The 57671-nt window shown below is 60.7% G+C and carries 42 protein-coding genes (2 of these 42 running past the window's edge); 25 read left to right on the top strand and 17 right to left on the bottom strand.

The genetic code is table 11. From position 1 onward, the window contains the following. The 7 genes from U9R61_RS12010 to U9R61_RS11980 form a co-directional block, all read right to left on the bottom strand. Positions 1–210: the 5' portion of a diacylglycerol kinase family protein gene (locus U9R61_RS12010; protein WP_322489055.1), read on the bottom strand. It extends 705 nt beyond the left edge of the window; the window shows 210 of its 915 coding nt (coding positions 1–210); its start codon is at positions 208–210; its stop codon lies off the left edge, out of view. Positions 211–405: 195 nt separating this feature from the next. Next, the gene (gene trpB / locus U9R61_RS12005) at positions 406–1596 is read right to left on the bottom strand and encodes a tryptophan synthase subunit beta (protein ID WP_322489054.1); all 1191 of its coding nucleotides are present in this window, start codon (positions 1594–1596) and stop codon (positions 406–408) included. 210 nt (positions 1597–1806) lie between these two features. Next, entirely contained in the window at positions 1807–2157 is a 351-nt protein-coding gene (locus tag U9R61_RS12000; RefSeq protein WP_322489053.1) for a hypothetical protein, read from the bottom strand. Positions 2158–2237: 80 nt separating this feature from the next. Then, positions 2238–3737: a UDP-2,3-diacylglucosamine diphosphatase gene (locus U9R61_RS11995; protein ID WP_322489052.1), complete on the bottom strand. Its 1500-nt coding sequence runs from the start codon at positions 3735–3737 to the stop codon at positions 2238–2240. Positions 3738–3878: 141 nt separating this feature from the next. Next, complete coding sequence (locus tag U9R61_RS11990; protein WP_322489051.1) at positions 3879–4580, bottom strand: phosphoribosylanthranilate isomerase; 702 nt, start codon at positions 4578–4580, stop codon at positions 3879–3881. Beyond that, entirely contained in the window at positions 4573–6420 is a 1848-nt protein-coding gene (locus U9R61_RS11985) for an NYN domain-containing protein (protein ID WP_322489050.1), read from the bottom strand. Before U9R61_RS11985 ends, U9R61_RS11990 begins: the two co-directional genes overlap by 8 nt. A gap of 311 nt (positions 6421–6731) precedes the next feature. Then, complete coding sequence (locus tag U9R61_RS11980) at positions 6732–7709, bottom strand: glycosyltransferase family 2 protein (protein WP_322489049.1); 978 nt, start codon at positions 7707–7709, stop codon at positions 6732–6734. A 417-nt stretch (positions 7710–8126) separates the two neighbouring features. On the opposite strand from U9R61_RS11980, the gene U9R61_RS11975 reads away from it, so the two are divergent. Both U9R61_RS11975 and U9R61_RS11970 read left to right on the top strand, forming a co-directional pair. Then, positions 8127–8915, top strand: coding sequence for an inositol monophosphatase family protein (locus U9R61_RS11975; protein WP_416208848.1), 789 nt, complete (start codon positions 8127–8129; stop codon positions 8913–8915). A gap of 9 nt (positions 8916–8924) precedes the next feature. Continuing rightward, positions 8925–9989, top strand: coding sequence for a radical SAM protein (locus U9R61_RS11970; RefSeq protein WP_322489047.1), 1065 nt, complete (start codon positions 8925–8927; stop codon positions 9987–9989). Here U9R61_RS11970 and rimI read toward each other — a convergent pair. Both rimI and U9R61_RS11960 read right to left on the bottom strand, forming a co-directional pair. Next, a complete protein-coding gene (rimI, locus tag U9R61_RS11965; RefSeq protein ID WP_416208847.1) occupies positions 9944–10585 on the bottom strand; it encodes a ribosomal protein S18-alanine N-acetyltransferase in 642 nt (213 codons plus the stop codon). The two genes, U9R61_RS11970 and rimI, sit on opposite strands and share 46 nt — an antisense overlap. 51 nt (positions 10586–10636) lie before the next feature. Continuing rightward, a complete protein-coding gene (locus tag U9R61_RS11960) occupies positions 10637–11461 on the bottom strand; it encodes a hypothetical protein (protein ID WP_322489045.1) in 825 nt (274 codons plus the stop codon). 273 nt (positions 11462–11734) lie between these two features. Here U9R61_RS11960 and rny point away from each other — a divergent pair, with 273 nt between their 5' ends. From rny to U9R61_RS11915, 9 genes are all read left to right on the top strand, one after another. Further along, positions 11735–13267, top strand: coding sequence for a ribonuclease Y (rny, locus tag U9R61_RS11955; protein WP_322489044.1), 1533 nt, complete (start codon positions 11735–11737; stop codon positions 13265–13267). A gap of 193 nt (positions 13268–13460) precedes the next feature. Next, positions 13461–13793 (top strand): stage V sporulation protein S, encoded by a 333-nt coding sequence (locus tag U9R61_RS11950; RefSeq protein ID WP_066790080.1) that lies wholly within the window; start codon positions 13461–13463, stop codon positions 13791–13793. A gap of 80 nt (positions 13794–13873) precedes the next feature. Further along, positions 13874–15715 (top strand): DUF294 nucleotidyltransferase-like domain-containing protein, encoded by a 1842-nt coding sequence (locus tag U9R61_RS11945; protein WP_322489043.1) that lies wholly within the window; start codon positions 13874–13876, stop codon positions 15713–15715. Between the two features lie 19 nt (positions 15716–15734). Continuing rightward, positions 15735–16436: a 3'-5' exonuclease gene (locus U9R61_RS11940; RefSeq protein ID WP_322489042.1), complete on the top strand. Its 702-nt coding sequence runs from the start codon at positions 15735–15737 to the stop codon at positions 16434–16436. A 214-nt stretch (positions 16437–16650) separates the two neighbouring features. Next, the gene (locus U9R61_RS11935) at positions 16651–17682 is read left to right on the top strand and encodes a LacI family DNA-binding transcriptional regulator (protein WP_322489041.1); all 1032 of its coding nucleotides are present in this window, start codon (positions 16651–16653) and stop codon (positions 17680–17682) included. Positions 17683–17940: 258 nt separating this feature from the next. Continuing rightward, the gene (locus U9R61_RS11930; protein WP_322489040.1) at positions 17941–19260 is read left to right on the top strand and encodes an ABC transporter substrate-binding protein; all 1320 of its coding nucleotides are present in this window, start codon (positions 17941–17943) and stop codon (positions 19258–19260) included. A 236-nt stretch (positions 19261–19496) separates the two neighbouring features. Further along, a complete protein-coding gene (locus U9R61_RS11925) occupies positions 19497–20633 on the top strand; it encodes a sugar ABC transporter permease (RefSeq protein WP_322489039.1) in 1137 nt (378 codons plus the stop codon). Next, positions 20630–21547, top strand: coding sequence for a carbohydrate ABC transporter permease (locus tag U9R61_RS11920; RefSeq protein ID WP_322489038.1), 918 nt, complete (start codon positions 20630–20632; stop codon positions 21545–21547). Before U9R61_RS11925 ends, U9R61_RS11920 begins: the two co-directional genes overlap by 4 nt. Positions 21548–21756: 209 nt before the next feature. Beyond that, positions 21757–23169 (top strand): glycoside hydrolase family 32 protein, encoded by a 1413-nt coding sequence (locus U9R61_RS11915; protein WP_322489037.1) that lies wholly within the window; start codon positions 21757–21759, stop codon positions 23167–23169. A 25-nt stretch (positions 23170–23194) separates the two neighbouring features. Here the strand turns inward: U9R61_RS11915 and U9R61_RS11910 are convergent, their stop codons facing one another. Next, a complete protein-coding gene (locus U9R61_RS11910; protein ID WP_322489036.1) occupies positions 23195–25330 on the bottom strand; it encodes a DUF6345 domain-containing protein in 2136 nt (711 codons plus the stop codon). A gap of 440 nt (positions 25331–25770) precedes the next feature. Here U9R61_RS11910 and acnA point away from each other — a divergent pair, with 440 nt between their 5' ends. Continuing rightward, the gene (gene acnA, locus U9R61_RS11905; protein WP_322489035.1) at positions 25771–28506 is read left to right on the top strand and encodes an aconitate hydratase AcnA; all 2736 of its coding nucleotides are present in this window, start codon (positions 25771–25773) and stop codon (positions 28504–28506) included. A gap of 354 nt (positions 28507–28860) precedes the next feature. On the opposite strand, the gene odhB is transcribed toward acnA, so the two are convergent. From odhB to U9R61_RS11890, 3 genes are all read right to left on the bottom strand, one after another. Next, positions 28861–30186 (bottom strand): 2-oxoglutarate dehydrogenase complex dihydrolipoyllysine-residue succinyltransferase, encoded by a 1326-nt coding sequence (odhB, locus tag U9R61_RS11900; RefSeq protein WP_322489034.1) that lies wholly within the window; start codon positions 30184–30186, stop codon positions 28861–28863. A 221-nt stretch (positions 30187–30407) separates the two neighbouring features. Next, on the bottom strand, positions 30408–33233 hold the full coding sequence (locus U9R61_RS11895) for a 2-oxoglutarate dehydrogenase E1 component (protein ID WP_322489033.1): 2826 nt from the start codon (positions 33231–33233) through the stop codon (positions 30408–30410). A 199-nt stretch (positions 33234–33432) separates the two neighbouring features. After that, a complete protein-coding gene (locus tag U9R61_RS11890) occupies positions 33433–33579 on the bottom strand; it encodes a hypothetical protein (protein WP_322489032.1) in 147 nt (48 codons plus the stop codon). 440 nt (positions 33580–34019) lie between these two features. On the opposite strand from U9R61_RS11890, the gene U9R61_RS11885 reads away from it, so the two are divergent. Next, entirely contained in the window at positions 34020–37625 is a 3606-nt protein-coding gene (locus U9R61_RS11885) for an SCO7613 C-terminal domain-containing membrane protein (protein ID WP_322489031.1), read from the top strand. 115 nt (positions 37626–37740) lie between these two features. Here U9R61_RS11885 and gap read toward each other — a convergent pair whose 3' ends face one another. Further along, entirely contained in the window at positions 37741–38766 is a 1026-nt protein-coding gene (gap, locus tag U9R61_RS11880; protein WP_322489030.1) for a type I glyceraldehyde-3-phosphate dehydrogenase, read from the bottom strand. Between the two features lie 286 nt (positions 38767–39052). Here gap and U9R61_RS11875 point away from each other — a divergent pair, with 286 nt between their 5' ends. Continuing rightward, a complete protein-coding gene (locus U9R61_RS11875; protein WP_322489029.1) occupies positions 39053–39661 on the top strand; it encodes a CvpA family protein in 609 nt (202 codons plus the stop codon). 26 nt (positions 39662–39687) lie between these two features. Here the strand turns inward: U9R61_RS11875 and tgt are convergent, their stop codons facing one another. Beyond that, entirely contained in the window at positions 39688–40899 is a 1212-nt protein-coding gene (gene tgt / locus U9R61_RS11870; protein WP_322489028.1) for a tRNA guanosine(34) transglycosylase Tgt, read from the bottom strand. Positions 40900–41174: 275 nt separating this feature from the next. Here tgt and U9R61_RS11865 point away from each other — a divergent pair, with 275 nt between their 5' ends. The 10 genes from U9R61_RS11865 (at position 41175) to U9R61_RS11820 (ending at position 54641) form a co-directional block, all read left to right on the top strand. Further along, positions 41175–42659 (top strand): FGGY family carbohydrate kinase, encoded by a 1485-nt coding sequence (locus tag U9R61_RS11865; protein ID WP_322489027.1) that lies wholly within the window; start codon positions 41175–41177, stop codon positions 42657–42659. Between the two features lie 187 nt (positions 42660–42846). Beyond that, positions 42847–44916 (top strand): PQQ-binding-like beta-propeller repeat protein, encoded by a 2070-nt coding sequence (locus U9R61_RS11860; protein ID WP_322489026.1) that lies wholly within the window; start codon positions 42847–42849, stop codon positions 44914–44916. Positions 44917–44943: 27 nt separating this feature from the next. Then, positions 44944–45900: a PP2C family serine/threonine-protein phosphatase gene (locus U9R61_RS11855; protein ID WP_322489025.1), complete on the top strand. Its 957-nt coding sequence runs from the start codon at positions 44944–44946 to the stop codon at positions 45898–45900. Then, positions 45897–47153, top strand: coding sequence for a vWA domain-containing protein (locus U9R61_RS11850; protein ID WP_322489024.1), 1257 nt, complete (start codon positions 45897–45899; stop codon positions 47151–47153). The genes U9R61_RS11855 and U9R61_RS11850 overlap by 4 nt, the downstream gene beginning before the upstream one ends. A gap of 17 nt (positions 47154–47170) precedes the next feature. Beyond that, positions 47171–47692: an FHA domain-containing protein gene (locus U9R61_RS11845; protein ID WP_322489023.1), complete on the top strand. Its 522-nt coding sequence runs from the start codon at positions 47171–47173 to the stop codon at positions 47690–47692. Positions 47693–47720: 28 nt separating this feature from the next. Beyond that, on the top strand, positions 47721–47966 hold the full coding sequence (locus U9R61_RS11840) for a hypothetical protein (RefSeq protein WP_322489022.1): 246 nt from the start codon (positions 47721–47723) through the stop codon (positions 47964–47966). Continuing rightward, positions 47963–48913, top strand: a complete 951-nt coding sequence (locus U9R61_RS11835; RefSeq protein ID WP_322489021.1) for a formimidoylglutamase — start codon at positions 47963–47965, stop codon at positions 48911–48913. Before U9R61_RS11840 ends, U9R61_RS11835 begins: the two co-directional genes overlap by 4 nt. A gap of 15 nt (positions 48914–48928) precedes the next feature. Continuing rightward, complete coding sequence (locus U9R61_RS11830; protein WP_322489020.1) at positions 48929–50089, top strand: MFS transporter; 1161 nt, start codon at positions 48929–48931, stop codon at positions 50087–50089. 107 nt (positions 50090–50196) lie between these two features. Further along, positions 50197–53166 carry a hypothetical protein gene (locus U9R61_RS11825; RefSeq protein ID WP_322489019.1) on the top strand — a complete coding sequence of 990 codons (2970 nt, stop codon included), beginning with the start codon at positions 50197–50199 and terminating at the stop codon, positions 53164–53166. A gap of 188 nt (positions 53167–53354) precedes the next feature. Continuing rightward, complete coding sequence (locus tag U9R61_RS11820) at positions 53355–54641, top strand: citrate synthase (protein ID WP_322489018.1); 1287 nt, start codon at positions 53355–53357, stop codon at positions 54639–54641. 141 nt (positions 54642–54782) lie between these two features. On the opposite strand, the gene eno is transcribed toward U9R61_RS11820, so the two are convergent. Next, a complete protein-coding gene (eno, locus tag U9R61_RS11815; RefSeq protein ID WP_322489017.1) occupies positions 54783–56063 on the bottom strand; it encodes a phosphopyruvate hydratase in 1281 nt (426 codons plus the stop codon). A gap of 220 nt (positions 56064–56283) precedes the next feature. Between eno and phoU the strand changes: the two genes are divergently transcribed. Further along, positions 56284–56934 (top strand): phosphate signaling complex protein PhoU, encoded by a 651-nt coding sequence (gene phoU, locus U9R61_RS11810; RefSeq protein WP_322489016.1) that lies wholly within the window; start codon positions 56284–56286, stop codon positions 56932–56934. A 42-nt stretch (positions 56935–56976) separates the two neighbouring features. Here the strand turns inward: phoU and U9R61_RS11805 are convergent, their stop codons facing one another. Continuing rightward, on the bottom strand, positions 56977–57671 hold the 3' portion of the coding sequence (locus U9R61_RS11805; RefSeq protein ID WP_322489015.1) for a potassium/proton antiporter. Its footprint extends 835 nt past the window's final position; only the last 695 of its 1530 coding nucleotides appear in the window; its start codon lies beyond the right edge, outside the window; the stop codon is at positions 56977–56979.

Below are 57671 nucleotides of genomic sequence, written 5' to 3'. Positions count from 1 at the left end.
ATTGATCGTGCCATCGCCACCCACCGCCACTAACCGGCTCACGCCGCGGTTCATCGCCTGTATCGCCAGCTCGGTCGCGCCGCCGCGCGCATGGGTGGTGACAATCTCGTACTCGATGTCGTGCTTGCGCAATTCAGTTTCGATTGCACCCCGCCGCCGGCCCGCCAACCCGCGCCCCGCCGCCGGGTTCAAGATGACTGTCGTTGTCATACGTGTACCCTGTAGAGACGGAGGCTGTCCGTCTCCCGCAGCGGTCGCTAAGAATCTTAAACGCAGAGGCGCGAAGATCGCAAAGGACGCTAAGGGATTTCAAAGGTGGTTTCTTAGTGTCCTTCTGCCCCACCATAAAACCCTCTGCGCCCTTCGCGTTCTTTGCGCCTTTGCGTTAAAACATTCTCTGCGCCGCTAGATTTCCACCCCTAACAGATCAGCGACAGTGAAGATATCTTTGTCTCCCCGTCCCGACAAATTCACCAAAATCGTCTGCTCAGGCCGCATCGCCGGCGCCAGCTTAATCGCCTCGGCCACCGCGTGGGCGCTCTCTAAAGCCGGGATAATCCCCTCTAGCTTGGCCAACAACTGGAACGCGGCCAACGCCTCGTCATCGCTAGCCGCAGTATACGTCGCCCGCCCGCTATCGTGCAGCCATGCATGTTCAGGGCCGATGCTGGCGTAATCCAACCCGGCGCTTACCGAATGGGTCAGCGCAATCTGGCCGGCTTCGTCTTGCAACACATACGAATAAGTGCCCTGCAACACCCCGGGAGTCGCAGCGCGGAAGCGGGCCGCGTGTTCGCCGAGACCCTCGCCTCTGCCGCCGGCCTCGACGCCGCGCAGCGCCACCTCGTGATCGTCAAGGAAGGGGTGAAAGATACCGATCGCGTTCGAGCCGCCGCCGACACACGCCACCACCACATCCGGCAACCGGCCTGTTGTGGCGAGCATCTGCTCGCGCGCTTCCACCCCGATCACCCGCTGAAAGTCGCGCACCATGGTCGGGTAGGGGTGCGGCCCCAACGCCGATCCCAGCAGATAATAGCTGTTGGGGTTCGTCACCCAATCGCGCATCGCCTCATTGATTGCATCTTTCAGCGTGCGCGAACCGCTGGTCACGCCGCGCACCTCGGCCCCCAGCAGCCGCATTCGGAAGACGTTGGGCCGCTGGCGGGCCATGTCATCCACTCCCATATACACCACGCACTCAAGGCCGAGCAGCGCACAGACCGTTGCCGTCGCCACGCCGTGCTGGCCGGCGCCGGTTTCGGCAATCACCCGCCGCTTGCCCATGCGCTTCGCCAATAGCCCCTGCCCTAGCGCATTGTTAATCTTATGCGCGCCGGTGTGGGCCAAATCCTCGCGCTTGAGATAGATCCGCGCCCCGCCGCAGTGGGCCGTCAACCGCGCCGCAAACGTCAACGGCGTCGGCCTGCCGGTATAGGTGCGGTGCAGCGCCGCCAACTCCTCCCAAAACGACGGATCGGCCTTCGCCGCCTCGTAGGCCTCTTCTAGCGCACTGACCGCCGGCATCAGCGTTTCCGGCACATACCGACCGCCATACGGGCCGAATCGCCCCGGTCGCGAAATCACGTCCTGCATAGCTACACTTTCTAGGCGAAGCAAAGGCGCAAAGCGTAGAGACGGACGGCCGTCCGTCTCCCGTAAAGGTCGCAAAGTAATGATAAACGCAAAGAGCGCAAAGGTCACTAAGGGATGTGAAATAGGGGACTACTAGCGGGCTTGGGCATCCAAACCATAACAAACCTTCGCGCCCTTCGCGTCCTCTGCGCCTTTGCCCCCTCTGCGCCTCTACTTCTGGATCAGGCTTTCGTCTTTGTTCTTCTCACCCTCTTCCAGCAGCATGATCGGGATGCCATCCTCAATCGGGTAGCGGTAGCCGTTGCGCCGGTTCACCAGCCACTCTTTGCCGTTCGCATCCACCATTAGCTCAACCGGCCCCTTGTCGCCGGGGTCAGCCAGCATGCTGAGCAGTTCCGGGCTAATGCTCCCCCGCTGCCCGCTATTGCCGGCCGTATTGTTATTCGTTGCCGGAGTCAGGTCAAACACACTGTCCTCCTGATATTGGCGCACAGCCCGGAAGATGGCAATCGCCAACCCGATCACCGCCGCAATCCCCAATACGCGCAACACGTTCTTCATCGCTTCCTCCTCATTTCCATGTGCCCGATCTATCACTGGCAGCTTCGGTTGCCTGCCCTATTTCCCCAGTCCCTACCTCTCTACTTCCCCCATTGTACACGACTTTGCCGTCGTTGCCGCGGCGGTTCCTCGTCGTACCACGGTTGCGGCGGCTGATCAGGCCCATACCACACCAGCAGCCGTCCATGCGGTGCGCCGTCGTTACCGTTGGTGATTTCGAGAAACGGGTAGCGTTGGTGTGGTCGTCGCATCGTCTCCACATCAAACACCACATCAGTCCACGTGCCGACATTGATATAGCAGCGACCATTGCCGAGATCGATCACTCGCGCCACGTGGGTGTGCCCGCACACAAACAGCCGGTCGTCGCGGTAAGCCGGCTGGCGGGTCAGCAGCGCAATGTCGCGCGCAATCTCGTCGTTGAAGGCGGCCACTTCACGGCTCGCTTGCCGGCGCGCTTCATCGCGCACCTGATCAACCATCTCTGGCAGATCGCCCACCGCTTCGGCAGCCGCCCCAAACTGGCGCGCAATCGCCTGATGTCGCGCCACTCGCTGCCGACGCAACGCCGCAATCGGTGGCCACAGCACGATCAACGGCGAGCGTTGCAGCCATTCGTCCGGTTCACTTGACAGATGGTGCGGCGGTGCCCACGCCGTGACTTGCAAAAAGCCGATCACACCGCGGGTGACAAACCGCCGTGCCGCTGGGTCGCGCAGCCGTTGCAAGCTGATTAAGTACCAAAAAAATGCCGATGACGGTTTAATGTTGTCAACCAGCGGCGCAAGCGGGAAGGGGTCTTCTTCGAGTTCGTTGATCACCTCTTTGACCAACTGGGTGCCGCGCACCACCTCAAACGGCTCGCTGATGCTGGCAAAGTTGACGAACCGGTTCCACCGGTCGAATTGGTTGCCATGCACGATATAGACGCCGCCGCCGTGATAGCTGATCCCAAACCGTAGCCGCGGATCATCCGGCGGCAGACCGAGCGTTTCCCGCAAGACCTCCTTGGCCGCCGGGTAGTGCAGTTCAAAGTCGTGGTTTCCGATCAAGACCGTCAGTTGGTTGCCGGGTTGCTGCACAAACTGGCGCAGCGCCTCAATCACGCCGGCATGCGCGGCAATAATCGCTTGCAAGCGTCGGGCAGTGGCCCGTTGCGACCATTCGTCATCGGCCACGTCGGGCAGGCTGATCTGCAAAAACTCAAAGGTGTCGCCAGCGAGGATCAGTTCGGTCGGTTCGCGCGCAACGTAGTGATCGAGAAAGGCGATCAACGCCTCATCATCGCAAAAATCATCGCGCCGGTCGCCGCCGCCTAGATGCAGATCGCTGAGCACGATCCGCCGGCGTTGGGTGTCAATCTCCTCCGGCCCAATCGGCGGTGTAGCGTAAGGGGTGGGCCGGATGCGCACTCGCCGGAAGCGTAGCACGATCCAGCGTAAGGTCAATAGGAGCGTAACCGCGATGGTGAGCCGGATCAGCAACAAGAGCAGCCAGATGGCGATCCGGCGCGCAGCGCTTGCGGCAGCGTCGATCGGACGCACAGGCCGGCGGGTTGGGTTGTCCGGTCGCATCCGCATGCTGCTATCCTCTGCCATCTCCGCACTGCATCATCATTCGGGCTGCTTCAGCCTAGGGGCGCCGATGGCACTGCTGCGCACCACGTCGCGCGCCGCACGTTGCCGCGCCCGCGCCAACCGCTGCCCATTGCAATACCACAATCACTGCCCAAAGCTACTCCCTGCTCCCTGCTCCCTATTCCCCGCTCCCTGCGCTCGCACCGCGCGCACAAATGTCGCCATCAAGCTCGCGTCCTTCTGCCCATCGCGCTCCACGCCGCTGCTGACATCCACCCCCAGCGGATCGACCGCCGCAATCGCTTGCACCACATTGTCCGGCGTCAACCCCCCGGCCAGTAACGTCGGCACGCGCCGGGCCAATTGCGCGGCCCGCTCCCAATCGGCCCGTTGGCCGGTGCCGCCATACGCCCCGGCGACGTGCGCGTCCACCAGTGCTGTCAACGCCGGCAAGCCGAGGCCGGCGACTGGCCCCGCCGCCGCGATCCGCGCCAGCCACGCCGCTTCGTTTGCGTCGCCAGTCATGCGGATGGCCTTCAGCAGCGGCAGCTCTAATGGGTTGGGAAAATCAGCCGGCTCATCACCGCTCAACTGAATCGCTTCCAACCCCGCGGCAAGAGCGATCTGGCCGATCACGTCAGCCGTTTCGTTGACAAACAACCCCACAATCAACGGGCGCGGCGGCGGCAAGGCTCGTACCGCCGCCGCAATCGCCTGTGCTTCCGCCACCGTCACTCGCCGGCGGCTCGGCGCAAACACCAGCCCGATCAGATCGGCGCCGGCAGTGGCGGCTGCCAGCGCCAGATCGATCGTGCGCAGACCACAAATTTTGATCAGCCTACTCACTCGTCTTCAGGGTGTAATAGACGTGGCGATTCCGGGTGGCGCGCTCAAGCATGCCGTGATGAATGGCTTGCTTGAGCATCGTGCGGTTCTCTTCTGTGGTGCGCGGCATGCTATGCTGCTTGCGCGCCGCTTGCAATGCGCTCAACAGTTGCTGGAAGGTGGCCGGCTTGCCCAGCGCCTGCACCGTGTTGCGGAACAGCTCCCACTCTTCGGCGCTGAATTCGAGTGTGAGGTCAACATGACCGGCACTGCCATCAGCAACCGGCTCGGCGGCAACCGGCTCGGTGGCAACCGACTCGGCGGTAACCGGCTCGGCGGCAACCGGCTCGGCAGCAACCGGCTCGGCGGCAACTACTTCCTCAACCGGGGCCACCTCGCTCTCAGCCACAGCTTTGCGTGACCTCCGGCGGCGGCTCCGGCTCGGCTTGGCTGGCGGTTCGCTGCTGGCAGCCGGTTCTGCTAGGGCAACCGGCGCCGGCAGCTCCTCAACTGCTGGCGCCTCAACCGGTGCGAGCAGCTCCTCCAGTGCCGGCAGCGCATCCGGCGCCGGCAGTTCCTCTATTGCCGGCAATTCGGCGAGCGACAGCGCCTCCTCGATGACCGGCAATGGTTCATCAAGTTGCGGCGGACTATACTCCGGCTCGTCTACCGGCTCTTCCTCTTCATCGCCAGCCTCAAGCCCGCTATGTACCGCATCAGCCTCTTCACGGTTGCGATTATTGCGGCGGGATCGGCGGCGACGGCGGCGGCTGCCGGTTGGCGCGGCGGTCGCCGGCGTTTCCGCCACCACGACCTTCACCTCTTCGAGCACGACTGGGCTGATCTCAGCGATCTGCACCCCGCCATTGCTGCCGATCGGCGGATCAAGCACCACCGGCTCTGGCGGCAATTCTTCGTTGAGCATTGGCGCAAACCGCGACAGCTTGAGCGGGTCTTCACCCGGTAAGAAGACCTCGTTCACCGACCCTTTGGTGAAAATCTGCACCTTCCCCCGCTGCTCCGCGTCCATCACCAGATCTTTGAACTTGGTGTAGGGGCGTCCATTCAGATCGCGGTACCGGCTCTCTTTGAAATCGCCTCCCATCAGCTCTTTCATCAGCATCTTGAGCGAGCCGAGGGTGGTGACATAGCCGCGCTTGCGGGCCAGATGGATCGCCTGCACCAGCACCTCATAGATGTCGGGTTCGGCGGGTGGTGCCACCGGCGCTACCGGCGCAGCAGGTGTCACCGGCGCCATTGGTGCTACCGGCACTACCGCTATCTCAGCCGCTTCAATCGCGCGGTTCAATTCGGTGGCCCGGCTGGCAATCGCCGTGGCGGCGGCGCTTGCGTTCGGCTGGCGGCCAATCAACTGCTCGTAGAACACAAACTCGTCGGCGCTTTGGGCAAGATGGGTGCTGGCTGCGCCGCCAATGCCGATAATGTAGGCCTCTTTGCCCTGTTGGCGAATGCTATGCACCAGTGGAATAAAGTCACGGTCGCCGGTAACGAGCACAAACCGCCCGACGTTTGGATGCAGGAAGAGGGTTTTCATCGCGTCGATACACAGATTCATATCGACGCTGTTCTTGATTGCGCGTCCGGTGCGACCGGCATCTTTGTCGTAATAGTACGTTGCTACGTAAATTGGTTCAATGGTGTTGGCGTAGAGCGCGCTGGTAATGCGAGGATACCGGTACCAGTCGGCGTAGGCGCGTGAAATCACGACGCGGCCGAGATCGTTGCAGCGGTCCATGATCGCTTCGAAATTGGGGGTAGCGTTGAGCTTGTCGCGCACGCTCACATAAATGTTCTCGAAGTCGATGAAGACCGCGACATCAGGTCGCTTTTGGTCGTACATCGTTGTCTGATCTGCTCCTGTTGCACGTAGGAGAGGGCGGAGCGCGGAGCATGCATCGACGCCAGCTCACGCAAGACACAAGGTGATAATCCTACCGCACAATTTAGTAGCCAATGCTTGCTTACCCTAAGCAGCATCGGCATACGTTGTGTTGCGGAGATAATCATTGCGAGTTGCGGAGCAATGCGCCGGTATGTTCACGCGAACCAACCTCACAAGGTTTGGCTTGAATCGCGAAAGAAATTCACACTATAGCTTTCGAGAAGGGGCTATCCCGCCAGACAGCGCCTGCTCTTACTGCTACTATAGCATCAGCGCGTCACCTTCGCAACCGGTATTGGTGCGAATCTGCCGATTTCACCCAGAATCAAGCTGTAGGCCAGCATGTGGCTGCGCAGGGTGTCACGGTCATGCTGGCCGCTGAGGTAGCCTAACCATGCTTTGCCCATCAGCCGGATCATGCCTACAGCGACGAGCAGGCGATATGCGCGCTGCATTGCCGGCGATGCGAACTTGGCCATATAACGCGCCCGCGCCCGCCAGAGCGCCACTTGCATCCGCCAGCGGAATTGGCCAGTCGCCGCCCCGCCCACATGGATGACCTGCGCCGCCGGAACCTGCCAGATTGCCCATCCGGCCTGCTTGATCCGCCGGCACCAGTCGATCTCTTCGCAGTACATGAAGTAGCCTTCGTCCATGCCGCCAACCTCAGCGATTGTGGCGCTGCGCACCAGCATGCACGCTCCCAACGGATAATCGATTGGGAAGGGTTCTGTGCCGAGTTCCGCTGGGTAACGCCCGTGCCACCACGAGTCGTACAACCGTCCGGGCAACACTTCGCCCGGCGGGAAGAGATCGAGCGCCGTCGTGATCAGATCGGGGAAGCGAAACGCTGCCCGTTGCAGCGTGCTATCAGGGTTGAGCAAGCGCGGCCCCACTACTCCAACCCGCGGGTGAGCGGTCAAGAACGCAGCCATCGCCTCAATCGTTCCCGGCAACACCTCAGTGTCGGGGTTGAGCGCCAATATCGCCCCGCAGGTGTCTGCCAGCAAGCTGATCCCCTCGTTGCACGCGGCGGCATAACCGGGATTGTCAGGCCGTTCCCGCACCGTTAACGCCGGAAACTCACGCTGCACCAGCACGACGCTCTCATCCCGCGAGCCGTTATCCACCACAACAATCCGCAGCGGCAACGTGCATGCCTGCAACGATGCCAGACAACGCCGCAACAAGGGAGCGGTATTATACGAAACAACGACAACGCCAATCGGCGACAAGGTGTGTTCCATAGCGGGCCGATTGTAGCCGCGTCCCGCCAAATTTGCAAATCGCACCCCGTACTTCTCCCCCAGCGGGGGAGGGGTACGGGGTGGCGGCAACATCCACACAACGCACGAAAACCTCCTAAAAACATCCGATCGTTTGCGTCATTTGGGTGTCTTCGTAGCTATTCCGCGGTGAGTGGCGGCTCCTGCCCTCGCGGGAGATTGCTTTGGGGGCGGAGCCCCCAAAGCAATGACAACCAGCATGGGGCGCTTCTCCCCCAACCCCTCTGCGTCCCCTGCGCCTCTGCGTTTACACCTCTTTGCGTCCTCGGCGTTCTCTGCGCCTTTGCGTTTAAACCTCTTTGCACCCTCGGCGTCTTTGCGTTTTGGTATTACAATGAAGGCGGTGTTCGCTAGCGTACCATTGACAGGTCTATTATGATGCTCGATTTCGCCATCGAACTCGCCTATCGCGCCGGTGCCCTCATCCGCGCCGGGGCTGAACGTGATATCAGCTACGAACCAAAACAACACGCCGATGTCGTTACCGAAGTCGATCGGGCCAGCGAAACCCTTATCGTCGGCGCGATCCGCGCCCGCTACCCCGACCATGCCATCATCGCCGAAGAGGGCAGCGGCGTCAGTATGTCTTCTCCCTACACATGGCTGATCGACCCGCTCGATGGCACCCTCAATTTCTTGCATGGTCTGCCCATCTTCGCCGTCTCGATCGCCCTGCTCGCCTACAACGAACCGCTGCTCGGCGTGGTCTACGACCCGATGCGCAACGAACTCTTCTACGCCGAACGCGGCCACGGCGCGTTTCTCAATGGCCGCCGCTTGCGCGTCTCGCAAACGCCGGCGCTGGCCCGCAGCCTGCTCAGCAGCGGCTTGCCCTACGATCGCTTTGAACAACCCGACAACAATCTGGCCGAAATGACCTATCTGGCGATGCTGGTGCAAGACATTCGCCGGCCCGGTTCAGCGGCGCTCGATCTCTGCGCTGTCGCTGCTGGCCGCACCGATGGCCACTGGGAACTCGGTCTCAAGCCGTGGGATGTCGCCGCCGGCGGTTTGATCGCGCTTGAAGCCGGCGCCACCATCACCGACTGGCAAGGCGGCGTCTGGCGTCCCCTCGCCGGTGACCGGCTTGTCGCGACCAACGGTCTCATTCACGCCGAACTGCTCGCTGCGCTCGCCGCCGCGCGCCGCAATCGCACCAATGGGTAAGTGCTGCCTATGGCATACTATCAACGCGAACTTGCCCCCAACCTGCCGCCGCTCAGCGCGCGCCGCCCGCTCATCAACGAGTATTTTCTCTCAGCCTATACGATGAGCATCTATACCGGCTGCGAGTTGGGCTGCCCCTATTGCGATAGCTGGGTCTATAGCGAACGCCCGCTCAACGAGACGATCGCGATTCCGGTTGATTTGCCCCAGCGCCTCGCTGCGACATTGCCGGCTATTGATCGCGGCGACCTGATCGCGATCAGTGCGCTCAGCGACCCGTATCAGCCTGCCGAGCAGACCTACCGCATCGCCCGGCAGGTGTTGCAGCTCTTTGCCGAGCACAACCAGCCGTGTCTGGTGATGACCAAAAGTCCGCTGATCTTGGAAGATCGTGCCTTGCTGCAAAAGATCAACGAGCAGAGCTTGGCCATCGTGGTCACGACGCTGCTCACGCTCGATCAGCACCTCGCCGTGCGGCTTGAGGGGCGCGCGCCGTCGCCGCAACTACGACTTGAGATGGTGGCTGAACTGAAGCGGGCGGGCATTCCGGTTGGGGTGGCGATCTTGCCCATCATGCCCTACATCAACGACAGCAATCTTAATCTTCGCCGGGTGTTGCATGCCTGCGCTGAAGCCGGGGTTGATTTCGTCGTCTGGGATTACCTGCACATTCCGAACGAACGCCACCGCCACCGGATCAATGTCCTGCTGAGCCAGCTTGGTTCGTATCCGCCGCGCTACTATCGTGACATCTACCGCGATCAAGCGACGGTCAATCCGGTCTACCGGCAAGATCGCGACCACGAACTCTTGGCCCGTTGCGATGAGATGGGCTTAGCGCCGCGGGCACCGCACCGCCTCTTTGCCGGCAAACTCTCGCCGCGCAACGAAGCAGCGTTGCTCTTGCGCCATGCTGCGTTTCGCGATCGGGTGCAGGGCCGCGAGCGGCTGGCTCAGCTCCATCGCGAATTGGCCGATGCCGTCTATCGTGGTCGCTTCCGTGCCGCCGACCTTCGCCAAAGCCCGCTCTACTCAACGCTGGGGCCACTGCTGGGGTTATCGGCGACGACCTGATCGGCCTGCTGGCGCAGACGTTCGTACAACTGGCGGCGTAATTCGCGCAAACGTTCTTTGTAGCTGGTGGTGGTGATCGGATCCGTCCACATCACCAGCGCGTCTTCCTGATTGTCGATATAGTAATGGGCGCGCTGGCCGACCGGGCGGAAGCCATACTTCAGGTAAAGGCGCTGGGCGGTCAGATTGCTCACCCGCACCTCGAGCGAGAGGTATTGCGCGTTCAGTTCATACGCGCCATCGATGAGCGCATTGAGGATCAGCTCGCCGACGCCGCGCCGGCGGTGCGGCGGGGCGACGGCGATGGTGGTAATGTGGCCGCTCGTCTCATTCAGCCAGATGCCGCCATAACCTACGATCAGGGCGCGTTGTTCTGGCGATGGCGCAATCAAACCAAGCCGTTGCAACATGCGCAGCAACAGCGGATAATCGGGTTGCGGCAGTGCGTCGTTTGGCGGGCGCGTATCGGCGCGGGCGACCACGTAGCGGCAGGCTTGCCGGTTTTGAATCTCGCGCCGGTACGTCTGCGCCGACCACGGTGTCATCTGGCTCTGCCGTTCGATCACTTGCACAGCCGGGATGTCATCTTCGCGCATCGGCTCGATGAAGTAATACACCCCCGTCGCCTCGCTGTGTGCTAGATCTGTTTACGGTTGCACTGGCCGGGCCGATTCGACGAAAAAGATACTCTGGTAGGCGCCATCCTTCCCAAAACCGCCGCCGGTCTGAAAGGTGCCGGTCACTTCCACCAGCCCCCAAACGAAGCTGTTATTCGGCCCAACCGTCAGCAGCGCCGACTGATCAGGCGGGAACTGCTCGACCCAGATCGCACCGCCGACTGGCTGCGGGCTCGATCCGTCCTCTTCGGTTGAGATGCCCTCGGCCAGCACATAAATGATCGAATTCCAGAAATAGTACGCTTGTGTCGTGACCCGCTGCCCCTGATATTGCTGCGGATTACGCAACAATTCAAAGAACGATACCTTATCGGGGCCAAGCGGGCGATTGGCGAGGCGCTGTTCGACGCGGCGGATGCGCTCGATCGGCTCGGCGCTGCTGACGGTCAACAAGAAGCGGTACGCGCCGCCGGGGCCATAATTGCCATTCGTCTCGAAGCGACCGCGCACGCGGACAAAGCCGTACACCGAGTCACCCGGCCGGTGTAGATGTTCGGTGACTTCCGCCGGGAAGCCTTCCAGCCAAATCGATTCGCCGATCGGCTGCGCATCGAGACCATTGTCAAGCGTGCTGACCCCTACTGCCAGCACCGACAGCGAAGGATCGCCCGGTCGCCACACGTATGCCCCGTCAACCGTCACCTCACGCCCGGCATAACTGCCCGGTTGCGCAGTCAATTGCTGCACGAACAACGGCGTCCCTTGGGTTGGTTGGGTAGCGCAGGTCGCTAGCGCAAGCAAACTCAGGCCAAGGATCAACAAGAGCAACGTGGCTCTCCAGAATGAACGAAGCATGCAGTTTCATCCTCCTTAGGATGGTAGGTAAAATCCAGCAAGCACGCAACAACAAGGGTACGCGCTCTGGCACCTTCGCCGATTATAGCAGATGCGATACCGCTCTTCAACTCGCTGAATCGCGGCAAAAGTCTTGACAGCAGGGGTATCGATCAGTATGATGAGGATTATCTAATGGATTGATGATCCATAGTTACAATATTCTGTTCGCATATCGCCGGTGAGGACATCTTCTCGGCGCCATGCACATTAACAACTGCATAGGAGGCTACCGTGACAGAGCTACTCTGGGCCGTCGTCGCCCTGCTTGCAGGGTTGGCCGGCGGTGCCGGCATAGGCATTTGGTGGGCGAACAATGGGGTCAGCTCACTAGTGCAACGCAAAGCTGCTGAGGCGCGGCTCTTGATCGAAGAGGCGCGTTCCCAGCAAAAAGAAATTCTCTTGCAAGCCAAAGATGAGGCGTTACGGTTGCGCAACGAGGCCGAGGCCGAATTGCGCGAGTCGCGTCAAAGTCTGCAAAAGCAAGAAGAGCGGCTGCAACGGAAAGAGGAGAATATCGATCGCAAACTCGAAGGTATCGAGCGACGCGAGCGATTGATCCAGCAACGCGAGCGCCAAATCGAACAACTGGCGCTAGAAGCGGAACGGCTCAAGCGCCAGCAGGCGCAAGAGCTCGAGCGTATTTCGCAGTTGTCGCGCGATGAAGCGCGGTCGATTATTCTGGCCGAAGTTGAACGCGAAACGCGCGAAGATGCCGCTCGCCGCATCCGTGAACTCGAACAGCAAACGAAAGAAGAGGCCGATAAGATTGCCCGTAAGATTATCGGCTTGGCGATTCAACGCTGCGCGAGCGATTACGTTGCGGAAATGACCGTCTCAACGGTGAATCTGCCCAGCGAAGAGCTGAAGGGGCGCATTATTGGCCGCGAAGGGCGGAATATCCGTGCGTTCGAGCAGATCACCGGGGTTGATATTATTGTTGATGATACCCCTGAAGCGGTAACGCTCTCGTGCCACGATCCGGTGCGCCGCGAAGTGGCGCGGGTGGCGTTGCTGAAGTTGTTGAAGGATGGGCGCATCCATCCGTCACGAATCGAGGAGGTGGTTCACAAGACGCAGCTTGAGATCGAGCAGATTATGCGCGAAGAGGGTGAGCGCGTCGCCTACGAAGCGAACGTGCAAGGGTTGCACCCCGATCTGATCAAGCTGCTGGGCCGGTTGAAGTATCGTACTAGCTATGGCCAAAATGTCTTGCAGCATTCATTGGAATGCGCGCTGTTGGCTGCGCATATGGCGGCTGAATTAGGGGCCAATGTGAATATTGCCAAAACGGCTGCGCTCTTGCACGATATTGGCAAGGCGGTCGATCATGAGGTGCAAGGCCCCCACGCACTGATCGGCGCTGAAATTGCTCGCCGGTTGGGTCGTTCGCCGGCGATTGTCCATGCGATTGCCGCGCATCACTACGATGAAGAACCGCAAACCGTCGAAGCATTTTTGGTAATCGCGGCTGATGCCATTTCGGGTGCGCGCCCCGGCGCTCGGCGCGAGACGCTTGATCTGTATATTAAGCGACTCGAAGCGCTGGAGACGGTTGCTACCTCGTTCCCCGGCGTGCAACGCGCGTTTGCTGTGCAGGCCGGTCGTGAGGTGCGCGTGATGGTCCAACCCGACCAGATCGATGATCTGGCCAGTGTCCATTTGGCGCGGAATGTGGCCAAAAAGATAGAGGAGAGTTTACAGTATCCGGGCCAGATCAAAGTCACGATCATTCGTGAAACCCGCGCAGTTGATTATGCGCGGTAGTCCACAGGCCAAGTGGCGAAACATTCTTCGCCATTTGGTCTGCTAACCACGATGCTGTGTGGTACAATTGCCATACGCATCGGTTGTCGGCTATCAGGGTTCTTTTACACGAGGAGGCTGCGCCGGTATGAGCCTGGCAACTCCGCCCGATGATGCGAGCCGTCCATCTACCCTTCACCAACAGGAGGAAGCTATGAGCAACGCCCAGCCGCTAGAGCGAGCTGTCGGCGATGGCAGCGCCGCCCCCGCTCGTCAGCAGCGCAGTGCCGAGGTCCTTAAGGTCTCGACCCGCTCGCGGCCGAGTGCCGTTGCCGGCGCGATTGCCGGTGTTATGCGTGAGAATGGTTCGGCTGAAGTGCAGTCGATTGGCGCTGGCGCGACCAATCAGGCAATTAAGGCCGTCGCTATTGCCCGCGCCTATCTGAGCGAGGAGGGGATCGATATCGTTTGCATTCCGTCGTTTATCGATGTCGCAATCGATGACGAGGAACGTACAGCTATTCGTCTCTTGATTGAACGCCGGTAGCCTCCTGTGTAGTTCCGTCGTCGCTGGCGAGGCATCTCCACTCCGGAGATGCCTCGCATTGTATCAATGAGCATGCCGGTATGGACGAGATCGCCCGCTTTTTGCGCTCTTACCCCCCGTTTGATCGCCTGCCCGATCATGTCGTTCACCAAATTGCCGGTGAGTTGCAGATTGAGTTTGTCCGCGCCGGCCAGACCATCCTCACCCGTGGCGGCGAGCCGGCCCAGTTTCTGTATATTGTGTGCAAGGGTTCGGTCGATCTGCTGCGCAGCGGTGATCAGGTGGTCGATACCCTTGGCCCCGGCGAAGCTTTCGGCCATCCATCGCTCATTCGCGGCCAGCCGCCGCTGGTGACGGTGCGCGCCCATACTGATACCCTGCTCTATTTGTTGCCGGGAGCGATTTTTCATCGGCTGCGCGCCGAACAGCCGCAGTTCGCCGCGTTTTTTGCCGCTTCGGTGATCGAACGGCTGGGGTATGCGATCCAGTCCCGCCAAGCTGAATCAAACCCGGCCCTGTTTCAAACTCGCCTGCGCGATTTGATCGCCCGCCCGCCAGTGTTTATCAGCGCCGATGCGACGGTGGGTGATGCCGCCCGCTTGATGCGCGCCGAGCGGATTTCGTCACTGATTGTTGATCAGCTCCCACTCGGCATTATTACTGACCGCGATCTGCGTAATCGGGTGCTCGCCGAAGGCTTGCCCGACACCACGCTGGTGCGACAGGTGATGAGCGCACCGGCGACCTCTATTTCGGCTGATGCGCTGGCCTTCGAGGGGTTGTTGCTGATGCTCGAACGCGGTATTCACCATTTGCCGCTGGTTGATCACGATCGTGTGATCGGCTTAGTTACCCATACCGATATTTTGCGCCGCCAAAGCAATAGCCCACTCTTTTTGCCACGCCTGTTGCAACGAGCGACGTCGCTGGCCGATCTGCGCCGCTATACTGATCAAGTGGCCGATGCGGTCAATACGCTGATGGCTGCCGGCGCGCGCGTCAGCGATATTGGCCGTGTGGTGGCGGTGGCCCACGATGCCTTGCTGCAACGGTTGCTGCACGATGCTGAAGCCGAATTGGGGCCGCCTCCTGTACCCTACGCATGGCTGGTGCTCGGTTCGGAAGGCCGCTATGAGCAGACCCTGCGCACCGATCAAGATAATGCGCTGGTGTATGATGATGAAGCCTCGCCGGAAGCGGTGCGCTATTTTGAACGGTTGGCCGAATTGGTGGTGGGTTGGCTGGTCGAGTGCGGCTTTCCCCGTTGCCCCGGCAATGTGATGGCCTCCAATCCCGAATGGCGCCAGCCGCTGTCGGTCTGGCAACGCTATTTCCGGCGCTGGATCGACGTGCCTGATGAGGAGTCGTTGCTGCGTACGGCGATCTTTTTCGATTACCGCCAAGTCTACGGCGCCTTGCCGGCTGAGCCGATCTTGCGCACAATTACCCAACACGCCGCTGAGCATCGCATCTTTATGGCCCGCCTTGCTCGTGCGGCCCTCCGCCAACCGGCGCCGCTGACCTTCTTCCGCCAAGTGGCGCTCGAACGGCGCGGCGAACAGCGCGATCTGCTCGATCTGAAGCTGCGCGGCACGGCGATGGTGGTCGATATTGCCCGTCTGTTTGGGCTGGAAGCGCGTAGTAATGAGAGCAATACGATCGCGCGCTTGCGCGCAGCGATGGCCGCCGGTGTCTTGAGCCGCGAAGACGGCGATAATCTGATTAGCGCGTTTGAGCTGCTCTCGACCCTACGCTTGCAACACCAGCAACAACAGATTGCTCAGGAGCTGCCGCCTGACAATCTCGTCAATTTCCACCAGCTTGGCCCGCGCGAACGGCGCGAGATCAAAGAGTCATTGCAGGTGATTGCCTCGGTGCAGCGCGGGGTGGCGCTCATGTTCCAGACCGATCGGTTGGCGTGACGCCGGCACGGGAGAGACTATGCTTTCGTTTTGGTCACGCCTCTTTCAGCGCACGCCTCCCGCCGATTTTGTGCGGGCCTACGAAGCCTTTCCTGAGCCTGACCGGCGCTTGCTGTGGCGGGAAGTGCCGTACACGGTGATCGATGTTGAAACCACCGGCCTCGATCCGCGCCACGATGCGCTGGTTGCGATTGGCGCTGTTAATGTTGAGAATGGGCGCGTCTTGTTGAAACAGACATGGCATTCGCTCATTCGCCCGCCACCCGGTCGCGAGCCAAGCGTTGAGAGCATTCGCGTCCATCACCTCACCCCGGAAGAGTTGCGCGATGCGCCGCTGCCGGAAGCGGTGCTCGCCGAGCTGTTGCAGCGGATTGCCGGGCGAGTGCTGGTGGTGCATGTGGCCGAAATTGATGTGCGTTTCATCAACGCGGCGCTCAAACCGTTTGGCGGGTGCTTGCGCCGGCCGATTCTCGATACGGCCCGTTTGGCGATGACCTTGCACCTCAATGCGCAATGGCTCGGCGAGCAATCACGCGATATGCCGGCGCCGGCCATCGAGTTGCGCGGGTTGGTGAACGCGCTGGGGTTGCCGATCTATGCCCAACACAATGCGCTCAACGATGCGGTGACCACTGCCCAGTTGTTTATTGCCCAAGCGGCGTTGCTGGCCGATCAGGGGCGCAATGATTTGGCCGGTTTGATTCGGGCCGGCGGGGTGTAGGGGCATAGCGGCGCTGTGCCCCTACACCCCGCCGCTGTGCCCCTACGATACCCGGCTGGCTGCCGTTTCCTTCTTCCTCATAGCTCCTTGCAACTATTGACAAGTCTGATATTATACCGATAAGCTGCTGCACCCTCTTGACAGGTAATTAAATCTGTGTTATCTTGTAAATCGAATTAGTAATTCGTTTTACCCAAGTCAACCGATACGGTCAATGGACGACCAATCTCGCTCAAAACGTAATCGCCCGCCGTCGATGTACGACGTCGCCCGGCTGGCTGGCGTGTCGCAGACCACGGTCTCGTTTGTGGTCAATAACGTCACTAGCGTCGCCATCAGCCAAGAGACGCGCGATCGGGTCTGGGCCGCGATACATGCCCTTGGCTGGCGGCCTAACGCCATGGCACGCAGTTTGCGTACCCGCCACTCGCAAACGTTGGGCTTGATCTCCGACCAGGTGGTGACGTCGCCCTACGCCGTGCGCATTATTCTCGGTGCGCAAGAGGCGGCATGGGCAGGGCAACAGATGTTGTTGGTGGTCAATACCAGCGGCCAGCGTGATATCGAGCAGATGGCGCTGCAATTTATGATGGAACGGCGGGTGGAGGGCTTGATGTATGCGGCGATGTACCATCACGAAGTGACTCCGCCGCCGGAATTGGTGCAGGCGCCAGTAGTGCTGGTTAATTGTTTCGTCGCCGACCGGTCGTTGCCGGCCATTATGCCCGATGAGGTGCAAGGTGGCTATACCGCGACCGAGGCGCTAATTCGCCGCGGCCATCGCCGGATCGCGTTCATTAACGAGATTATTCCGATGCCGGCCCTGTTTGGCCGTCTTGAAGGCTACCGGCAGGCGCTGGCCGCTTATGGCTTGCCGTTTGACCCGGCGTTGGTGCGCAGTTGCCATTCCAATGCCCACGATGCCTTTGTCGCCACTCTTGCTCTGCTTGAGCGCGACGACCGCCCAACGGCGATCTTTTGCTTTAACGACAAGATGGCGATAGGGGCCTACGATGCCATCAAGCGGCTCGGCTTGCGTATCCCGCAAGATGTGGCCGTGATCGGGTTCGATAACCTCGAATTGATCGCCGCTCAGCTCTACCCGCCACTGACCACCGTCGAGCTGCCCCATTACGAGATGGGCCGCCGCGCGGTTGAGTTGTTGCAGACCCTGCCCGCCGGCGAGAGTCTGCCGCCGATTCAGCATTATCTTCCCTGCCCGCTGATCGAACGGGAGTCGATCTAGCTGGTTGTTGGGCGTTGAATGGTAACGCTTGCGCTGATGGAAAGGAGGTGGGGCTGGCGTAATTGCTGTGGGGTAGCTTGGCAACAAAGGGGGGGTTTGAGGCCGCGCATGAGCGTTCATTGCCAGCACGGAGCGTCTCTGGGCAACCATCGTTTGCCAGTGAGCTGCTTGCCTTGCAACGATACGCAATGCCTCGTTGCCAAATGATGTGATTTTATCGTCAAAGTTGACTTGCATCCAGCAGAAGGAGTGAGAACGATGCGGCGTTCGCGACTAGTCATGGTTATTTCATTAATGGTTGCGGTGAGCTTTGTGCTGGCCGCCTGCGGCGGTGGCGGCGGTTCGACCCAACCTAGCGGCTCGACTGGTCAAACCGGTGGTGAAAAGAAGCGGGTGACGATCCTCGGTGCGTTTGGCGGTGGCGAAGCCGATGCCTTTGAAGAGGTGATTAAGGTCTTCGAGGCGGCGAATCCCGATATTGATGTCGTCTACACCGGTGTCAATGACTTCGATACCCAGATTGTCGTGCGTGTGCAGGCTGGTGACCCGCCGGATATTGCCGGCTTCCCGCAGCCGGGTGGCGCGGCCCGTTTGGCCGCTGAAGGCAATCTGGTGCCGTTGTGGCCGGAAGTGTTGTCGCTCATCGACCAGAATTATGCGCCGTTCTGGAAGGAGCTGGGTACGTTTGGCGGGACTCCTTATGGCGTCTTCCACCGCGTCAATGCCAAGGGCTTTATCTGGTACAACAAGCCGGCCTTTGAGGCGGCTGGCTATAAGGTTCCTACAACGTGGGACGAGCTCAAGGCGTTGACCGAGCAGATGAAGGCCAACGGCCATACGCCGTGGTGCGAAGGGATCGAGTCGGGCGCGGCGACCGGTTGGAAGGGCACCGACTGGATCGAGAATATCATGCTGCGCACGCAGACCACCGCGGTCTACGATCGCTGGATTGCCGGTGAAGTGGCCTTTAGCTCGCCCGAAGTTAAGCGCGCCTTCGAGATTTTGAGTGAGGTCTGGTTTACTGATGGCAATGTCTATGGCGGCCGCCAGTCGATCGTGTTGACCAACTTCGGCGACGCGGCAACCTTCCTCTTCACCGACCCGCCGAACTGCTGGTTGCACATGCAAGGCAGCTTCGTCACCAACTTCTTCCAAGAGTCGGTGCGGGCTGACCTCGATAACAAAGTTGGTCTGTTTGTGATGCCGCCGATTGATCCGAACGTCACCCCGGCGCTGGAAGTGGGTGGTGATGTGTTCGTGGTGCTCAAGGGCCGCGACCGGCCGGAAGTGCGCAAGTTTATGGAGTTCATGGCGACTGGCGCCTCGGCGACGCCGTGGGCCCGTCTCGGCGGTGGCGTCTTCCCGCACAAGGATCAGGATCTGACCGTCTATCCGACCTCGATCGAGCGGCAGGTCGCCGAAGCGATCCTCGCTGCGCAAGCCGCCCGCTTCGACGCCTCCGATGCGATGCCGGCAGCAGTCAATGCCGCTTTCTGGAAGGGGATGACCGACTGGGCGAGCGGCAATCGCACACTTGATGCTGCCTTGGCCGAGATTGATGCGGCGTATAAGCAATAGGCGGTTGCGCTGATCGTTGCAACTGTGGGACGGTAGGGCAGGGCGCTGCTCTGCCCTATCCGTAAATTCCTGATGCAGATGCCAACAATGTCTGTGCGGGAACGGCTGGCCAACTAGCAACCGACCAGCAAATGGGCTTCAGCAATTGGCGAGACGGTGGGCGCTAACCTGCTCGCTGCCTCCCTCCCCGATCGCAAACGTTCACCGGCAACGTGGCCCCTCAAGGAGGAGTTCTGATGCGTCCAACACGTGAGGTTTTTCGATCCCCTGAGCCAAGCGGTATTGGCGCTTTTCTCTCGACAACGCTTGGCCGTCTGCTGGTTTCGATCTTTGTGCCGGCGATCACCTTTCTGGTGCTCTATCAGGTCTTTATCTTTCTGCGTGACACGCAGATCCCGCAGTGGATTACGGCGATCATCGCGATTTTGTGGGGTGTCGGCGGCGTGTTGGCGCTCTTTACCCTCTCGAACTATTTGATCGAACAGTTGGAGCCAACGTGGCGGCGGCGCTTAATCCCCTTTGTTTTCGTCGGGCCGGCGCTGGCCATTTTGACGTGGTATCTCGTGTTGCCGACGATCCGTTCCTTTATCGCTAGCCTTTACGATGCCCGCGGGGTCAATTTCGTCGGGTTGGATAACTATATCTACGCTTTTACCAGCCAAGAGATGTTGCAGTCGTACCGCAACAACTTTCTCTTCTGGATGATCTTCGGCACCGGTATGAGTGTGGGCTTTGGCCTCTTGATCGCCGTGCTGGTCGATCGCACCCATCCCGTATTTGAAACCGTTTGCAAGGCGCTGATCTTTATGCCGATGGTGATTTCGGGTGTGGGTGCGTCGGTGATCTGGAAGTTTATCTACGAATATCGTCCGACCGGTTCAACCCAGATCGGTCTGCTCAATGGCATTATCACTGCGCTGGGATTTGAGTCGCAGGGTTGGTTGTTGATGCAGCCATGGAATAACCTCTTTCTGGTGATCATTATGGTCTGGTTGCAGACGGGTTATTCGATGGTGATCCTTTCGGCGGCGATTAAGGGTATTCCTTCTGATCTGCTCGAAGCGGGCCGGATCGACGGCGCCAACGAGTTCCAAATCTTTCGCAGCATTATCTTGCCGTCAATTCAGGGCACGCTCATTACCGTCACCACGACCATTATTCTCTTCACCCTCAAGATCTTCGACATCGTCCAGTCGATGACCGGCGGCAACTTCGGTACGCAGGTGATCGCAAACGTGCAGTTCGTCCAGCTCTTCCGGCAGGTGAATAACGGGCGCGCGGCTGCTATCGCCATCATTTTGCTCTTGGCGGTGTTGCCGGTGATGTACTACAACCTGCGCCAGTTTAACAAGCAGACGGAGGCCTTCCGATGACCAGCACTACTCTTGCTGCGCCGCGCCAGCGCCGCCGGTTTCGCATTGGCCACATTATGGTCTATGTGGTAATGATCCTGATCACCGTGCTCTGGATTACACCTACCGTTGGCTTGTTGGTCAGTTCGTTCCGTCCGGCTGATGATGTTAAGACCAGTGGCTGGTGGACGGTGGTGACGAATCCGGAGAACGCTCGCTTTACGCTCAATAATTATCGGATTGTGCTCGGCATTCCGTTGCCCGATCGCCCGGTCACGAGTGGCACACGGGTGGGCATGGAGGTGGCGCTGCTCAATACCTTGACCGTGGCCTTGCCGGCGACGATTATCCCGATCTTGATCGCCGCCTTTGCCGCCTACGGCTTTGCGTGGATCGACTTCCCCGGCCGGCGGCCATTGTTTATCCTCGTGGTGGCGATGCTGGTCGTGCCGCTCCAAATCTCGCTGGTGCCAATCTTGCGCGACTATGTGGCGTTGGGGCTGGGCGGCACCTATCTCGGCGTCTGGCTGGCTCATACCGGCTTTGGTCTGCCGCTTGCGGTCTATCTGCTCTACAACTACATCAGCACCATTCCGCGCGATATCTTCGAGTCGGCGTTTCTTGACGGCGCGACCCACTTTACCATCTTCACCCGCCTAATTCTGCCGCTCTCGATGCCGGCGCTGGCCAGCTTTGCCATCTTCCAGTTCCTCTGGACGTGGAATGACCTGTTGGTGGCGTTGGTCTTCCTCGGTGCCGAGCCGCGGGTGCAGGTAGTGACGCAGCGGCTGCTCAGCCTGCTCGGCCAGTTTGGCCAAGAGTGGCATTTGCTCACCTCCGGCGCGTTTATTTCGATGATCGTGCCGCTGATCGTCTTCTTTTCGTTGCAGCGTTTCTTTGTGCGCGGTCTGATGGCCGGTTCGGTGAAGGGGTAGATTGGCCGCACCAACATCAGGCTGCGACTTTGGCTAGGAGGCCGGCACAGGTCGCGTATGGCGTGCGGCAGTTTCACTGCCGCATCACCCATCCGCAAGAGCGTACTCTACGGCCCGTTGTGAGCTGTTGCGTATGACGCCCTATGGCGTGCGACAGTTTCACTGCCGCATGCTACGATGTTACCATTTCTTTGCTGAAAGAGAACAGTATGACCAGCGACCCGCATCGCCCCCGCTACCACTTTTTGCCGCCGGCAAACTGGATGAATGACCCCAACGGGCTGATCCAGTGGGGTGAGACGTTTCACCTGTTTTACCAGTACAATCCCGCTGGCGCGTACCATCGCAATATCCATTGGGGGCATGCGACGAGCGCCGATCTATTGTACTGGCAACACCAGCCGGTTGCACTCGCCCCTACGCCGGGCGGGCCTGATGCCGATGGCTGCTGGTCGGGGTGCGCAATCAATGATTATGGCACACCAACCGTGATCTACACCGGTTTCCGTCTGCCTGAAGTGCAAACCCCCTGTCTGGCGGTGAGCCACGATGGCTTGTTGACGTGGCAAAAATGGCCGGAGCCGATCATCTCTGCGCCGCCGCCCGATCTCGATCTGCTCGGTTTTCGCGATCATACGGTCTGGCGCGAGAATGGCCGGTGGGCGATGCTGATTGGTGCCGGTATTCGCGGTCAAGGCGGCACGGTGCTGTTGTACCGGTCGGATGATCTGCGCCGCTGGGAATACGGCGGGCCGCTGGTGGTCGGTGATGCTGGCCAGTTCGATCCAGTCTGGACAGGTACGCTCTGGGAGTGTCCAGACTTTTTTTCGTTAAACGGTGATCACGCGCTGATCTGTTCGGTGTGGGATCAGCGCCCGTATTACACCATCGCGATGCGCGGTGCGTACCGTGATGGCCGGTTTACGCCATCCCTGACCCACAAGCTCGATTACGGCGATGCCCATTTTTACGCGCCGCAGACGATGCCGATCCGCGATGGTCGCCGGATCATGTTTGGCTGGGTGATGGAGGGACGGAGCGAGGCGGCGGTGCTGGCCGCCGGTTGGGCCGGGGTGATGTCGTTGCCGCGCGAGGTGCGGCTGGCGAGTGATGGGCAGGTGGTGGCGTTGCCGATTGCCGAAGTGCGGCAGTTGCGGGGGGCGGAACAGCAGGTGGCTCCCGGCCCGATTATGCCCGGCGCACCGCAATGGATGCCGATCCGTGGCGTGCATCTTGAGCTAGAGGTGATCATGCTGCCACCGCCGCACGGTGTGACCAGCGTGTGGCTGCGCGCCAGCCCTGACGGCGCCGAAGCGACGATGCTGCGCTACGATCGCGCCGCCGCCACCCTCACCCTCGACCGCAGCCGTTCGAGTCTGAGCAATGAGGTCTGGGGCGACTCTCACCATGCCCCCTTGCCGTTGGCTCCCGGCGAGCCGTTGCGGCTGCGCATCTTCCTCGATGGTTCGCTGATCGAGGTCTTCGCCAACGATCGCCGCTCAATCACCAGTCGCATCTATCCTAGTCGGCCTGATAGCGACGGGGTTGCGGTGCAAGCCGCCGGCAACCCCGCTGAACTGATGACGATGCGGGCGTGGGAAATGGCCGATATTTGGGCGTGACGCGCCTGCGCCACGCCTACCAATCTTAAAACTCCCACCACACCCAATGGTACGAGGTGACCGGCAATGGTCGCGGTGGCATTGCTGTGTTCGGTTTGGGCAGTTTGTCGTTCAACGGATTGACGGTATTGCTGCGGGCATAGATGTAGGCCGGCTTGCCAGCGTTCATGTCAAACGCCGTCTTGACCCATGCCTGCGCGATCGTCAACTGGGCCCACGGGTAGTCGAAGCCAAAGAACGACGGCATCCGCATATTCGCTACCAGATTGCCGCCGAAGGCGACATCGCTCATGTTGCTGTTGAAGCCAAGCAGCATGTGCGCGCCTTGGAAGGCGTTGAACCACTTGCGGATCGGCTCGTTGCCCGGTGAATAGCCTTGCACCCGCAGCGTCTGGCACGAGGCAAACCCAACCCAGCGCAGATTTTGATAGCGGGCCTTGGTGCTGTCAAACCACGTGCTATCTTTGTTCGAGGTCATCACGATGCTGCCGGCGCCGCCGTGTCCGGCGTAGTAGACGAAGGCCGCTCGATCGACCCCACTTGTGTTGTCGATTCCGCCTAAACTCACGTCGCGCCAGTCGCGTTCCCACGCGCTCGCGTTGGCCCAATAAAAAACGGATGTATACCCGTAGCTGCTCATCCCGCTGCGGAAGCCGGTCACATCGGGAATGACTCCCGGCAAGTCAGCTCCGCCCGGCCCGTAGGGTTGGTAGTCCCAGTTGCCTTCAGCGCCGAACGAGTAGGTGGCGGATTGGGCTAGCTCAGCCGCCGGCAGTGCGGCAGTGCTGCCGCCGCTGCGGATGATCGTAGGCACGTAGACAAAGCGGTAATCAGGTGTGACGCTGACGCTGGCCTCGCGTTGCACGCCGTTGGCATCGGTCACGCGCAAGATGATCGTCACCACATCCGGCGTCGTTTCGCGCAGTGCTGCCGGCAAGGCGGTCGAACGGCTGACTGAGCCGGGTGCGTTGAGCGTGGCCGGACTACCGAGCGGGGTTTCGTCGCCGAGCAGCCATTGGTAGGTGTAGGGCGCGGTGCCATCGGCGATCGCGCCGGTGAGCGTGATTGTACCGTTAATTGGGAAGGAGCTGCCGTTGGCCGGCGCGGTAATGGTGACAGTCGGGCTCAAACTACCCGCTCCGCCTGTCATCAGCGGCGTCGAGAACGAGCGCAGCACGATCACATCACCGTTGGCCAGCGTCACCGTGATGTCTTCAAACATCGCTTCCGGTTCGAGGAAGGTCTGCTCGAACGAAGCGTCATCAACCATATACGTCAGCACCGGATCGGGTACAGTAACGTTGGTCGCATTGGGGTACGATGCGCGCACCAGCGCCTCGACCTCACTGCGCACGTCGCTCAAATTGCGCACCGGCGCCGTACCGCTAAACTCCAGCGTGCGCCCAAAGAAGGGCATAGCTATCCCGGCGAGACCGGGGACGCTACTGTCGAGCGAGTCGACGCTGTTTTGTAGCGTCGAGGTCGTGGTGGTCGTAAACAACAGCGAGATATGCCCGCCAGCGCCGCCGATTGGGATAAATTGTTCGCCATTGATGAACCCAAACGGCACTTCCACTACCACGCCAACGATCGACTCGGTCACTTGACCCAAACTGGGACCGCTCACTGTGGCTTGGGCGGCGCGAATCAAGGTAGTGCGGCCAAAGTCTTTGGTGGCGTTGCATGTGCCCGGAATGAGCGGCAATCGCGCCGGGTAGTTGCTCTGGCCGTTGTTGGCGAGGATGCCATCACGGCTAACAAAATTGTTGTTGGTGAGGAATTGGCACGCTAATCGCTTCGCCGCTTCCACATCAACCGTACCGGCAGGCGTTTCTCGTCCTAGCCCGTCAAGGTCATACGCAAAGAAACCGCCCGATGCCTCGTACTGGGTGAGCACCGTGCGGTTTTGTTCATTCAACCGGAAAAACCGGCTCTTGCCTCGAAACTCGTCTTGCCCCGCCGGTGCTGAGCGGCCAATGCCTTCCAGTGCTCCGCCCAACTGTTGGGTGGTATCATTGCTGGCCGCGGGCTTGGTGAGACGAAAAACTGGTAAATGTACCTGTGATTGCGCCGGCGCCGGCGTAGCCGGCCATAGCGCAATGCACATCACCCCGATGACGAACAGCGCCAACCACATCCGCACACGAACAACCTCGTTCATTGCAACCCCTCTTCTGAATTCACTGATCGATGACCTGAAGCGATATGCAAAGAGAGAACAGTGGTGGCGCGTTTCAGGTTCTCATGATCTTAAACGTAAATCCCAACAGAAATAATCACCCATTTGTACCGGATTGTGCTGCAATCGTGCGGGCCGGTTTGGGCAAGGTCGCGCCTTGCCGCCACTCCCCGCAGCTATCTTCGCCTTGAAGAAACCTGATGCCGGTCGATGGCAGCCGATAAAGGCGCATCGTCGTGCTCTCTGCCGGTGACCAAGCCCCATGCTCTGCCAGCGAATTTGGTATAATTCCAGTACTCTATTATTCACCTTTTGCACGGTTTGTGCAACAAATCACAACATTGTGACAATTCGTGCTATAATCGCTCTACCACAACATGGAATGGCCTTCCGTTGCAGGGGTCAGCCGAAGGAGATGAACGATGGCCAACAGTTTTGGCGCTCGCTCGACCTTGACGGTCGGTGGCCGCACTTATGAAATCTACCGTCTTGACGCTCTCGCCAACCACGGCGTCAACCTCGCCCGCTTGCCCTACTCGCTGCGTATCCTGCTCGAAAATCTGCTCCGCCACGAAGATGGCCGCACCGTCACCGCCGACGATATTCTGGCGCTGGCCAATTGGCAGCCCCAAGCCGAACCCGACCGCGAAGTGGCCTTTATGCCGGCCCGTGTCATTTTGCAAGACTTTACCGGCGTGCCGTGTGTAGTTGATCTGGCGGCGATGCGCGATGCGATGGCCGAGTTGGGTGGCGATCCGCGCCGGATTAATCCGTTGCAGCCGGTTGAATTGGTGATCGACCACTCGGTGCAGGTCGATGCCTATGGCTCTGAAGCGGCGCTGCTGATCAATAAAGACCTTGAGTTCCAGCGCAATGTCGAGCGGTATGCGTTCTTGCGCTGGGGCCAGACCGCGTTTGATAATTTCAAAGTCGTGCCTCCCGGCAACGGGATTGTGCATCAGGTTAACCTTGAGTATCTGGCCCGCGTGGTCTTTACCAGCGACGAGAATCCGCGTGCGAGCGGGCCGGTGCAGGCCTACCCGGATACGCTGGTCGGCACCGACTCGCATACTACGATGATCAATGGTCTCGGTGTGTTAGGCTGGGGTGTCGGTGGGATTGAAGCTGAGGCAGCCATGCTCGGCCAGCCGCTCTCGATGCTGATCCCGCAGGTGGTCGGCTTTAAGCTGACTGGCTGGCTGCGCGAGGGGGCGACGGCGACCGATTTGGTGTTGACCGTTACCCAGATGTTGCGCAAGTTGGGAGTGGTCGGCAAGTTTGTCGAGTTCTTCGGCCCCGGCTTGGCCGGTCTGCCGCTGGCCGACCGCGCCACTATCGCCAATATGGCTCCCGAATACGGCGCGACCTGCGGTATCTTCCCGGTTGATGAAGAGACGCTGCGCTACCTGCGCTTCTCTGGCCGCAGCGAAGAGCGGGTGGCGCTGGTTGAGGCCTACTTCAAAGCGCAGGGCCTCTTCCACGATGAGCATACCCCCGAAGCCGAGTATTCGACCGTGCTTGAGCTGGATCTGAGCACGGTTGAGCCGAGCGTGGCTGGCCCCAAGCGGCCCGAAGGCCGGGTGCCGCTCACCGAAGTCAATCGCACCTTCCATATGGCCGTGCCGGCGATTGTCAACCCGGCCCAACCCGATACCGCCCTCTCGGCTGCCGATTTCGCCGCTACCGCGGTCGAGGTTTCCGGCGCCGATTATAAGCTGCACCACGGTTCGGTCGTGATCGCCGCCATTACCTCCTGCACCAACACGTCGAACCCGTCGGTGATGGTGGCTGCCGGTCTGCTGGCCAAGAAGGCGGTCGAAGCCGGCTTGACCGTTAAGCCGTGGGTCAAGACCTCGCTCGCGCCCGGCTCGAAGGTGGTGACCGAGTATCTGACCAACGCTGGCCTGTTGCCCTACCTCGAAGCGTTGCGCTTCCACGTGGTCGGCTATGGCTGCACGACCTGCATCGGCAACTCTGGCCCGCTGGCGCCGGAGATCAGCCAGACGATCGATCAGTCGGGCTTGGTCGCGGTTTCGGTGCTCTCCGGCAACCGCAACTTCGAGGGCCGCGTGCAGCAAGATGTCAAGGCCAATTATCTGATGTCGCCGCCGCTGGTGGTGGCTTACGCCATCGCTGGCCGGATCGATATCGATCTGGATAAAGAACCGCTGGGGATTGGCAAGGATGGTCAGCCGGTCTATCTGCGCGACATCTGGCCGTCGCAGGCTGAAGTGCAGCAAACGATCGAGACGGCGATCCAGTCCGAGATGTACCGCCGTTCGTATGCCAGCGTCTTTGTCGGCGATGAGCGGTGGGAGAACATTCCAGTGCCGGCAGGCGATCGCTTCGCGTGGGATCCGGCCAGCACTTACGTCCGGCGACCGCCCTACTTCGATCAGATGAGCCCGACCCCGCCGGAGCGGGTGGCCGAGATGCACGGCGCGCGGGTGTTGGCGTTGCTGGGTGATAGCATCACCACCGACCACATCAGCCCCGCCGGCAGCATCAAGATCAACTCGCCCGCCGGCAAGTATCTGATCGAGCACGGCGTTGCCCCGGCTGATTTCAACAGCTACGGCGCGCGCCGCGGCAACCACGAGGTGATGGTGCGCGGCACCTTCGCCAACATCCGCCTGCGCAACAAGTTGGCGCCGGGCACTGAGGGTGGCTTTACCACCTACCTGCCCACCGGCGAGGTGATGACCATCTACGATGCGGCAATGCGCTATCAAGCCGATGGCACGCCCCTGATCGTGATTGCCGGCAAGGAGTACGGCAACGGTTCGTCGCGCGACTGGGCCGCCAAAGGCCCCTACTTGCAGGGGGTCAAGGCCGTGATTGCCGAGAGCTTCGAGCGCATCCACCGCTCGAATCTGGTCGGCATGGGGATCGTGCCGCTCCAGTTTATGCCCGGCGAGAGCGCAGCCAGCCTCGGCCTCACCGGCCACGAGCTCTACGATGTGATCGGTCTGGCCGATGCGATTGCCAGCGGCTTCGCCAATGGCCGCATCCTCACCGTGCGCGCCACTGCTGCCGACGGTACCGTGCGCGAGTTCCAGACCCGTGCTCGGATTGATACGCCGCAAGAAGTCGAGTACTATCGCCACGGCGGTATCTTGCAGTACGTGCTGCGCCAGTTGCTGGCTGAAGATCGCTAAGGCTAAGCTCGCCGCATAGCAGTGCCCCCACCCTAACCACTCCCCCAACGGGGGAGGGGCGCACCCTCACCTCCAGCCCCTCTCCCACTGGTGCGGGAGAGGGGTGCTACAATGTTCCGCTCAATCAGTGCCTGTTGCGAAGACACGGCAGCTCCCCCGCTCCCACCTAACGGTGGGAGCGGGGGTTGGGGGGGCGAGGGCATCAACGCAACGCCGCAAAGGGAGCCAAGGCACAGAGATTCTCAACGCAAAGGCGCAAAGAAGCGCAGAGGGCGCCAAGGGATTTGGGATGGTGATCATCCTCCGCGCCCCCTGCGCCCTCTGCGGTAAAAAAACCTCCCTCCAGCTAATGCCTTACCCCTCTAGCAGCAACGCTTCCGGATCCTCAATCAACTCCTTCACCTTGACGAGGAAGCGCACCGCGGTGCTGCCGTCGATCAGGCGGTGGTCGTAGCTAAGGGCGACGTACATCATCGGGCGGATGACGATCTGGCCGCCAACTACTACTGGCCGCTCTTCGATCTTGTGCATGCCGAGAATACCTACCTGCGGCGCATTGAGGATTGGCGTGCTCATCAGCGACCCATACACGCCGCCGTTCGTGATCGTGAACGTGCCCCCCTGCAACTCGGCAAGGCTCAGCGTGCCCTCGCGTGCCCTCTTAGCCAATTGTGCGATCTCGCGCTCGATCTGGGCGAAGGTCTTGCGGTCGGCGTCGCGCACCACCGGCACGACTAACCCCTCATCAACCCCAACCGCAATGCCGATGTCGTAGTAGTACTTGATCACGACCTCGTCGCCTTGGATCTCGGCGTTGACGATCGGAAAGGCTTTGAGCGCGCCAACCACTACCTTGGTGAAGAACGACATAAAGCCAAGGCCGATGCCGTGCCGCTCTTTGAACGAGTCTTTGTGGCGCGCGCGCAATGCCATCACCGCGCTCATATCAATCTCGTTAAAGGTGGTGAGCATCGCGGCGGTGTGTTGCGCTTCAACCAAACGGCGGGCGATGGTCTGGCGGCGGCGACTCAGCCTTTGCCGCTCTTCGCGTCGGTCGCCGTTGGTTGAGATGACCGGTGCGGGGGGCGCGGTTACAGGCCGGGGTGGTGGCGGTGGTTGAGTAGCCGGCGCTGGCGGGGGAGTAGGCCGCGGCGGCGGCACGGTCTCGATCACCGCGGGGGCTAGGTGCGAGACATGCACACGCGCTTCGTCGGCTTTGGCCGTCGCCTCGCTCGGCCCAGCGCTCGACACCAAGCGCAGCACATCCTCCTTCGTCACCCTCCCGCCGGGGCCGCTGCCCGGCACCGTCCGCAAATCAATCGCGTGCTCGGCGGCCACTTTCTGTGCAACCGGGGTCGCCATCACCTCGGTTGCCGGCGTTGCCGCCACTGCCGGCGCTGGGGCGGCGACCGGCGCTGCTGCCGGTGGCGCCTTCGGCAGGGCGCCGGCCTCGATCGTGCCCAGCAGATCACCGATCGCTACCGTCGTCCCTTCGGGGCAGGCAATGCTCACCAGTATCCCGCTCTGATCGGCTGCCACTTCCAGATTGACCTTGTCGGTTTCCAGTTCGACTACCGGCTCGCCGGTAGCGACTGCTTCCCCTTCGCGCTTCAGCCAGCGCGCGACCGTCGCCTCGACAATCGACTCACCGAGCGACGGTACTCGGATTTCGTATGCCATGCCGTAACCTACCTCTACTTATCTATCGTGACCTAGGATGGACTGTTCCCGTACTGTCATGATATGTGCTCAAGCGATTGCTGCGCGGCTGCGCATCTCCTCACCGTCTGTCATTGCGTCGCTGCTCTCCCTATCTATTCTATGTCATTGCGCGCCGCCGAAGGCGGCGAAGCAATCTCCCCCAAGGACGAACTGCGCCCGCTCAGGCACACGTGCATCTCTTACCGCGCCAGCGACTCTTCCCCGGTCACCGCCGGCGTAGGCGCTTCCGGCAGGTCAGCCACTGCTTCGCGCAGAAGGCGGGCCTGCTCACGCACGTGAATGCTGTGCAGACCCTCGGCGGGGCTGGCCGACTCGGCCCGGCCCACGTAGCGCAGCTTCACGCCAGCCGGCAACAACTGCTGCAACCGTGGCCAGACGAATGTCCATGCTCCCATATTCTGCGGCTCTTCTTGCAGCCAAACCACCTCGTGCAGGTTGGGGTAGCGTTGCAGCGCCGCGCGCAACTCGTCCGCCGGGAAGGGATAGAGCAGTTCCAGCCGCAACAGATCGGCTCTGCCGCCGGTCTTTTCCCATTCGGCGCTAGAAATCAGATCAATCGCCAATTTCCCTGAACACAAGATCAGATGGGTCACGCCTTCCGGTGCCGGTGCTTCAGCGCCCAACCCCAACACCGGCTGGAAGCGGCTGTCGGTCAGATCGCGCAACGATGAGCTGCTGCGCGGATGGCGCAATAAACTCTTGGGGGTCAACACGATCAGCGGCTTGGGATCGGCGTAGAGCGAAGCGGCCTGATAGCGCAGCAGATGGAAGTATTGCGCGGCGGTCGTGCAGTTAGCGACGCGAATGTTATCGTTGGCGGCCAGTTGCAAAAACCGCTCAAGGCGAGCGCTCGAGTGTTCGGGGCCTTGGCCCTCGTAGCCGTGCGGCAACAGCATCACCAATGAAGGGTTCTGGCCCCACTTAGCATGGCCGCTGACGATAAACTGGTCAATGATCACTTGCGCACCGTTGGCAAAATCGCCAAACTGCGCCTCCCACAGCACCAGCGTGTCGGGTGCATGCGAACTGTAGCCATACTCAAAGCCCAACACCGACGCTTCCGAGAGCGGGCTGTTATAGACGGCAAACGAAGCGCGCGCCTGCGGGATCGCGTGCAGCGGAATGAATCGTGCGCCGGTAGCGACATCGTGCAGTACCGCGTGGCGATGGCTAAAGGTGCCGCGCTCGCTGTCTTGGCCGGTCAGCCGGATGGGGGTGCCATCGGCGAGAATGCTGGCAAAGGCCAATGCCTCGGCATGGCCCCAGTCAATGCCGTTCTCTTCGTAGATCGCCTGCCGGCGGCGCTGCAACGCGCGTTCGAGCTTGGGATGGACGGTAAAGTCTTCGGGCCGGTCGAGCAGCGCCTCGTTGAGTTCGAGCAACGTCTTGGCCGAAACCGAGCGGGCGAAGATCGGCGAGCGGCGCGGCGGCAGCGGATTCGCAGGCGGTGGCGCCGGCGGCAACATCGCGGCGAGCCGCTGCCGTTCGCGCACCTTCTCAAACGCCTGCTGCAACTTGTTCATCACCGCATCGACTTTTGCTTGCGCCTCTTCGCGGGTCAGAATTCCGCGCCGCTCGAGCTCGCGAGCCCAAATCTCGCGCACCGTCGGGTGGTTGCGGATTCGCTCGTACATCTTGGGCTGGGTAAACTCTGGCTCATCGCCTTCGTTATGCCCCCACCGCCGGTAGCCGACAAGGTCGATCAAGAAATCCTTCTGGAACTTCTCGCGGTAAGCCGAGGCCATGCGGGCGGCGGCGACGCAGGCTTCGACATCATCGGCATTGACATGCACCACCGGAATTTCAAGACCGCGCGCCAGATCGCTGGCGTAGAGGGTCGAACGCGAGTCGTTGCTATCGGTGGTAAAGCCGATTTGGTTGTTGATAATGATATGAATGGTACCGCCGGTGTGATACCCCTTCAAGCGCGAGAGGTTAAGCGTCTCGGCGACAATCCCTTGGCCGGGGAAGGCAGCGTCGCCGTGGATCAAGATCGCCAACGATTCCTTCTCATCCTCTTCGGGGAAGCCGGGCCGGTTGCGGCGCTCTTGGGCGGCGCGAGCGCGGCCTTCGACCACCGGATTGATAAATTCAAGGTGGCTAGGGTTGGGAACCAGCGTAATCGGCATCTCGGCGATCCCGCTCTCGCGGTAGGCTTTGCGCGCGCCGAGATGGTACTTCACATCGCCCGTCCAGCCGTCATACGTATCTTTGGTATAATCGGGCGAGTGAAACTCGGTCAAGATCATCGAATAGGGCTTGCCAAGGATATGGGCCAGCACATTGAGCCGGCCACGGTGAGCCATGCCGATCACGACCTCTTTCGTCCCGGCCACCGCTGCATTGCGGATAATCGCATCGATCATCGGGATGAGCATATCGCACCCCTCGATCGAAAATCGCTTCTGGCCGGGGAAGGTCTTGTGCAAAAATCGCTCGAAGGTCTCAACCTCAGTCAGGCGATCGAGCAATTCACGCTGGCGCTCGGCGTCAAGCCCGTCAAAGAAGCGGCGATCCTCAGCGGCTTCGCGGATCCATGCCCGCTCGCGGTAATCCTGAATCTGGTCGGTCTCATACCCGATCGAGCCGGAATAGGCTTGCCGCAACCGTTCGACACCTTCAGCGGCATTGCGCACCTGAGACGCAATCGGCCCGCGTACGATATGGGCCGGCAACGCAGCCAAATCGGCCTGCGTCACGCCGTGCGTAGCCAGTTCGAGGCCGGGGTCGCCGGGTGGGTCGCTGCCGAGCGGATCGATCCGCGCGGCCAGATGGCCCAATTCGCGGATATAGCGGATCAAGCGTGCCGCACCGACAATGCGGATCACGTCAAGCGGCGGTTGGCCGGTCTCACCGGTCGGGGCCGCGCTTTCGCCGGGCGGCGTCCATTGGGCAAAAAAGGCTCGCGTTGCCTCATCGACCGAATTGGGATCGGCGCAGTAGCGCTCGTACAACTCGATCAGATAGCCAGCGTTGGGGCCGTAGAAGCCGTTCCATTCATTCATGCCTCGCCCGCTCCTTGGTTGCAGATGGTTGGTTGCTAGTTTTTTGTTATTAAAATCACAAATAATAGTGGTTGCAAAGCACCATCTGGTACGTTCCTGCTCCTTATTGTACCACGCCGGCTGCATAGCGTTTCAAGGCAAAAAAACGATGCGGCATTATGCCGCATCGTTTTTACATAGGTACGAGTGATATGCGCGCTTATACGCCGGCGATCGCGTTACAGGCCGCTGCGACGCCCAACATCGCGCTAACTGTGATCAGGACGGCCAAAAACTGCGCTAGCCGGTAGGGCATTTCAAACCGGGTGGCCGGTCGTGAAATGGAATGGATCCGCTCTTGTTGCATGCTTGCCTCGCTTAAGTATGTTTTGCTAGATATGATGATGATATTCACTTGATATAATCACTTGCTAGGGGGAGATGTTTACCGTTCGTAGGGGAGATTCACCCGCACAGTCGTTGGAGGGAACAGGGGTTGTGTGCTTCCCGCATGTCATTGCGCTCCGAGCGCTAGCGAGGCGAAGCAATCTCCTGCGAGCCCGGAATCCATGCCCTCAGGCACGTGTGCCGCCGCAGGGGGGGATTGCCACGGGCGCTGCGCGCCCTCGCAATGACAGGAAGCGCACGGGGGCTAGTACTTGCTCCCTCCCCCAGCGGGGGTTGGGGTGGGGGCTGTATGAACACTCGTCCGCCTGCCCAAAAATTTTGCAAAAAATGTTACCGTTTCAGCGTTTTCCGTCTGCTATGATGATTTTATCGTACCGTTTGCCACGTTCGGAGTGCTGCATGGAAAATAGTTTGCTCTTGCTGGTCTTATGTTGCCTATTGCCACTAGTGCTCACCGCATGGGGCATAGGACTTGGCATGGGAATGATGGTGAAGAGTTTTAAGATCAAACCGGAGGATCACTTCGCTAATTTGGTGCGTTTTTGGCTGCAAACGAAACAAATTGATGCCACTACCGCCGAGCAGGTGCTCTTGCTGCTAGAGAAACAGGGCGCCACGGTGCCGTCAGCTGTTGTCTCTGCACCACCAGCGCCGAATGCTCCTGAACCGTCGCCCGAGCCTGCGGTCGTGCAACCAGTCACACCGGTTTCACTGCCGTCGATTGAGCCGCCGAATATGATGCCAGCAGCGCCTGAACTAGCAGTTGCACCGTCGAGTATGGCGCCATCGTCGCCGGTCACTGCCGAACCGGTTACGCCGTCTAGCGCACCGCCGCCTCCGCCGCTCCCTCCCCAACCATCGCGGGCCGACCGGGTTCCGCCAATCTTTGCTGCCCTGCTCTCGCTCGGGACGCGCCGGATGCTGTTAGTTATCGGCGCGTTTTTGGTGGTTATTTCCAGTTTGGTGCTGGTGATCTTTAACTGGAACAGCTTCCTGCCCATTGTCCAAGTGGGGATATTGGCCGTCTTGACCGGTGGGTTGTGGGGGTTGGGGCGCTGGGTCGAGCAGCGGGAAGGCTTTGCTGCCGCCGGGCGCAACCTCAGTTCAGTGGCGGCGCTGTTGGCGCCGATCGTTATCTTCTCGCTGACCCGGCCCGGCTTGCTCGATCTCGATACCGATACGGCGTTGCTAGCGGTGAGTAGCTTGAGTATGCTGCTCTACATCGGCGGTGCGTATGCCACCCGTCGCGTGTTTTACAGTGTGTCGGCCAGTGCTGCCGCGGTTGGTGCGTTGGGTAGCGCGTTTTGGCAGTGGGATGTCGCTACCCGTTGGCAGTCGGTGTGGGCGTTTGGGTTGTGGTTTCTGGCGCTGTTGGTTGCCCGCCGGTTGGTCCGCAGCAGCGGGGCTCCGCTCGCGTTGGGGCCGCGTATTGTCCAGTGGGCCGGGCCGCCGCTATCGTTGTCGGTCAGCCTCAGTCTTTTCGCCACCGCGCCGACGGCAATCGAGGCCTTGCCAGCGATGATCGTGTTTGGCTTGGGCAGCGCGTTCAGCGCGGTTGCGGCATGGCTCGAACGGCAACCGCGCTGGGTGTGGTTGATGGTGCTGACCTTGCCGGTGGCGGTGTTGATTGGGGCGGCTCTGCCCGATTTTGGCCTGCGCTGGGTAAATCTGAGTTTTGCCGCTCTCTTGTTGGGGTATGTGGGGATGGCGGCGCTGGTTGAGCGGCGGGAACAGGCGTATGCAACGCCGTTGTTGACCATCGCGCCGCTGTTGCTGGTGGTTGTGCTGTTGAGTGCGCTTGATCGAACGGCTGTCGGCCAGAGCTATCCGTTGCTGCTGCTGGCCGGTGGGTTGGTGATCGGGTTGCTCGAACGCGGGCGGCTGGCGGTGTTGCAACCAAATCGCGCGCTGGCCGGCAGTGTGGTGTTGGGGCTAGCAATTGGCTTGCTGACCGCATGGGCGGCGTCGTTGGTTGAGATGTGGGGCCAGCGCGGGCTGGTCACGCTGCTCATCGGCGGCGTTGGCTTTGCTTTGCACGCAGCGCCGTTCAGCGGGCGCATCAGCTATGCCCCGCCAGTGTTGCGTTGGATGGGGGCGGCGTTGATCGCGTTGGGTGCATTCATCACCGCATGGCTTGATCCGGCCTTGCGCATACCGTCGCTGGCGCTGGCGACTGCACTCTACGGCTGGAATGCGTTCCGTGAGCGCGACAGTGTGTGGGCGCTGGCGAGTCTGACCGCGGCGTTGGCGGTGGTGGCGAGTAGCCTCGAACGACTTGGTTGGCTGAACACGTTTGACCATTACCTCCTCGCCGGCACGGTGGTGGCGAGCAGCTATGGACTTGGCGGCAGTCTGCTCCGGCGCGGCGCGTTTGCTTACTGGACGTTGCCGGCCCTCTTTTGGGGCGGAGTGCTTGGCGGCAGCAGTACACTATTGCTGGTTGGCGCCCTGTTTGAGCCGAGTCTGGCCGCTCTGAGCGCCGCGCTCATTGCCAGTGCGGTGTGGCTGGCGTTGAGTTTTATCTGGCAACGCTGGCAGCTTGGTTATCCGGCAGCGTTCATGCTCGCGTGGGCGTGGCTGCTGGCGGTGGCCGGCGAGTTTCTGCGTTGGGAAGGCGAGCTGGATGCGCTTGCGGTGCTGGCGTTGCCGCTGAGCGTCGGCGCTGGCGTGATGGCGCTGATCCTGCGCCGTTGGCCGCAGTTTGACCGTCCGTATGCGCAGTTGGCCTTGGCAACGGCGTTGGTACTGCCGGCACCGGCGTTGCTGGCGGCGCTGGCGACGCCGGCGCGTGCCGCCAATTTGCCTTTGGCTGCCGGCGGTGCGACCGTCATTCTGGCGCTCGGTGCAGCAGCCTACCGGCGCTGGCGGATTATGAGTCTCACTGTGGTGCAATTGGTGGTCACAGTGGGCGGCATCGCCAACTGGCTCTTTCCCCACAATGCAACAGTGATCGGCTGGACGCTGCTGCTCACGGCGGCGTTCCTTGGTCTTGGCGGCGCTGGCGGGCGCCGGTGGCGGACGGATACAACGGTGCGCGCGCTCGGAGTAGATAGTTACAGTATCGGCGGTATGACCGCCCTGATCGCGCTGGCGCTGCTTGTCAACAGCAGCTTGAGCAGCCTCGCGCTACCGTTATTGTTCTGTGCGCTGATCATTGCCGTGATCGCAGTGTCCGAACAGAGCGAGCTCGGCGCTGTGTTTAGCGTTATCGCGTTCATCGGCAGCCTTGCCGGCTGGATCGCACAGATGGGAGTGGACGGGCCGTGGCAGTCGGCATGGTTGGTGTTGGCGCTGGCGCCGATTATGGTGGCCGGCTGGGCCGTGCGCCGGGTGGCGTTGGGGACGATCTGGCAGCGCGCTACGCTCTGGTTGCCGGTGCTGGCGACAGTGATTTTCGTTGCGATCGCAATGCTGGAATTGCGCGCGCTGGTGGTCGCGCTAATGAATACTGGCGTGGTCTTGGTCACGGCAACGGTGCGGGAACGGCGCAGCGAGTACGCCTATCTGGCCGGTGCGGCCTTTGTCGCCGCCAGCCTCGGCCAATTCCTCGTCTGGGATTTGCGCGAGATGCAGTTCTACGTGATTCCGGTCGGCGTCTATCTACTCGCGCTGGCGAACGGAATCCGTCACTTCCAACGCCAAGATCAACTGGCCCGCTTGATCGATGCCGGTGGTGTCGCGGTATTGCTCGGCGCCACCTTCCTCCAAGCGGCTGGATCGCCCGACAATATCGGCTACATCCTGCTGGTTAGCGGCGAGTCGCTGCTGGTAGCCGTCTATGGCGCGCTGGCGCGCTTGCGATTGCCATTTATCGGGGGGATTGCCAGTTTTGTGTTGGGAGTATTGTGGCTAGCGGCCAATGCGGCGCGGCTGCTCAATCAGTGGCTCTTGTTGGGGTTATTAGGTTTGCTGATGTTGCTGGCCTACGTTGTGTTAGAACGGCAACAAGAGCAATTGCGCCGGGCAGGGCGCGATTGGGCGGCGCGGTTGCAACAGTGGCAGTAGTAGGGGCAGGCGGTTTTGCCACTTTCGAGGAACATCAAGGGTATAGGCGGCGCGGTTGCAACAGTGGCGGTAGTAGGGGTAGGTTGGAAACCTGCCCCTACTACCGCCCATCCGATTATTCAAACCGGTCGGCCACCAGCGCCGTCAAATCGGCGACGCGCACTGAATAGCCCCACTCGTTGTCGTACCACGCGACGATCTTGAAGAAATCGTCACCCATGCTCATTGTCAGCGGCAGGTCAACCACGCTGCTGTAGGTGGTGCCGATAAAGTCGGTGCTGACCAGCTCATCGTTGCTGATGCCGAGGATGCCCTCCAGCTCCTCGCTCTCGCTTGCCTCGATGAAGGCTTGGTTAATCGCTTCGACCGAGGTCTTGGTGCTGAGCAAGACCGAGAAATCGACCATCGAGACGGTCGGCGTCGGCACGCGCACGGCATAGCCGTGGAACTTGCCCTTCAGCTCAGGAATGACCAATGCCACAGCTTTGGCGGCGCCGGTGGTGGTGGGCACCATGTTGATCGCCGCTGCCCGCGCCCGGCGCAGGTCTTTGTGGACGTTATCCTGCAAGTTTTGATCCATCGTATACGAGTGGATCGTCGTCATCAACCCGCGCTCGATGCCGAAGCGATCGTTAAGCACCTTCGCCACCGGCGCGAGACAATTGGTCGTGCAGGATGCATTCGAGATAATGTGGTGCTTCTCGTGGTCGTACTTCGCATCGTTCACGCCCAAGCAGATAGTGATATCTTCACCTTTGGCCGGCGCGGTAATAATCACCTTCTTGGCCCCCGCCGCGAGGTGGGCCTTGGCCTTCTCGGCATCGGTAAAGCGACCGGTCGACTCGATCACGATATCGACCCCCAGCTCCTTCCACGGCAACGCCGCCGGATCACGCTCGGCGAGTGTCAGCAACTCGTAGCGCACATCATCCTGCTCAACGACAATCGCCTTCTCGGTCACTGTTACCTCGCCATCGAAGGCGCCGTAGGTTGAATCGTACCGCAAGAGATGCGCCAGCGTTTTGGCGTCAGTGAGGTCATTAATCGCGACAATCTCAAACTCTTCGGGATAGTACTCCAGCATCGCCTTGAAGCTCTGACGCCCGATCCGGCCGAAACCGTTGATAGCGACGCGAACCATGCAAGCCTCCTTAGCACTCAAACGATTGCGCTCCAGTGAGAGATACCGTGAGCAGCAATGGTACGACAGACAACCATTGTCTGACGCGGTCATTATAGCATCTTTGTGCAGCGGCTCGCATACCAATTCTTGCTCATCAGGTGGAGAAATGCCTACTCAATGGCCTACAGCGGAATGATGGGACAGTGAATGGCCTTGTGTGCTCATAGTGATCCCCGCTGGGCCATTGCTTGACACATCTGCTACAATACATAGTAATCTAAGTTCAACACTGAAGGAGTGGCGTATGGCAATCGATGTGGGGGCAGTCATTCTTCTCATCCTCTTCACCATCGTTGGATTACGCCGCGGCGCTTGGCCAAGCGGGTTTGCGCTCGTGGGCACCCTGATCGGCGCCGTACTGGTTGATCTATGGCGGGATGGGGTTATCAATCTGCTCGGGCGCGCCGGGTTGGCCGATGGCTGGCCACTCTTTGTCACGTTAAGTGGATTGCTGGTTCTGGCGATGATCATCGGCTACGGCATCGATATGATCATCGAGTTTGGGCTAGAGGATGCCGCCGAGTGGTCTCATCGCTTGATCGGGGCCGCGTTCGGTGTCATGAATGCTGCTCTCGTCATAACGTACCTTGTGCGCTACGCTGGGGTTGCGTGGCCGGAAGTGACAAACGCCGATCGGTTGGCAACGACCTTGGTAACACCGCTGGTCATTGCATGGCTGCCATGGGGGATGTTAGCGCTGACGTTGCTTGGCGGGGTGATACTCGTGGTGCGTCTTCTGCATCTCTTCCGCACCGAGCGCGCGCTGTACGCTGATGCGCCGCGTTCCCCCAAAGAAGCCGATCTGCGCGTGCTCGAACAGATCAATCGTGCAATTGAGCGGCGGCGGCGATAACAGCATGTGCTGCTATGCCGCCTGTGTTATCGTGTTACGCTGATCAGCGGTTTGCCTAACCATTCTTCGTACAATTCGCCAAACCTGCCGGCTGCCAGCGCTGCGCGCACTTCGGCCATCAGGTTGAGCAGGAACGCGACATTGTGCAGGCTGACCAGCCTAATGCCGAGCAGCTCTTTCGAGCGGTAGAGATGGTGGATATAGGCGCGTGAGAAGTGGCGGCAGGTGTAGCAGGTGCAGCCAGCTTGCAACGGCCCCGGATCGTCGCGTAACGAGGCATTGGTCACGTTCAGCCGCCAGTTCCGCTCGCGGTTGCGCACTAGCACCGCGCCGTGCCGCCCCAGCCGGGTTGGGCTGACGCAATCAAACATATCGATGCCCCGCGCTACTCCTTCCAACAGATCATCAACATCGCCGACCCCCAACAGGTGGTGAGCCATACCGTCGGGCAGATAGGGCACGGTCATATCCACGACCTCGTACATCTGCTCTTTGTTAGCCCCTAACGATCCCCCGATGCAGAGGCCATCAAAATCCATCCTGCCAATCACTTCGGCGCTTGCCCGCCGCAGGTCGGGGAAGATGCCGCCATGCACGATCCCAAACAACAGTTGATTGGGGTTGGGCAGTGCGGTGCGGTTGCGCTGCTGGTGCGCCGTGAGGCAGCGTTCGGCCCAGCGGTGGGTGCGGGCCATGCTTTGCGCCGTGTAGTCGTAACCGGCCCGGAATGGTGGTAGTTCATCGAAGCAGACGATCACGTCTGCGCCGAGATGATGCTGCACCTCGATGCTCCTTTCCGGCGTAAAGACGTGGCGCGAGCCGTCGAGGTATGATTTGAAAATGACTGCCTCTTCGGTCACTGTCACCATATCACTTAGGCGGGATGGGTGCGCTGGTCGCCGGCCCTTGACCTCATCGGCGATCCCGCCGTAGACCAGCGAAAAGACCTGAAACCCGCCGCTGTCAGTTAGGATGGGGCCATCCCAGCTCATAAAGCCATGTAGGCCGCCGTGGCGCGCGATCAGCTCGTGGCCCGGCTGTAAGTAGAGGTGGTAGGTATTGCCGAGAATGATGGACGCGCCATGGTCGCGCAGTTCGTGCGGACTGAGCGATTTGACCGTGGCGCGCGTGCCGACCGGCATAAAGACCGGCGTCGCAACCGCGCCGTGAGCGGTTTGCAACACGCCAGCGCGGGCGCGGCTGTATGGATCACGAGCAGTAATCGTAAAATGCGACATGATTCCTACCGTAGAGCCGCATGGCTGTGCGGCTCCCACTACGACAACTGATGTTTAGCCGCACGGCTGTGCGGTGTCCAATCTGATCCCCAATGTACAGCCGCACAGCCGTGCGACTGCCAATCTGATCCCCAAACAACCGTAGAGCCGCACAGCCGTGCGGCTCCTCATGGCCGTATTATAACCGATTGCACCGGCATCTGTGCGGCCCCTAATCACGTGCGGCAACGTGGTATAATGCCCCCTATTCGCCCGATACGTGACGAGGCAACCCTGTGAGACGCTACATTCTCGCCATCGATCAAGGCGGCAGTGGCAGCCGCGCCGTGATTTACGATGATGAAGGCCACGTGCGGGGGTATGGCTACCGCGCCGTTGGGCGGGTCTATCCCCAGCCGGGATGGGTTGAGCAGCGACCGCGCGCGATTGCGCGCAGTGTGGCCGAGGCGATCAATGAGGCGCTCACCCGTGCTAGCGTGCGTGGCAGCGACCTGATCGCCTGCGGGATCACCTCGCAGCGCGATACCGTCTTTGCGTGGCATGCCCGTACCGGTCGCCCGATTGGTAATGCGATCACGTGGCAAGACTTGCGTACCGCGTCGTTGGTGGCAGCGTTGGCTGATACACCGTTGGGGCCGCAGCGGCGCGAACGGTTGGGCCAGTTCCCCGGCCCCTACGCCAGCGCGATGCACATGGCATGGCGGATGCAGCACGATGCCGCGTTTCGCCGCGCCGCCGAGCAAGGCGTGTTGCGGGTGTCGCTGGCCGCCGGGTGGATCGTGCAGGCGCTCGGCTGCCCGGCAGAACACGCGCTTGACCACTCACTGTTGCAGGCGATGACCGTCTACGATCCGCGCCGGCGCACGCTATGGGATGAGTGGATTGAGGCGCTCCAGATTCCGCGTGCGGCGCTGCCCATCTCTCGCCCGACGATTTACCATTTCGGCGAGTTGCATATCGATGGCGCAGCAGTGCCGGTGTTGGCGATGATCACCGACCAGCAATCGGCTCTGTTTGGCTATGATTGCCGTTCCCCCGGCCAAGCAGTGGCGACTCATGGCACCGCCTCGTTTGTGAATGCGGTGGTTGGCCCACATGCGCCGCCGCAAGGCATTTGCAAAACCTATTTGGCATGGGAGATTGGTGGTGCGCCAACCTATGCCCTCGAAGCCGATATGACGACCACCGGCGCAGCGGCCAATTGGCTGCGCGAGATCGGTTTGGTGCGGCGCGTCGCCGATCTCGACCGGCACGCAGCGATGGTGCCCGACAGCGGCGGCGTGGTCTTTGTGCCTGCGCTCAACGGGTTGGGGGTGCCGAGCGAAGATCGCAGCGCGCGCGGCGCGCTCTTTGGCTTGGCGTTAGGGGTGCAGGTGGGCCATATCGCCCGCGCTTTCTATGAGTCGATTGGCTTCCAATTAGCCGATATTCTGGCAACGATGCAGGCTGAGGCTGGGCTCACCATCACTGAACTGCGGGTGGGTGGTGGCTTGGCAGCCAGCGATCTGGCTTGCCAAATTCAAGCCGATCTGAGCGGGGTGATGTTGGTGCGCGCCCGCGATACCGAAACCACGGCCCGCGGCGTGGCGCTACTGGCCGGGGTTGGGGCCGGTGTGTGGTCGCCGCAGTCCTTGCCGGCGCTGGTTGATGATACGACGACGTGGTTTGCGCCGCGCACAACCGCCGCCGAACGCGAGGCCCACGTCGGACGGTGGCGGATGGCGATTGCTCGCGTGCAAGGGTGGCAACCGGCGCACTGATCCATCTCTGTACAGCCGCACGGCCGTCTCGCTTCCATCAAAAATCAGGCACAAAACAAGGAATATTCGTAATAGCTCTATGGTGTCTTGATACGGTTGCCGAAGCGAACAACACCTTCTATAATAGAGGAACAAACTTGCCAATATGTCTCACTATCGCTGGCGTAACCAATGGACGAGGTGACTCATGGGCTTGATCAAACGGGTTGGCACCAAATCTGTTAACGCACAACCTCCCGAAAGCGGCGCTGCTGCTGATGAGGGCACACGCCAGATCGGCCCATCTATGCCATCGTCTGCGTCTGACGAAGGCACGCGCCAGATGGCAGCGCGGCCTGCCGGCGAAGCGGACGAAGGCACGCGCCAGATGGCAGCGCGGCCCGCTGGCCAACCGGCGCCAGTCGCGCCGGTGATGCTCAACGCCGGCACCGTTCTCCAAGGACGTTACCACGTCGAGGGTCCAATCGGGATTGGCGGTATGAGCGTCGTCTACCGCGGGCGCGACTTGCGGTTCAAAGATGTGGTGCGCTATTGCGCGATAAAAGAAATGGCGCAGAGCGCGCTTGACTCGCAAACACGCCTGCTCAATCTCAAGAACTTTCAGCGCGAAGCTGGCTTGTTAGCTACCCTGCAACACCCTGCGATTCCCAAAGTCTACGACTTTTTTGAAGAGCACGGTAAAGTCTACCTCGTCCTCGAATTTATCCCCGGTAAAGACCTTGAGACGGTCTTGGAAGAAAACGGCAAGCCGCTCGATGAAGCGCGGGTGGCGCGGTGGGCATTGCAAATTTGCGAGGTGCTATCGTATTTGCATAATCACAAGCCGGAATCGGTCGTCTTTCGCGATATGAAACCATCGAACGTGATGGTGGTCGGTGATGATCGAATCGTGCTCATCGACTTTGGCATTGCTCGTAACCTCAATCGCAGCAATGCCAAGGGCACCATGATCGGCACCGAAGGCTACTCACCGCCCGAACAGTATCGCGGCATTGCCGAGCCGGTCGGTGATATTTATGCGCTCGGCGCGACGTTGCACCATCTGCTCACCAATACCGATCCGCGCCTCGAAACGCCGTTTACCTTCCAAGAACGTCCGATCCGTCAGATTAACCCCGCGGTTTCGCCAGAAATGGAAGCCGTGGTGATGCGGGCGCTCGAATATGATATGGCGGCCCGTTGGCAGAGCGCCGAAGAGTTCCGGCAGGCGTTGCTCACCGTGCCCTCCTTAGCCGAGACGGTTGGAGGGAAGCCGGCAGTTGCTGCTCCGGTCGTCGGGAAAGGGAAGAGCGCACAAACGACCGAGCTGGTCTGGCGGTTTACGTGCGAAGACGAGGTGCGATCGTCGCCGTTTGTCAGCGGCGGTTTGGTCTTTGTCGGCTGTTACGATACCAATATCTACGCCGTTGATGCTGTCCGCGGCGAGTTTCGCTGGAAGTATGCCACGCAAGGCGGCATTAGCTCGTCGCCGGCAGTGTCGCAAGATATGGTCTACATCGGTTCGGAAGATGGTTCGCTCTATGCGCTCGATGTGCGGCGCGGTACACCACGCTGGACATTCCGCACCGAAAAGCCGATCCGCTCGTCGCCGCGCATTGAAGACCGCGTGATCGTTGTTGGTTCTGATGATCAACACGTGTATGCCATCGATGGTCTCCGTGGCACGTTGATCTGGAAGTACCGCACGTGGAATCCGATCCGCTCGTCGGCCTGCATTAACGGTTCGTCGATCTTTATTGGCGGTGATGATGGTAATGTCTATTGCCTCGATGTGCGCACCGGTGCGGTGAAGTGGAAGCAGCGCACCCAACAGCCGGTTCGTTCGTCGCCAACCTGTAGCGATGGGTTGGTCTTTGTCGGCTCGCTCGACCAAAACCTCTATGCGCTCGATGCCGAAGGCGGCTGGCCGGCGTGGCGCTTTCGCACCGGCCATTACATCAACTCCTCGCCGTTCGTGGTCGGCACGCGGGTGTTTGTCGGCGGTGTCGATGGCAATATGTACGCGCTCGATACCAAGAACGGGCGCTTGGTCTGGAAGTATGAGGTTGGCAGCCAGATCACCTCGTCGCCACGGGTTGAAGGTGGCCGGCTCTATTTTGGCTCCGTCGATCAGGCAATCTACTGTCTCGATGCCGGTAGCGGCCAGTTGATCTGGAAATACCTCACCGATGGCCCTATCGTCTCATCGCCGATGATTGTCAATGGCGTGGTCTATATTGGCTCGATGGATCATCATCTCTATGCGCTCAAAGCGTGATTTGCAGGGCAAGGGAATGGTGCCGCTATGCCGGACGAAACTGTGCCAGCTCACGATGACTCACCCACGCAACCTTTGCATCCGGCGGACTCACTGCCAGAACTGTTGGCACCGATGGGGCTGACGCCGCCTGAAGAAGACGGTACGCGCCAGATCGGTTACGATTACCAGCCGTCTTTGACGCTGCGTCGTTCGGCGCAGGGCTTTGCCGCTGCCGCTGTGCGCGACATTGGCCGGGTGCGGGAAACGAATCAAGATTGCGCCTTAGCGATGATTATGACCTTGCCGCGCGAGAGCAGTGATGTACCGGTAGGGCTGTTTATCGTGGCTGATGGCATGGGCGGCCATCAGGGTGGTGAAGTGGCCAGCCGGTTGGCCGTGCAGACGGTGCTGACTAGTGTGCTGGAACGCCTTGTCTTGCCGGTGATCGAAGATGGATTGCTTGAGGCGTTGCAACCGCTGATGATCGAATCGGTGCAAGAGGCGAATGCCGCGATTTGGCGCGAAGCTCAGGCGCTCGGTTCTGATATGGGCACGACCTGCACGGCGGCATTGGTGATCGGCCATGGCCTCTATGTCGCCCACGTCGGCGATTCGCGCTGCTATGTGTATGAGCCGGGCGGGTTGCGCCAGCTCACGACCGACCACTCCACCGTAGGGCGGTTGATTGCGCTCGGCCAGCTCGATCCCGATGAAGCGCGCGAGCATCCGTTGCGCAACCAACTCTATCGCACGATCGGCCAGCAGCCGCAGGTAGCGGTTGATTTTGTCTATCACCAGCTCAATAATTGCTCGCATATCGTCTTATGTAGCGATGGCCTGTGGAGCATGGTGGACGAAAAGACGATGGAACGGGCGTTGCAGCATAGCCCATGGCCGCACGATGTCTGCCGCGAGTTGATCGCGCTAGCCAACTTGGCTGGCGGCGATGACAATATCTCGGCGGTTGTGGTGTCGTTGCCGCTCGATGAGGGCCAGCGATGAGCAAGGTTGATCTGCGCATCACGCTAAGCCGTAGTGTGTTGCCGGCTAGCGCCGAGCCGCAATTGCTTTATGCGCTGATTGAGGTGGTGGCCCAAAGCGGTGCGACCAAGATGCCGCGCTTGCCGATCAATCTTTGTTTGGTCATTGACCGCAGCTCCTCGATGCGCGGCGAACGGCTGCAGCAGGTCAAGCAGGCGGCGATGCAGATTCTCGACCTGCTCGGTGATAACGAAAGCTTTGCGCTAGTGACGTTTAACGATCGCGCCGAGGTGGTGGTGTCGGCCCAACTGGCGCGGGCGCGGCAGGAAATTAAGCGCCATATCAGCGCGATTGAGGCTGCTGGCGGCACCGAGATGGCCACAGGCTTGGCGTTGGGGGTGCAAGAATTGCAACGGGCCATGATGCCGCGCGCCGTTCATCGCTTGCTCTTGCTCACCGATGGCCGCACCTATGGCGATGAAGGCCGCTGCGTCGAGATTGCTCGCCGCGCCCAATCGCGCGGGATCGGGATTACGGCGCTGGGGATCGGCAGTGAGTGGAATGAAGATTTGCTGGAGACGATCGCCGCTCGCGAGAATAGCCGCACGCACTATATCACTTCCGCCAACGAGATCACCAAGGTCTTCACCGCTGAAGTCGAGCGCATGCAGAACCTGTTTGCCCAAGATGTACAGGTGCGGCTGGCCTTGCCGCCGCAGGCGTTGGTGCGCTCGCTCGATCGGGTGCGTCCCTTTATCGGGCCGCTGCCAGTGATCGAAGAGGCGGATTTTGTCTGGACGACGGCGCTCGGCGATTGGCCAGAGAGCGATACTCAAGCGTTGTTGCTTGAGATGGTGGTGCCGCCGTTGCCGGTTGGCCAGCATACCTTGCTGCGCCTCACTCTGCGTTACCGCACGCCGGGCAGCGATAGCACAATCCAAAGTCAAGAGCAGACGCTGCCGGTCGCGTTTCGCAACCCTGATGAGGTCGGCGATAGTGTTGATCCGACGGTGAAACACTGGCTTGAACGGCTGGTTGCTTACCGGTTGCAAGCCAGCGCGTGGCAGGCTGTCGAAGCGGGCAAGTTGGAAGAGGCGACCCGGCGCTTGCAAATGGCCGGTACCCGCCTCTTCGAGGCGGGTCAAGTTGAATTGGCCCGCACCGTGCAGGAAGAGGCGACCCGCTTGCTCCGCTCAGGGCAGGCTAGCGCCGAAGGACGGAAGCGAATTAAGTACGGGACGCGCGGCCTGATCGGGCGCGACGAGTCATCGTAGGCCGGAGTAGAAGACCCATGATCATCTGCAGCTACTGCCAAGCCCAACAGCTCGATGGTACTATCTTCTGCACCGTCTGCGGCGCTAGCCTCATCACTACCAAACCGCAACGCCAAACCACCGCTTCGCTCAATCGCGCAGCCGCCGAGTCAGCCGAACTTACTGAAGATGAGGCGACGATTTTGCCGGTGCCGGCCAACCCGGCAATCGGGCCGTCCATTGCGCTGGTGGTGCTGAGTTCGGGCCGGCGGATTGAGTTGCCGGCGGCGCCGGAATTGCTGATTGGACGCAAAGATCAGCAGCGCGGCTTTTTTCCTGATGTTGATTTCAGCCTCGATGGTGGGTATGATGCCGGCGTCTCGCGCCGCCATGCCCGGATCGTGTGTTCAAATAATTGTTATGGGCTTGAAGATCTCGGTAGCTCGAACGGGACGTTTCTCAACCGCCAGCGTTTGTCTCCCGGCCAGCCAATGCCGTTGCAACACGGTGATGAGGTGCAGTTTGGGATGCTGTTGGTTCGGTTTGAGGTGAGTTCATAAGTTTTGATACATTCGCGGAGGCTTCTCTATGCCGAAAACGGTCATTCTTCATCTTACCGGCGAAGATCCGCTGCTGGCCGATATGGATCATGAACCGCAGCCCGGCGATCTCTTCATCAAAGTCACCAATATGCGCAAGCGCGATGGCAAGCCAGTGCCCTATCTGGCCGCCGGCGTGCAAGCGGTGATCTTTCCGTGGCATCGGATCACGTTCATCGAGCTGATGCCGAGCGAAGAAGAACGCAGCCAAGTGATCGATTTCTTCCGCCAGTGAAGCCGCTCTTCCAACAGCTCATTTCGCCCGCAAGCGAGCTCTTCTATCGCCGTGATGATCCCAATGACCGGCGGCTGGGTGAAGTGGTGATCCCCGGCGTCGCCGGTTATGATTCTGCCGCGGTGGTGATCCTCGGTTGCCCGCAAGATCTCGGTGTGCAACGCAATCGGGGCCGGGCCGGCGCGGACCAAGGGCCAACTGCGATCCGGCGTTGCCTCTACCGGCTCGGTGTGGCTGGGATCGCCGATTTGCCTATCTGCGATCTCGGTGATGTGCCGGTTAATGGTGATCTGGATGCGATCCACGATCGTCACCGCGCCATCGCCACTCAGATTATCGCCGACGGTAAGTTGTTGATCAGTCTCGGCGGCGGCAATGACATCAGCTTCCCCGATATGGCAGCGTTGGCCGTCGCTGCGCCGGCGCCGCCATTGGCGATCAATATTGATGCCCACTACGATGTGCGCGCCGATCACCCCGCCAATAGTGGCACCCCCTACCGCCAATTGATCGAAGCCGGTGTAATCGATCCGCGCCGGTATTGGGTGATCGGCACGCAACCCCATGCCAATTCGCCGGTGTATACCACTTATCTGCGTGAACGCGGCGCTACAATCGTCGAGCTCAGCGAAGCGCGCCGCGCCGGTGTTGCGGCGACGGTGCAGGCGCTGTTGGCGGCTAGCGATGCGGCTAGTATCGGCTGGGGGTTCGATCTGGACGTGGTACAATCTGCCGAAGCTCCCGGTGTGAGCGCCCCTAACCCGCTCGGCATGCGCGGCGATGAGTTGGTGGCGCTCGCGCTGCTGGCCGGCGCTGAAAATCGTACCCGTTTGATCGAGTTCAGCGAACTGAATCCGCGGTACGATATTGATGCCTGTACAGCGCGGCTAGCGGCGGTCGCACTATGGTATGCGCTGGCGGCGTTTGCCGGGCGCAGCCATGCTTGACGTAAAGGATCAGCGATGCAATCCCTCTCCGTTACAAGCCGGCGGGCGGTGCAGTTTATTCTGCTGATGGGGGTAGTGAGCCTGCTGGCTGATATGGTCTATGAAGGCGGGCGTAGTCTGAGCGGGCAGTATTTGGCGCTACTCGGCGCAAGCGGCGCGGTGGTGGGCATTACCGCCGGCGTTGGCGAGTTGATCGGCTATGGTTTGCGTTTGGTGTTTGGCTATCTCAGTGACCGCACACGCCGGTATTGGCTGATGACCATCCTTGGCTATACCCTCACTATCATTGCCGTACCGATGTTAGCATTAGTCAATGCGTGGCCGCTGGCTGTCGGCCTGCTCATGGTCGAGCGGTTTAGCAAGGCGTTGCGCAGTCCGGCCAAAGATACGCTGATCTCGTATGCCGCCGATCGGGTTGGTTCCGGCAAGGGTTTTGGCTTGCACGAGGCGCTCGATCAGGTGGGGGCAGTGGCGGCGCCGCTGCTCTTGGCCGCCGTGCTGGCTGCCGGTTGGGGTTTTCAGGTTGCGTTTGGCTTGCTCATTGTGCCCGGTCTACTCTGTTTGGCCGTCTTGTTCACGGCCAGAGCGATGTTTCCCCAGCCGGCTGATTTGGCTGGCAAAACTCCGTCGCTCACCACCACCGGCTTCAACCGGCGTTTCTGGCTCTATCTGATCAGTGTGGGTTTGTTTGCCGCCGCGAGCGTTGATTTTGCGCTGGCCGCTTTCCACTTCCAGCGTACCCAAATGTTGCCCGCTGCCGCAATCCCGGCCCTCTACGCGCTGGCCATGGTCGTTGATGCAGTGGCGGCGTTGGGCTTCGGCTTCCTCTACGATCTGATCGGCTTGCAAACCCTGATTGGTGTGACGGCGCTAGCGACCTTCAGCACGCCGCTGCTCTTTAGCGGCAGTCTGATTGCGGCAGTGATCGGTGTGATAATCTGGGGCATCGCCCTCGGCGCGCAAGAATCGATTTTGCGCGCAGCAGTGGCCCAATTAGCGCCGGCTGAGCGCCGTGGCGCGGCGTATGGTCTGTTTAACGCCGGGTTTGGCCTGAGCTGGTTTGCCGGCAGCGCCGCGCTCGGCGTGTTGTACGATGTCTCACTGCCACTCTTGATCGGGGTAGCGGTGAGTTTGAATCTGGCTGCGGTGGTGGTCTTGTGGCTGATGGTGCGCTAGCTGGGGGCCGCGGTGCAGCGCTAATCCTGCGGTAGCGCCACTGCCGCGCTGTAATACGGTTCAGTGAGCGGTAGGGCCACAGCCGCGTGGCTCTACCGTATGGCCTTATGAATGAGATGATGCACGTCGGGTTGACCCTGCTTGTCGCTAGTGCCTTTGCCCTCTGGAACGGCTGGGGCTTGGCGCGGTTGTTGCTGCCTGCCGCCTTGCAACCGTGGCGCGCTTTGCTCGCGCCCTTGCTAGGCTATGCCCTGACCATCCTTGTTGGCTATTGGGTGGTGCGGCTGGTGGGAGGATTAGGTTGGGCGTTAGGGTTGCTGCTCCCGCTTGGCGGCCTGCTCAATGGGCTAGCATGGCGGCGCACTGGCCCGCCTAACCTCGCTGCAGCGCTGCGCCAGCATTGGCCGGCGCTACTGGTAGCGCTGATCGGGGTCGCCATCGGCGTCGCTCCACTCTTCAGCTATGGGTATGTGGCCCCTATCGGCGGCGGCTGGGATGTCGAAAACTACTGGCCAACGGCGCGTTACCTTACTCGCGGCCCGGTCAGCGCGATTGCGACCGCACCCGCTAACCCGCTGCGCGACATCAATGCCGATCCACCCCGCATTGGCTTGACACTCGGCTTTAGTATCTGGCAAGGGAGCGTTGATCTGCTTAGCGCCGGCGAACCGCTGCTGAGCTTTGCCCCGTTGCTGGCATGGCTGCGCGCCCTGGGTGTGCTCGGAATCTATGCACTTTTGCAGGCGCTGTTTGAGCTGCGGCGCGGCCCAGCCGCTTTCGGCGCGCTGCTGGCGGCGCTCAACGGCCTGTTGCTTTGGACAAGCTTTTTCAATTTTGGCATGCAACTGGCGGCGTGGCCGCTCATTCCGCTGGTGCTCATCCTTGGGCTGGCAGCGGTGCAGCCGGCTCCCGGCCAACCGTTCAATCCCTTGATCGCTGCCGCCATCGGTTTGGCTGCCATCCCAGTCGTCTATTACCCGGCCCTTGGCCCAATTGGGCTGATGGCGGCCGGAATTGGGGTTGTCACGCTCTGGCAGACGCGCCCCCGCTGGCCGCTGATCCAGCGGGCGTTGATCCTTGTCCTCCTCACCCTTGTGCTGGCCGCTCCTGCCATTCCCGACTATTTTGCCGGCTTTAACTATCGCTACAGCCTGCCACTGACCACCCTCGGTTTGTTTCGCTTCGTGCCGCTGAGCGATATTGTGGGTCTCACTCTCTTCCGCCTGCGTGAAGCGCCTGAACCGCTCTCCCCACCGCTGTGGCTGGCGGCAGTTGGCTTGGCCGGTTTCGCCGGCTACGGCCTGCTGGCCGGGCCGCAGCGCGGTCGCTGGCTCGGTCTGCTGGCCGCTGCAGGCGGGTTTCTGCTCTACCTGCGGTTTGGCGCTACATACCACTACGGCTACCTCAAGGCGGCGGCATACATGGGTTGGCTAGCCGGCGCGCTGGCAGCGAGCGGATTGCAGGCAGCGCTCGATCATCTGCGCGCGCGTCCGCGATGGCTGCGCCGGTTGGTGGCCGTTAGCGCAACTGTCGTCATCGGCGGCGCTGTGGCTTTCACTGGTGGCAGAGTAGTGGCTGATCATTGGGGCCAACCCGGCCTGTTTGCCAATGAATTGCCGGCGCTGAGCGAATTGCGCCGCGTAGCGCCTGCCGGCAGCACCGTCTGGCTCACCAGCGATCCGCGCGTACAAGGCGTCACCAGCGGTCTGGCGGCCTATCTGCTCGATCATGCCGTGGTCTGGGGTGATGTGCGCACCGGCTACGCCTCAGCGAGCGCGGGTGAACCCGATGCTGTCGCCGATTACGCCCTCTTGCAACGCGACGAAGACCCGACCCTGTGGGGCTACGCCGCTCCGCCGATCTGGAGCGGCGGAGCGTACCGCCTCTACCGGCGACCAGAAGGGTTGCTGGCCCATCTGCGGTTGGCGCAGGTGGTGGATGGGGCGCAATCCATCACCATTCCGGTGAGCGCCAACCGGCTGTCTCCCGCCACCCCATCGCCCAACCAAGAGCAGGTAACGCGCTGGATCCAGCTCCAAACCGTCACCCTCACCCCGGCTGAGCTGATCATTGATGGCCGGCGTTACGCAGTACCGGCAGGCCTTGGCGCGATCACGGTCGGCCCGCTCACCACGCCCCACACCCTCGCCATCCAAGCCGGTGCTACTCCCATCCGGTTGCGGGCCGTGAGTCTGCTGGCGTCCCCGCCTGCCAGCGCCGGAGTCATCCCCCACAGTGTCGTGCTCAGCGCGGCCAGCGCGGCCGATGGGTTGCGCGTTGCCACTACGATCGGCATGCTCAATCCAGACAGCGGGCCGTTGGTGGCGGCGCTCGAACTGTGGGATCGGCGGCAGGGAACGTTCTTTGGCCGCTACGGCCTGCGCTTGGGGCCGGCGGCGACAACCCAATCGGCAACAGTAGCGATCGATCTTGCGACCGGTGCGCCGGTAGCCTACGGCGCTGCCGGCGAGCCCTTGCCGTTGGGGGTGCAGCAAGGCGTCGCTGCGCCCGGAACCTACACAGCCCGCTTGTGGGTCGGCACCGACCAGCGTGCATTGCTCACGCCGGTTGACCTCTTCTCCTTCACGATCGATCGCGCCGGCGGCATCACGCTCGATTGGGTGGCCCAATACCCGCTCATGGCCGCCCGCATCGATCGCCCGCTGCAACCGCTCGCGGCCCAATTTGGCGACGATATGCTGTTGTGCGGCTACGATCTGCTTGCCGGGCGAATCACTGCCGGCGATACAGTTGCCATCACGCTCTGGTGGCAGTCGTTGCGCGGCAATCTCGACGAACGGAGCGTCATGCTCCATCTGCGTAACGACCGCGACGAACGCATGATTGACGCTGACGGTCCGCCGGCGGCTGGCGGACGACCGACCAGTCTGTGGCAAGCCGGCGAGGTCATCATCGACGATCGCCGGTTAACCATTCCCGCCGATCTGCCGCCGGGCCGCTACTGGCTGGTGGTGGGCAGCTACCGCTGGCCCTCGCTCGAGTTGGTGCCGTTACGCGATGCCAGCGAACCGGTCTGGCGCATCCCAATTGAAATTATCGCGCCTGATGACGCCTAACAACCCGGTTAGACCGCTGGCAGTCGCTTTTCGGCAAGCCTGTGCAATCTGTAACAACTTTTGGTACAATAGCACCAAACCACAACGCCATATAACATGCGTGCCGTCGCTGTCGAGCTGCCGGCATCAGCGTGGACGGCCAACGTATCAATGGCGATGCAGTCGTTGTATCACGAAAGAGCACGGCTATGAGCAAGAACACCCTCACCGTTACCGACAATCGCACCGGTAAAACGTACGAAATCCCGATTGAGAACGGTACCATTCGCGCGACCGATTTGCGCCAGATCAAGACTGATGATGATGATTTCGGCTTGCTGTCGTATGATCCGGCTTACCTCAACACCGCTTCGTGCAAGAGCAGCATTACCTACATTGATGGCGATAAAGGGATTTTGGAGTATCGCGGCTACCCAATCGAGCAACTGGCCGAGCAAAGCTCGTACCTTGAGGTGGCGTATCTGCTGCTCTACGGCGAATTGCCCTCGAAAGAGCGGCTCGCGTGGTGGGAGTACCGCATCAGTCGGCACCTCTTCCTCCACAACAGTCTTGTCGAGCTGATCCAAGCCTTCCGCTACGATGCGCACCCGATGGGCATCTTGATCAGCTCGGTCGCGGCGATGTCAACCCTCTACCCCGAAGCCAAGAATATTCACGATCCGGCGGTGCGCGAGAAGCAGATTTGGCGCATTATCGGCCAGATTCCAACCATTGCCGCCTTCGCCTACCGCCACCGGATTGGCCGGCCCTTCAATCTGCCCGACAGCTCGCTCAGCTATACCGCTAACCTGCTCTATATGATGGACTACATGAACCAGCGCGATTACGAGGTCAACCCGGTGCTGGCCAAAGCGCTGGACGTGCTCTTCATTCTGCACGCCGATCACGAACAGAACTGCTCGACGTCGGTGATGCGCAGTGTCGGGTCAAGCCATGCCGATCCCTACAATGCGCTGGCGGCGGCAGCGGCGGCGCTGTACGGCCCGCTCCATGGCGGCGCCAACGAGGCAGTGCTGCGCATGTTGCAGCAGATTGGCCATCCCAAGAATGTGCCGGGATTCATCGAGCGGGTCAAGAAGGGCGAGATGCGCCTGATGGGCTTTGGTCACCGCGTGTACAAGAACTACGACCCGCGGGCCAAGATCATTCGCAAGATCGCGCACGAAGTCTTCGCGGCGACGGCGGCCAATCCCCTGCTCGATGTGGCGATTGAGCTGGAGCGGACGGCGTTGGAAGACGAATACTTCATCTCGCGCAAGCTCTACCCGAACGTGGACTTCTACAGCGGGTTGATCTATCAGGCGCTGCGCTTCCCGATCGAGTATTTCCCCTTCCTGTTCGCCATTCCGCGCGCGTCAGGCTGGTTGGCGCAGTGGCTGGAGATGCTCGAAGATCCCGATCAGAAGATCACCCGCCCACGGCAGGTGTATGTTGGCGCGCAGCGGCGCGATTATATTCCCGTCGATCAGCGGTAAACCGTAGGGGCCGAGCGCCGCTCTGCCCCTTGTGCCGGGTAACGAAACACTCGTTCGTATGGAGAGGCAGAGTACCGCTCTGCCCTGTATAATGCGCAGAGCAAAGGGGCGGAGCAACGCTCTGCCCCTTCGTTCCCCTGCTTACACCTTAAACGCGTTCCGTCCAGCGTACTTCGCCGCGCTGCCCAATTCCTCCTCAATGCGCAGCAACTGGTTGTACTTCGCGATACGGTCGGTGCGGGCCGGCGCGCCGGTCTTGATCTGGCCGGCATTCGTCGCCACCACCAAATCGGCGATCGTCACGTCTTCGCTCTCGCCCGACCGGTGCGAGACCACCGTCGTCCACCCACTGCGCTGCGCCACTTGCATTGTATTCAGCGTCTCGGTCAGCGAACCGATCTGGTTGAGCTTGATCAGAATCGAGTTGGCGGCTTGAAGTCCGATCGCGCGTTGCAACCGCTGCACATTGGTGACGAGGAAGTCGTCGCCGACCAGTTGAATCTTGTCGCCGAGCTTGGCCCGCAACAGCACCCAGCCATCCCAGTCATCTTCGGCCAAGCCGTCTTCGAGCGAGATGATCGGGTAGCGACCTACCAGATCGACCCAGTAATCAACCATCTCGGTGCTGGTCAGGACGCGCCCCTCACGCTTGAGGTGGTATTTGCCATCCTCGAAGATCTCGTTCGTGGCCGGATCAAGCGCGATAAAGACCTGCTCGCCCGGCCGATAGCCAGCCTTCTCGATCGCCTCCATAATCAGTTGCAGCGGAGCGTCGTTGGTCGGCAGGCTCGGCGCAAAGCCGCCTTCATCACCCACGGTCGTGCTGAAGCCGCGGTCGTGGATGACCTTCTTGAGCGCGTGGTAAATCTCGGCGCCCCAGCGCAAGCCCTCGCGAAAACTTTCCGCCCCGACTGGCATAATCATAAACTCCTGAAAGTCGGTGCTATTGGTGGCGTGCTGGCCGCCGTTCATAATATTCATCATCGGCACCGGCAGCATGTGGGCGTACACACCGCCGAGGTAGCGGTAGAGCGGCATGCCAAACGCGGCGGCGGCAGCCTTAGCAGCCGCCAGCGACACTCCCAAAATCGCGTTCGCCCCCAGCTTGCTCTTGTTAGGCGTGCCGTCGAGCGCGATCAGTTCGTTATCGAGCGCAATCTGATCGGCGGCGTCAAAACCGATCAGCGCCTCGGCAATATCTTGATTCACCGCCTGTACCGCCTTCAGCACACCCTTCCCGTTGTAGCGCGACTTATCGCCATCGCGCAGCTCAAGCGCCTCGTGCGCGCCGGTTGATGCGCCGCTCGGCACAATTGCTCGCCCTACATCGCCGCTCTCCAGCCGAACATCGACCTCGATCGTCGGGTTGCCGCGCGAATCAAGCACTTCGCGGGCAATGATCGCTTCGATAAGAGTTGACATAGTTCCTCCGGGTAACAAAGCCCGAAACCACTAGCCTCGCAGCAACTTGCTGCTAGCCGCGCTCAGTATAGCACGGATGCAACGCTTCATGCGGTAGCGGTTGCTTGCCGCCGCCGCGCAAATCCCATTTGTTCCCCATTCGTTGTCCCTACTAGCGTAATTGCCGCAAAGCGTGTATGCTAAAAGTACCGGAGTTGCACATGGGGAAGGAGCAACCTTCATGCGACCGCGTGAGCACTTTGATCACGAATTGGATGCCCTGCGCAAGCAGGTGGTGGAAATGGGGCGCGCCGTCAGTGTGGCGCTTGAGCAGGCTATTACGGCGCTAGAACAGGGAGATGCTGAATTGGCTAAGGCGGTGGTGGCCGGTGATACTGCCCTCAACGCGGCCAAGGATGCTATCGAGCAGCAAGCGGTCAATCTGATTGCAACCCAACAGCCGGTGGCGCGCGATCTGCGCCGGATTGTGGCCGCCATCGCAATGAGTTATGAGTTGGAACGAATCGCTGATTATGCCAAGAGCACGGCCAAGATGGTGATTGGCAGTCCTGACCCCAATCGGGGGCCACTGGTGGTGCCGGCAGAGCTCGTGGTGTTGGGCAAGACGGCGCGGGCTAATCTTGATCGCACGCTCGCGGTGCTGGCAAACGGGGGTGCTGATGCGATCAAAGACATTATCGCCCACGAGGACGAGATCGACCACGAGTACAAGCAGTTGAAACGCACCTTGGTTGCGAAACTCACCCCGCCCGAAACTGCCGATCTGCTCTTTATCGCTCACAACTTCGAGCGGGTTTCTGACCGGGCCTTGAACATGGCCGAGAAGATCATCTTCATCACTAGCGGCGATCAAGTCGAATTGAACGATTAATCGCTCTCTCCGGTACGGGCACAGCAGCGCTGTGCCCCTCCCTTAATCCGCATTGACGTTTGTCTCGCGCGCTTGTACTTGCCCCTGCGCGCCAATCTGGATCGGCCCAATCGGCTTGAGACTGCAACTCGCGCAGAGGTCGGTAATTGCCGATAACGCCGCCGGTGCGACCAGCAAGACCAACCGGTCTCCCGGTACAAAGACGGTGCTGCCGTTTGGGATAATGTAGCCGTCTTCACGTTGAATCTGTACAACCAACAACCCGCGCGGTAGATCGGCATCGATCAGCGATTTGCCCACCAGCGCCGAATCAGGTGGAATGTGCGCTTCCAGAATCTGGCTGGCGCCGCTCACATCCGGCACAAACAGATGGCTGACCACGTGTTCCGGCTGGGTGCTCATCACACCGAGCCGGCGCGCGACCCAGCTAATCGAAACCCCTTGCACCAGCACCGATACCAGCACGATAAAGAAGACAAGGTTGAACAAGAGCGGCGCATCAGGGACGCCAGCCAAGAGTGGGAACGTGGCTAGTACAATCGGTACCGCGCCGCGCAAGCCTGCCCACGAGATCATCAAGAGTTGCGCCAGTGAGCGCCTTTTCCAACCAATGGAGATCATGACCGACAATGGCCGGGCCACAAAGACCAGCCACAGCGCCATGGCCAAGCCTTGTCCGACCACCGCCGGCAGTTGTGACGGGAACACAAGCAACCCGAGAATGAGGAACATCGCAA

The organism is Chloroflexus sp., assembly GCF_034431535.1.
Classification (GTDB): Bacteria; Chloroflexota; Chloroflexia; order Chloroflexales; family Chloroflexaceae; genus Chloroflexus.
The sequence above is the reverse complement of the archived record's forward strand: the minus strand, read 5'-3'. Positions and strand labels throughout refer to the sequence as shown.

Excerpts from the sequence above, each read along its gene's own strand:
- U9R61_RS11820 (WP_322489018.1), top strand. The coding sequence starts at position 53,355 with ATGAGCAAGAACACCCTCACCGTTACCGACAATCGCACCGGTAAAACG.
- U9R61_RS11840 (WP_322489022.1), top strand. The coding sequence starts at position 47,721 with ATGCCGAAAACGGTCATTCTTCATCTTACCGGCGAAGATCCGCTGCTG.
- U9R61_RS11980 (WP_322489049.1), bottom strand. The coding sequence starts at position 7,709 with ATGGAACACACCTTGTCGCCGATTGGCGTTGTCGTTGTTTCGTATAAT.
- U9R61_RS11930 (WP_322489040.1), top strand. The coding sequence starts at position 17,941 with ATGCGGCGTTCGCGACTAGTCATGGTTATTTCATTAATGGTTGCGGTG.
- U9R61_RS11855 (WP_322489025.1), top strand. The coding sequence starts at position 44,944 with ATGCCGGACGAAACTGTGCCAGCTCACGATGACTCACCCACGCAACCT.
- rimI (WP_416208847.1), bottom strand. The coding sequence starts at position 10,585 with ATGCGCGAAGATGACATCCCGGCTGTGCAAGTGATCGAACGGCAGAGC.
- phoU (WP_322489016.1), top strand. The coding sequence starts at position 56,284 with ATGCGACCGCGTGAGCACTTTGATCACGAATTGGATGCCCTGCGCAAG.
- U9R61_RS11995 (WP_322489052.1), bottom strand. The coding sequence starts at position 3,737 with ATGCGGATGCGACCGGACAACCCAACCCGCCGGCCTGTGCGTCCGATC.
- U9R61_RS11960 (WP_322489045.1), bottom strand. The coding sequence starts at position 11,461 with ATGCTTCGTTCATTCTGGAGAGCCACGTTGCTCTTGTTGATCCTTGGC.
- eno (WP_322489017.1), bottom strand. The coding sequence starts at position 56,063 with ATGTCAACTCTTATCGAAGCGATCATTGCCCGCGAAGTGCTTGATTCG.
- trpB (WP_322489054.1), bottom strand. The coding sequence starts at position 1,596 with ATGCAGGACGTGATTTCGCGACCGGGGCGATTCGGCCCGTATGGCGGT.
- U9R61_RS11970 (WP_322489047.1), top strand. The coding sequence starts at position 8,925 with ATGGCATACTATCAACGCGAACTTGCCCCCAACCTGCCGCCGCTCAGC.
- U9R61_RS11985 (WP_322489050.1), bottom strand. The coding sequence starts at position 6,420 with ATGTACGACCAAAAGCGACCTGATGTCGCGGTCTTCATCGACTTCGAG.
- gap (WP_322489030.1), bottom strand. The coding sequence starts at position 38,766 with ATGGTTCGCGTCGCTATCAACGGTTTCGGCCGGATCGGGCGTCAGAGC.
- U9R61_RS11935 (WP_322489041.1), top strand. The coding sequence starts at position 16,651 with ATGGACGACCAATCTCGCTCAAAACGTAATCGCCCGCCGTCGATGTAC.
- U9R61_RS11895 (WP_322489033.1), bottom strand. The coding sequence starts at position 33,233 with ATGAATGAATGGAACGGCTTCTACGGCCCCAACGCTGGCTATCTGATC.
- U9R61_RS11940 (WP_322489042.1), top strand. The coding sequence starts at position 15,735 with ATGCTTTCGTTTTGGTCACGCCTCTTTCAGCGCACGCCTCCCGCCGAT.
- U9R61_RS11890 (WP_322489032.1), bottom strand. The coding sequence starts at position 33,579 with ATGCAACAAGAGCGGATCCATTCCATTTCACGACCGGCCACCCGGTTT.
- acnA (WP_322489035.1), top strand. The coding sequence starts at position 25,771 with ATGGCCAACAGTTTTGGCGCTCGCTCGACCTTGACGGTCGGTGGCCGC.
- U9R61_RS11925 (WP_322489039.1), top strand. The coding sequence starts at position 19,497 with ATGCGTCCAACACGTGAGGTTTTTCGATCCCCTGAGCCAAGCGGTATT.
- U9R61_RS11915 (WP_322489037.1), top strand. The coding sequence starts at position 21,757 with ATGACCAGCGACCCGCATCGCCCCCGCTACCACTTTTTGCCGCCGGCA.
- U9R61_RS11830 (WP_322489020.1), top strand. The coding sequence starts at position 48,929 with ATGCAATCCCTCTCCGTTACAAGCCGGCGGGCGGTGCAGTTTATTCTG.
- U9R61_RS11885 (WP_322489031.1), top strand. The coding sequence starts at position 34,020 with ATGGAAAATAGTTTGCTCTTGCTGGTCTTATGTTGCCTATTGCCACTA.
- U9R61_RS11910 (WP_322489036.1), bottom strand. The coding sequence starts at position 25,330 with ATGAACGAGGTTGTTCGTGTGCGGATGTGGTTGGCGCTGTTCGTCATC.
- U9R61_RS11975 (WP_416208848.1), top strand. The coding sequence starts at position 8,127 with ATGCTCGATTTCGCCATCGAACTCGCCTATCGCGCCGGTGCCCTCATC.
- U9R61_RS11945 (WP_322489043.1), top strand. The coding sequence starts at position 13,874 with ATGGACGAGATCGCCCGCTTTTTGCGCTCTTACCCCCCGTTTGATCGC.
- U9R61_RS11860 (WP_322489026.1), top strand. The coding sequence starts at position 42,847 with ATGGGCTTGATCAAACGGGTTGGCACCAAATCTGTTAACGCACAACCT.
- U9R61_RS12000 (WP_322489053.1), bottom strand. The coding sequence starts at position 2,157 with ATGAAGAACGTGTTGCGCGTATTGGGGATTGCGGCGGTGATCGGGTTG.
- U9R61_RS11845 (WP_322489023.1), top strand. The coding sequence starts at position 47,171 with ATGATCATCTGCAGCTACTGCCAAGCCCAACAGCTCGATGGTACTATC.
- U9R61_RS11875 (WP_322489029.1), top strand. The coding sequence starts at position 39,053 with ATGGCAATCGATGTGGGGGCAGTCATTCTTCTCATCCTCTTCACCATC.
- tgt (WP_322489028.1), bottom strand. The coding sequence starts at position 40,899 with ATGTCGCATTTTACGATTACTGCTCGTGATCCATACAGCCGCGCCCGC.
- U9R61_RS11825 (WP_322489019.1), top strand. The coding sequence starts at position 50,197 with ATGAATGAGATGATGCACGTCGGGTTGACCCTGCTTGTCGCTAGTGCC.
- odhB (WP_322489034.1), bottom strand. The coding sequence starts at position 30,186 with ATGGCATACGAAATCCGAGTACCGTCGCTCGGTGAGTCGATTGTCGAG.
- U9R61_RS11850 (WP_322489024.1), top strand. The coding sequence starts at position 45,897 with ATGAGCAAGGTTGATCTGCGCATCACGCTAAGCCGTAGTGTGTTGCCG.
- U9R61_RS11920 (WP_322489038.1), top strand. The coding sequence starts at position 20,630 with ATGACCAGCACTACTCTTGCTGCGCCGCGCCAGCGCCGCCGGTTTCGC.
- U9R61_RS11950 (WP_066790080.1), top strand. The coding sequence starts at position 13,461 with ATGAGCAACGCCCAGCCGCTAGAGCGAGCTGTCGGCGATGGCAGCGCC.